Annotated in this window: 47 protein-coding genes and 2 pseudogenes (1 of these 49 running past the window's edge); 31 read left to right on the top strand and 18 right to left on the bottom strand. The window is 71.6% G+C overall.

Annotated elements, in window-relative coordinates:
• Positions 1–293 (bottom strand): annotated as a pseudogene (locus QFZ75_RS41115) (DEAD/DEAH box helicase); its annotated part reaches 862 nt to the left of the window's first position; the annotation flags it as partial.
• A 160-nt stretch (positions 294–453) separates the two neighbouring features.
• On the opposite strand from QFZ75_RS41115, the gene QFZ75_RS10990 reads away from it, so the two are divergent.
• The 3 genes from QFZ75_RS10990 to QFZ75_RS10980 are packed head-to-tail and all read left to right on the top strand — an operon-like array spanning position 454 to position 2,389.
• On the top strand, positions 454–1,446 hold the full coding sequence (locus tag QFZ75_RS10990; protein ID WP_307536025.1) for an AraC family transcriptional regulator: 993 nt from the start codon (positions 454–456) through the stop codon (positions 1,444–1,446).
• Positions 1,347–2,078, top strand: coding sequence for an AzlC family ABC transporter permease (locus QFZ75_RS10985; RefSeq protein ID WP_307544371.1), 732 nt, complete (start codon positions 1,347–1,349; stop codon positions 2,076–2,078). The genes QFZ75_RS10990 and QFZ75_RS10985 overlap by 100 nt, the downstream gene beginning before the upstream one ends.
• On the top strand, positions 2,075–2,389 hold the full coding sequence (locus tag QFZ75_RS10980; RefSeq protein ID WP_307536022.1) for an AzlD domain-containing protein: 315 nt from the start codon (positions 2,075–2,077) through the stop codon (positions 2,387–2,389). Before QFZ75_RS10985 ends, QFZ75_RS10980 begins: the two co-directional genes overlap by 4 nt.
• Positions 2,390–2,404: 15 nt before the next feature.
• Here QFZ75_RS10980 and QFZ75_RS10975 read toward each other — a convergent pair whose 3' ends face one another.
• Complete coding sequence (locus QFZ75_RS10975) at positions 2,405–3,346, bottom strand: hypothetical protein (RefSeq protein ID WP_307536020.1); 942 nt, start codon at positions 3,344–3,346, stop codon at positions 2,405–2,407.
• Positions 3,347–3,426: 80 nt separating this feature from the next.
• On the opposite strand from QFZ75_RS10975, the gene QFZ75_RS10970 reads away from it, so the two are divergent.
• The 4 genes from QFZ75_RS10970 to recX all read left to right on the top strand — a co-directional run bounded on the left by QFZ75_RS10970 (position 3,427) and on the right by recX (position 7,164).
• Entirely contained in the window at positions 3,427–3,621 is a 195-nt protein-coding gene (locus tag QFZ75_RS10970) for a DUF3046 domain-containing protein (RefSeq protein ID WP_307536018.1), read from the top strand.
• 61 nt (positions 3,622–3,682) lie between these two features.
• A complete protein-coding gene (locus QFZ75_RS10965; protein WP_307536016.1) occupies positions 3,683–4,945 on the top strand; it encodes an AI-2E family transporter in 1,263 nt (420 codons plus the stop codon).
• 272 nt (positions 4,946–5,217) lie between these two features.
• The gene (recA, locus tag QFZ75_RS10960) at positions 5,218–6,342 is read left to right on the top strand and encodes a recombinase RecA (RefSeq protein ID WP_307536015.1); all 1,125 of its coding nucleotides are present in this window, start codon (positions 5,218–5,220) and stop codon (positions 6,340–6,342) included.
• Positions 6,343–6,345: 3 nt separating this feature from the next.
• Entirely contained in the window at positions 6,346–7,164 is an 819-nt protein-coding gene (recX, locus tag QFZ75_RS10955; protein ID WP_307536014.1) for a recombination regulator RecX, read from the top strand.
• A 196-nt stretch (positions 7,165–7,360) separates the two neighbouring features.
• Here the strand turns inward: recX and QFZ75_RS10950 are convergent, their stop codons facing one another.
• The 8 genes from QFZ75_RS10950 to QFZ75_RS10920 all read right to left on the bottom strand — a co-directional run bounded on the left by QFZ75_RS10950 (position 7,361) and on the right by QFZ75_RS10920 (position 13,730).
• The gene (locus tag QFZ75_RS10950; protein WP_307536013.1) at positions 7,361–7,810 is read right to left on the bottom strand and encodes a rhodanese-like domain-containing protein; all 450 of its coding nucleotides are present in this window, start codon (positions 7,808–7,810) and stop codon (positions 7,361–7,363) included.
• Positions 7,807–8,370: a cysteine dioxygenase gene (locus QFZ75_RS10945; protein ID WP_307536012.1), complete on the bottom strand. Its 564-nt coding sequence runs from the start codon at positions 8,368–8,370 to the stop codon at positions 7,807–7,809. The genes QFZ75_RS10950 and QFZ75_RS10945 overlap by 4 nt, the downstream gene beginning before the upstream one ends.
• Positions 8,371–8,450: 80 nt before the next feature.
• Positions 8,451–8,498, bottom strand: a complete 48-nt coding sequence (locus QFZ75_RS41110) for a hypothetical protein (protein WP_309506048.1) — start codon at positions 8,496–8,498, stop codon at positions 8,451–8,453.
• Positions 8,499–8,604: 106 nt separating this feature from the next.
• Positions 8,605–10,200, bottom strand: a complete 1,596-nt coding sequence (locus QFZ75_RS10940) for an FAD-dependent monooxygenase (RefSeq protein WP_307536010.1) — start codon at positions 10,198–10,200, stop codon at positions 8,605–8,607.
• Between the two features lie 202 nt (positions 10,201–10,402).
• Positions 10,403–11,296, bottom strand: a complete 894-nt coding sequence (locus tag QFZ75_RS10935; protein WP_307536008.1) for an amino acid ABC transporter permease — start codon at positions 11,294–11,296, stop codon at positions 10,403–10,405.
• Positions 11,293–11,958: an amino acid ABC transporter permease gene (locus tag QFZ75_RS10930; RefSeq protein ID WP_307536006.1), complete on the bottom strand. Its 666-nt coding sequence runs from the start codon at positions 11,956–11,958 to the stop codon at positions 11,293–11,295. Before QFZ75_RS10930 ends, QFZ75_RS10935 begins: the two co-directional genes overlap by 4 nt.
• A gap of 73 nt (positions 11,959–12,031) precedes the next feature.
• Positions 12,032–12,895 (bottom strand): transporter substrate-binding domain-containing protein, encoded by an 864-nt coding sequence (locus QFZ75_RS10925; protein WP_373465840.1) that lies wholly within the window; start codon positions 12,893–12,895, stop codon positions 12,032–12,034.
• 58 nt (positions 12,896–12,953) lie between these two features.
• Positions 12,954–13,730, bottom strand: a complete 777-nt coding sequence (locus tag QFZ75_RS10920; protein ID WP_307536004.1) for an amino acid ABC transporter ATP-binding protein — start codon at positions 13,728–13,730, stop codon at positions 12,954–12,956.
• A gap of 302 nt (positions 13,731–14,032) precedes the next feature.
• On the opposite strand from QFZ75_RS10920, the gene QFZ75_RS10915 reads away from it, so the two are divergent.
• Together QFZ75_RS10915 and QFZ75_RS10910 are read left to right on the top strand one after the other, a co-directional pair.
• Positions 14,033–14,719 (top strand): response regulator transcription factor, encoded by a 687-nt coding sequence (locus QFZ75_RS10915; protein WP_307536002.1) that lies wholly within the window; start codon positions 14,033–14,035, stop codon positions 14,717–14,719.
• A gap of 9 nt (positions 14,720–14,728) precedes the next feature.
• The gene (locus QFZ75_RS10910) at positions 14,729–16,132 is read left to right on the top strand and encodes a HAMP domain-containing sensor histidine kinase (RefSeq protein WP_307535998.1); all 1,404 of its coding nucleotides are present in this window, start codon (positions 14,729–14,731) and stop codon (positions 16,130–16,132) included.
• A gap of 102 nt (positions 16,133–16,234) precedes the next feature.
• Here the strand turns inward: QFZ75_RS10910 and QFZ75_RS10905 are convergent, their stop codons facing one another.
• Complete coding sequence (locus QFZ75_RS10905; RefSeq protein ID WP_307535996.1) at positions 16,235–17,230, bottom strand: TAXI family TRAP transporter solute-binding subunit; 996 nt, start codon at positions 17,228–17,230, stop codon at positions 16,235–16,237.
• A 156-nt stretch (positions 17,231–17,386) separates the two neighbouring features.
• Here QFZ75_RS10905 and miaB point away from each other — a divergent pair, with 156 nt between their 5' ends.
• The 8 genes from miaB (at position 17,387) to hflX (ending at position 28,716) form a co-directional block, all read left to right on the top strand.
• Positions 17,387–18,907: a tRNA (N6-isopentenyl adenosine(37)-C2)-methylthiotransferase MiaB gene (gene miaB, locus QFZ75_RS10900; RefSeq protein ID WP_307535993.1), complete on the top strand. Its 1,521-nt coding sequence runs from the start codon at positions 17,387–17,389 to the stop codon at positions 18,905–18,907.
• Between the two features lie 87 nt (positions 18,908–18,994).
• The gene (locus tag QFZ75_RS10895) at positions 18,995–19,741 is read left to right on the top strand and encodes a class III extradiol dioxygenase subunit B-like domain-containing protein (protein ID WP_307535992.1); all 747 of its coding nucleotides are present in this window, start codon (positions 18,995–18,997) and stop codon (positions 19,739–19,741) included.
• A 669-nt stretch (positions 19,742–20,410) separates the two neighbouring features.
• A complete protein-coding gene (miaA, locus tag QFZ75_RS10890; protein ID WP_307535990.1) occupies positions 20,411–21,349 on the top strand; it encodes a tRNA (adenosine(37)-N6)-dimethylallyltransferase MiaA in 939 nt (312 codons plus the stop codon).
• Positions 21,350–21,457: 108 nt separating this feature from the next.
• Positions 21,458–21,979: a hypothetical protein gene (locus QFZ75_RS10885; RefSeq protein WP_307544370.1), complete on the top strand. Its 522-nt coding sequence runs from the start codon at positions 21,458–21,460 to the stop codon at positions 21,977–21,979.
• A gap of 112 nt (positions 21,980–22,091) precedes the next feature.
• The gene (gene dapF, locus QFZ75_RS10880; RefSeq protein ID WP_307535988.1) at positions 22,092–22,961 is read left to right on the top strand and encodes a diaminopimelate epimerase; all 870 of its coding nucleotides are present in this window, start codon (positions 22,092–22,094) and stop codon (positions 22,959–22,961) included.
• A 169-nt stretch (positions 22,962–23,130) separates the two neighbouring features.
• The gene (locus QFZ75_RS10875; protein ID WP_307535986.1) at positions 23,131–25,263 is read left to right on the top strand and encodes a bifunctional (p)ppGpp synthetase/guanosine-3',5'-bis(diphosphate) 3'-pyrophosphohydrolase; all 2,133 of its coding nucleotides are present in this window, start codon (positions 23,131–23,133) and stop codon (positions 25,261–25,263) included.
• Positions 25,264–25,469: 206 nt separating this feature from the next.
• Positions 25,470–26,996: a M1 family metallopeptidase gene (locus QFZ75_RS10870; protein WP_307535984.1), complete on the top strand. Its 1,527-nt coding sequence runs from the start codon at positions 25,470–25,472 to the stop codon at positions 26,994–26,996.
• 226 nt (positions 26,997–27,222) lie between these two features.
• A complete protein-coding gene (gene hflX, locus QFZ75_RS10865) occupies positions 27,223–28,716 on the top strand; it encodes a GTPase HflX (protein WP_307535981.1) in 1,494 nt (497 codons plus the stop codon).
• 202 nt (positions 28,717–28,918) lie between these two features.
• On the opposite strand, the gene QFZ75_RS10860 is transcribed toward hflX, so the two are convergent.
• Together QFZ75_RS10860 and QFZ75_RS10855 are read right to left on the bottom strand one after the other, a co-directional pair.
• Entirely contained in the window at positions 28,919–30,148 is a 1,230-nt protein-coding gene (locus tag QFZ75_RS10860; RefSeq protein ID WP_307535979.1) for a serine protease, read from the bottom strand.
• Between the two features lie 191 nt (positions 30,149–30,339).
• Positions 30,340–31,566 (bottom strand): serine protease, encoded by a 1,227-nt coding sequence (locus QFZ75_RS10855; protein WP_307535978.1) that lies wholly within the window; start codon positions 31,564–31,566, stop codon positions 30,340–30,342.
• A gap of 525 nt (positions 31,567–32,091) precedes the next feature.
• Here QFZ75_RS10855 and QFZ75_RS10850 point away from each other — a divergent pair.
• The 5 genes and pseudogenes from QFZ75_RS10850 to QFZ75_RS10830 all read left to right on the top strand — a co-directional run bounded on the left by QFZ75_RS10850 (position 32,092) and on the right by QFZ75_RS10830 (position 39,451).
• Positions 32,092–33,441 (top strand): diaminobutyrate--2-oxoglutarate transaminase family protein, encoded by a 1,350-nt coding sequence (locus tag QFZ75_RS10850; RefSeq protein ID WP_307544367.1) that lies wholly within the window; start codon positions 32,092–32,094, stop codon positions 33,439–33,441.
• Positions 33,442–33,586: 145 nt separating this feature from the next.
• The gene (locus QFZ75_RS10845) at positions 33,587–35,701 is read left to right on the top strand and encodes an IucA/IucC family siderophore biosynthesis protein (RefSeq protein ID WP_307535976.1); all 2,115 of its coding nucleotides are present in this window, start codon (positions 33,587–33,589) and stop codon (positions 35,699–35,701) included.
• A gap of 61 nt (positions 35,702–35,762) precedes the next feature.
• Positions 35,763–36,506, top strand: a complete 744-nt coding sequence (locus QFZ75_RS10840) for a GNAT family N-acetyltransferase (protein WP_307535974.1) — start codon at positions 35,763–35,765, stop codon at positions 36,504–36,506.
• A 250-nt stretch (positions 36,507–36,756) separates the two neighbouring features.
• Positions 36,757–37,356, top strand: a pseudogene (locus QFZ75_RS10835) (IucA/IucC family C-terminal-domain containing protein); the annotation flags it as partial.
• Between the two features lie 100 nt (positions 37,357–37,456).
• A complete protein-coding gene (locus tag QFZ75_RS10830; RefSeq protein ID WP_307535972.1) occupies positions 37,457–39,451 on the top strand; it encodes an ATP-dependent DNA helicase in 1,995 nt (664 codons plus the stop codon).
• Positions 39,452–39,704: 253 nt separating this feature from the next.
• Here QFZ75_RS10830 and lexA read toward each other — a convergent pair whose 3' ends face one another.
• Positions 39,705–40,487, bottom strand: a complete 783-nt coding sequence (gene lexA / locus QFZ75_RS10825) for a transcriptional repressor LexA (RefSeq protein ID WP_307535971.1) — start codon at positions 40,485–40,487, stop codon at positions 39,705–39,707.
• Between the two features lie 516 nt (positions 40,488–41,003).
• Here lexA and nrdR point away from each other — a divergent pair.
• Both nrdR and QFZ75_RS10815 read left to right on the top strand, forming a co-directional pair.
• Positions 41,004–41,555: a transcriptional regulator NrdR gene (gene nrdR, locus QFZ75_RS10820; RefSeq protein WP_307535969.1), complete on the top strand. Its 552-nt coding sequence runs from the start codon at positions 41,004–41,006 to the stop codon at positions 41,553–41,555.
• A 165-nt stretch (positions 41,556–41,720) separates the two neighbouring features.
• Entirely contained in the window at positions 41,721–44,630 is a 2,910-nt protein-coding gene (locus tag QFZ75_RS10815) for a vitamin B12-dependent ribonucleotide reductase (RefSeq protein WP_307535966.1), read from the top strand.
• A gap of 102 nt (positions 44,631–44,732) precedes the next feature.
• On the opposite strand, the gene QFZ75_RS10810 is transcribed toward QFZ75_RS10815, so the two are convergent.
• On the bottom strand, positions 44,733–45,266 hold the full coding sequence (locus tag QFZ75_RS10810; protein WP_307535962.1) for a TerD family protein: 534 nt from the start codon (positions 45,264–45,266) through the stop codon (positions 44,733–44,735).
• Positions 45,267–45,418: 152 nt separating this feature from the next.
• Here QFZ75_RS10810 and QFZ75_RS10805 point away from each other — a divergent pair, with 152 nt between their 5' ends.
• The 4 genes from QFZ75_RS10805 (at position 45,419) to QFZ75_RS10790 (ending at position 49,889) form a co-directional block, all read left to right on the top strand.
• Positions 45,419–46,024: a YdbC family protein gene (locus QFZ75_RS10805; protein WP_307535959.1), complete on the top strand. Its 606-nt coding sequence runs from the start codon at positions 45,419–45,421 to the stop codon at positions 46,022–46,024.
• A 204-nt stretch (positions 46,025–46,228) separates the two neighbouring features.
• Positions 46,229–46,906 carry a histidine phosphatase family protein gene (locus QFZ75_RS10800; protein WP_307535957.1) on the top strand — a complete coding sequence of 226 codons (678 nt, stop codon included), beginning with the start codon at positions 46,229–46,231 and terminating at the stop codon, positions 46,904–46,906.
• Between the two features lie 21 nt (positions 46,907–46,927).
• The gene (locus QFZ75_RS10795) at positions 46,928–47,839 is read left to right on the top strand and encodes an ADP-ribosylglycohydrolase family protein (RefSeq protein ID WP_307535955.1); all 912 of its coding nucleotides are present in this window, start codon (positions 46,928–46,930) and stop codon (positions 47,837–47,839) included.
• A gap of 370 nt (positions 47,840–48,209) precedes the next feature.
• Positions 48,210–49,889 carry a DUF4173 domain-containing protein gene (locus tag QFZ75_RS10790; protein ID WP_373465839.1) on the top strand — a complete coding sequence of 560 codons (1,680 nt, stop codon included), beginning with the start codon at positions 48,210–48,212 and terminating at the stop codon, positions 49,887–49,889.
• 268 nt (positions 49,890–50,157) lie between these two features.
• Here the strand turns inward: QFZ75_RS10790 and QFZ75_RS10785 are convergent, their stop codons facing one another.
• Positions 50,158–51,705 carry an MFS transporter gene (locus QFZ75_RS10785; RefSeq protein WP_307535951.1) on the bottom strand — a complete coding sequence of 516 codons (1,548 nt, stop codon included), beginning with the start codon at positions 51,703–51,705 and terminating at the stop codon, positions 50,158–50,160.
• Positions 51,706–51,904: 199 nt separating this feature from the next.
• Between QFZ75_RS10785 and QFZ75_RS10780 the strand changes: the two genes are divergently transcribed.
• The 3 genes from QFZ75_RS10780 to QFZ75_RS10770 all read left to right on the top strand — a co-directional run bounded on the left by QFZ75_RS10780 (position 51,905) and on the right by QFZ75_RS10770 (position 54,112).
• On the top strand, positions 51,905–52,528 hold the full coding sequence (locus tag QFZ75_RS10780) for a TetR/AcrR family transcriptional regulator (protein ID WP_307535949.1): 624 nt from the start codon (positions 51,905–51,907) through the stop codon (positions 52,526–52,528).
• Positions 52,529–52,712: 184 nt separating this feature from the next.
• Complete coding sequence (locus tag QFZ75_RS10775) at positions 52,713–53,414, top strand: ribonuclease HII (RefSeq protein ID WP_307535947.1); 702 nt, start codon at positions 52,713–52,715, stop codon at positions 53,412–53,414.
• Between the two features lie 68 nt (positions 53,415–53,482).
• Positions 53,483–54,112 carry a hypothetical protein gene (locus QFZ75_RS10770; protein ID WP_307535945.1) on the top strand — a complete coding sequence of 210 codons (630 nt, stop codon included), beginning with the start codon at positions 53,483–53,485 and terminating at the stop codon, positions 54,110–54,112.
• Between the two features lie 506 nt (positions 54,113–54,618).
• On the opposite strand, the gene QFZ75_RS10765 is transcribed toward QFZ75_RS10770, so the two are convergent.
• Entirely contained in the window at positions 54,619–55,245 is a 627-nt protein-coding gene (locus QFZ75_RS10765; protein WP_307535944.1) for a hypothetical protein, read from the bottom strand.
• Between the two features lie 223 nt (positions 55,246–55,468).
• Complete coding sequence (locus QFZ75_RS10760) at positions 55,469–57,631, bottom strand: RecQ family ATP-dependent DNA helicase (RefSeq protein ID WP_307535942.1); 2,163 nt, start codon at positions 57,629–57,631, stop codon at positions 55,469–55,471.
• Positions 57,632–57,671: the final 40 nt, after the last annotated feature.

Here is a 57,671-nt window from a genome sequence, read left to right as displayed (position 1 = left end):
AGGTTCCGCTCCACGTCGACCGCGAGGGCCTTCAGCGGCGACACGTACAGGACGCGGCAGCGTTTCCTGGGGTCGGCGGGCGGCGGGGCCGAGGCCAGCTGGTCCAGCGCGGCCAGGAACGCGGCCAGCGTCTTGCCGGAGCCGGTCGGGGCCACCACCAGCACGTCCGAGCCCTCGGCGATGGCCTGCCACGCGCCGGCCTGGGCGTCGGTGGGCGCGGAGAAGGCCCCCGTGAACCAGGCGCGGGTCGCGGGGGAGAAGCCGTTCAGGGCTCGTTGCGCGGAGCTGACCATGCGTCCATCCTGCACCCGGACACTGACAATGGCATTGACCTGCGGGAACGCGGGTCGTGCCGGCGGCTCGCCGGTGCGGCCCGCGGGTTCGCGGGCTCGCGGCCGATGGCGCGCAGGCGGCCGCGTCCGGTGCCCGGGCGCGGTGGCGGAGAATGGCCGTGTGGCGGGTACGGGGCAGGAGCGGGCACGGCACTGGCGGTACGCGGAGCTGCCCGGTGTCGATCTGCTGCGCGCCCGGTACGTGCACAAGACCTTCGTCCGGCACACGCACGAGAACTTCGTCATCGCCGCCGTCACCGACGGCGTGGAGGTCTTCCACCACGGCGGCGCCGACCGGTACGCGGGGCCCGGCACACTCGCCCTGGTCAACCCCGACACCCCGCACACGGGGCGGGCCGGTGTCCCCGAGGGCTGGCGGTACGGGGCGGTCTACCCCTCACCGGAACTGGTCGCGGAGATCGCCGCCGGGACCACCTCCCTGCGCGGCTCCCCCGGATTCGTGGACCCGGTGCTCGACGACCCGTACACCGTGGGGCTGGTCCACCAGGTGCTGCGCGCCGCCGACGAGGGGAACGCGCTCGCCGCCGACACCTTGCTGCGGGTGGCCGTGACCCGGCTGCTGAGGCTGAACGGCGGAGCGCTGCCGCAGCGGGTCGCGCGGACGGCGGGCGCCCGGACGGCGGCACGCGCGCGTGCCGTGCTCGAGGAGCGGATCACGCGGCCGCCCACGCTGGAACGGCTCGCCGGAGACCTCGGGACCAGCCCCTTCGCCCTGCTGCGCGCCTTCCGGGACGCCTACGGGATGCCGCCCCACGCGTGGCTCACCGACGTCCGGGTACGGCGGGCACGCAGGCTGCTGGACGCCGGGGTCCTGCCCTCCGAGGCGGCGCTCGCCGTGGGCTTCACCGACCAGCCGCATCTCAACCGGCACTTCACCCGGATCGTGGGCGTGCCGCCCGGTGCCTACCGGCGCGAGCGCAAGAACGTACAAGACCCGCGGCAGGGATCCGGCCTAGGGTCCGGGACGTGGCAGAAGAAACAGCTCTCGCGGACATACGAAGTGAAGACGGCGGAAAACCCGACGCCGCCGTCGTACGGGACGCCCTCGGCGTCGGGGTGGCCGTCGGACTCTCCGGCTTCGCCTTCGGGGTGACCTCGGCGGGCGGCGGACTCACGGTGCTGCAGACCTGCGCCCTGAGCCTGCTGGTCTTCACCGGCGCCTCGCAGTTCGCCCTGGTGGGGGCGCTGGCCGGCGGCGGCAACCCGTTCACGGCCGCCGCGGGCGCGTTCTTCCTGGGAGTGCGCAACGCGTTCTACGGGCTGCGCCTGTCGCAGTTGCTGGCCCTCCCGCGCGCGGTGCGCCCCTTCGCCGCGCAGTGGGTCATCGACGAGACCACGGCCGTGGCCCTCGCCCAGCCCACGCGGCGCGGTGTGCGGATCGGGTTCACCGTCACCGGCCTGTCGCTGTACCTGCTGTGGAACCTGACCACCCTGCTCGGGGCGCTGGGCGCCGAAGCCATCGGGGACACCGACGCGTGGGGCCTGGACGCGGCCGGACCCGCGGTCTTCCTCGCGCTGCTCGCGCCGATGGTCAGGACGACCCTGGAACGGGCCGTCGCCGGCCTCGCGGTCGTGCTCGGGCTCGGGCTGCTGCCCGTACTGCCCGCCGGTGTCCCCGTCCTGGTCGCCGCGCTGGCCGCCCCGGTCGCGCTCTGGGTGGCCGGCCGCCGCGGGACGCGCACGGGCCCCGCCGGTGAGCCCGGCGGGGAGCGGGAGGAGCGGTGAACATCTGGATCGCGATCGGCCTGACCGCCGTCGGCTGCTACGCCGTGAAACTGATCGGGCTGCTGATCCCCGCGGGCGCGCTGGAACGGCCGCTCGTCCGGCGGCTGGCCGCCCTGCTGCCCGTCGCCCTGCTGGCGGCCCTGACCGCCCAGCAGACCTTCGCCGACGGCCGCGTCCTGGTCCTGGACGCGAGGGCCGCGGGGCTCGCCGCGGCCGCCGTGGCACTGCTGCTGCGGGCCCCCTTCCTGCTGGTCGTGGCCGCGGCCGTGGTGGTCACGGCGGGGGTACGGGCGATGACGGGCCAGGGCTGATCCCGAAGAAACGCCCTAGGCGAGCAGTCCGTACGCCTGCAAGGTGCGCAGCGCCTCGATCGTGACGGCGGGGCGTGCCTCCAGCGCGCTGCCCGGGGCCCATCGGCGCCGGCGGAGGGGCCAGCCGCCGTCCTCCTGCTGTTCCTCCCTGAGGTGGCACAGGGAGCGGGTCATCTCCTCGTCGGTGAACCACGCGCGCGCGAGGGAGCCGGGCGTCCTCGCGTAGTCGTGCGGCAGGTGGCGCTCCCCGGGCGCGTAACCGGGCGCCACGGGGAACGCGTCGGGGTCCCGTGGCTCCAGCACGGCGAGCCGCTGCTCGCGCACCAGCCGGCCGAGCCGGTCGGCGGCCGCCTCCGCGCGCGGGCGGTCGGGCGCGGAGTCCAGGAAGGCCACGGCGGCCTCGACCTCGTACGGATGTGTCTTCTCCAGGGAGTCCACCGCCTGCCAGCAGAAGTCGGTGGCCCGGAACAGCCAGGCGTGCCACACCTCGTTGCGGTGCAGCAGTCCCACCACGGGACCGGTGGCGAGCAGTTCGCCGGGCGGGTCGTCCAGGATCGGCACGAAGGGCGCCGACGGATAGCCGCGCCGGCCGGGACGGACCACGGGGAGCGCGCCGTCCCGCGTCGACACGGAGGTCAGGTAACGGCACACGCGTTCCACCCGCTGTCCGCCGCAGCGCCCGATCGAGTCCAGGACGCGCAGCGCGTGCCCGACGTGCAGGGGCTGGCTGACCGGGCCGCGCAGGTCGGGTTCCAGCGCGTGGCCGTACCCGTCGTCCTCGTTGCGGTACGCGGCCAGCGCGGTCTCGACCGCGTCCGCGCCGCTGCCCAGGAAGTGGTACTCGAAACGGCGCTGCTCCAGCACACGCGCGGTGAGCCAGACGAACTGCTCGGCGCGGGAGAGGGGGGTGTGCGCCGGGGGCGTCGGGGGGAGTGGGGATGCTCCTGTTTCGGCCATGGGTCAGACCGTAGGGCGGAAAGCGTTCTCGGCAGGCGGTCCCGGCACGGGCCCACCCCCAGGGGCGGGATACTGGAGGCATGCGGTTGACGGTCTTCTGGCAGCGGATGGCGGATCACTTCGGTACGGAGTACGCCGACACCTTCGCGCGCGACCACGTGATGTCGGAGCTCGGCGGACGGACGGTGCGGCAGGCGCTGGACGCGGGCTGGGAGGCGAAGGACGTGTGGCGCGCGGTCTGTACGGCGGTGAACGTTCCCCACGAATCGCGCTGACCGACCAGGAAGATCCGGGGGAGCGGGGCCGATTGTCGTCCACGTGGGCGAGACTTGGCCCGTGGCATCGACAGACGAGACGACGCAGGTCGGACAGCACGCCTCCCCGTTCGGCACGACACCTCCCACGCCCCCGGTCGGGGGCGCGGCCGAGGGGGGCAGCAAGATGCCGCGCTGGCTGCCGCGGGCCATGGTGCTCGCGCTCACCCTCATCGCCTGTTTCCAGCTCGGCAGTTGGGCCTTCCACCAGCTGACCGGGCTGCTGATCAACATCCTGATCGCGTTCTTCATGGCCCTCGCCATCGAGCCCGCGGTGAGCTGGATGTCCTCGTTCGGCATGCGCAGAGGGCTGGCCACCGGCCTCGTGTTCCTCATCGTGATGATCGTGAGTGCGGGCTTCATCACACTGCTCGGCTCGATGCTCGCCGGGCAGATCATCGACATCGTCGAGGACTTCCCGAAGTACGTCGACTCGGTGATCAGCTGGGCCAACACCACCTTCCACACGGAACTGAGCCGCGTCGACATCCAGGACAGCCTGCTGCGCTCCGACTGGCTCCGGAAGTACGTGCAGAACAGCGCGACCGGCGTCCTGGACGTGTCCGCGCAGGTCCTGGGCGGCCTCTTCCAGCTCCTGACGATCACCCTGTTCGCGTTCTACTTCGCCGCCGACGGCCCGCGGCTGCGGCGCGCGCTGTGCTCGGTGCTGCCGCCGGCCCGGCAGGCGGAGGTCCTGCGCGCCTGGGAGATCGCCGTCAACAAGACCGGTGGTTACCTCTACTCACGCGGCCTGATGGCCCTCATCTCCGGCCTGGCCCACTACGTCCTGCTGGAGTCCCTCGGCGTGGACTACGCGCCCGTGCTCGCCGTCTACGTGGGCCTGGTCTCGCAGTTCATCCCCACCATCGGCACGTACCTCGCGGGCGCCCTGCCGATGCTGATCGCCTTCACGGTCAACCCCTGGTACGCGCTGTGGGTACTGGTCTTCGTCGTGGTCTACCAGCAGTTCGAGAACTACGTGCTGCAGCCCAAGCTGACCGCGAAGACCGTGGACATCCACCCGGCGGTCGCCTTCGGGTCGGTCATCGCGGGCACCGCCCTGCTCGGAGCCGTCGGCGCGCTGATCGCCATCCCGGCGGTCGCCACTCTGCAGGCCTTCCTGGGGGCGTACGTGAAGCGGTACGACGTCACGGACGACCCGAGGGTGCACGGACGCCGTGCGCGGGGCTCGGGCACCCTCCTCAAGCGTGTACGGCACCTGCTGCGTGCGGACTCCCGGGAGCCGCGGCCGGTCGAGGACGACAGCCCCCGCGCCTCTTCCTGACGCCGTTCGGCGCGGCCCGCGCGACCCCGGAACAGCCGGGCGGCGCGGGCCGCGACACGCCCCCGCCCCGGTGCGTGATGTGCTTGACACCAAAATCGAACATCCGTTCTTATGGGGGCTCCGGCGAGACCTGGGGCGGGATGCGGGCGGGGAATTCGTGCCGAAGTGCCCGAGTTATCCACAGGCTGGACGGGCGTCGGGGCGCATTGTCAGTGGCAGGCGTTAGCGTCTTTGACGTGAAGCGATCGACTCAAGCAAATCGGGTGGAACCCATGGCAGGAACCGACCGCGAGAAGGCGCTCGACGCCGCGCTCGCACAAATTGAACGGCAATTCGGCAAGGGCGCGGTGATGCGTCTGGGTGAGCGGCCGAACGAGCCCATCGAGGTGATCCCCACCGGATCGACCGCCCTGGACGTCGCCCTCGGCGTCGGCGGTCTGCCGCGCGGCCGGGTGGTGGAGGTGTACGGTCCGGAGTCCTCCGGCAAGACGACCCTGACCCTGCACGCGGTGGCGAACGCGCAGAAGGCCGGCGGCCAGGTGGCCTTCGTCGATGCCGAGCACGCCCTCGACCCCGAGTACGCCAAGAAGCTCGGCGTCGACATCGAGAACCTCATCCTGTCCCAGCCGGACAACGGTGAGCAGGCGCTGGAAATCGTCGACATGCTGATCCGCTCCGGCGCTCTCGACCTCATCGTCATCGACTCCGTCGCGGCCCTGGTGCCGCGCGCGGAGATCGAGGGCGAGATGGGCGACTCGCACGTGGGTCTGCAGGCCCGTCTGATGAGCCAGGCACTGCGGAAGATCACCAGCGCGCTCAACCAGTCGAAGACCACCGCGATCTTCATCAACCAGCTCCGCGAGAAGATCGGCGTGATGTTCGGCTCGCCGGAGACCACGACCGGTGGCCGGGCGCTGAAGTTCTACGCCTCGGTGCGCCTGGACATCCGCCGCATCGAGACTCTGAAGGACGGCACCGACGCGGTCGGCAACCGCACCCGCGTCAAGGTCGTCAAGAACAAGGTGGCCCCGCCCTTCAAGCAGGCCGAGTTCGACATCCTCTACGGCCAGGGCATCAGCCGCGAGGGCGGCCTGATCGACATGGGTGTGGAGAACGGCTTCGTGCGCAAGGCCGGCGCCTGGTACACGTACGAGGGCGACCAGCTCGGCCAGGGCAAGGAGAACGCGCGCAACTTCCTCAAGGACAACCCCGACCTCGCCAACGAGATCGAGAAGAAGATCCTGGAGAAGCTGGGCGTCGGTGTGAAGGCGGAGAAGCCCGCCGCCGAGCCGGGTGCGGACGCGGCGGAGCCGGCCGCTGCGGGCGAGACCGCGAAGACGGTTCCCGCTCCCGCGGCCAAGGCCACCAAGCCCAAGGCCGCGGCGGCCAAGAGCTAGTCCGTGACACGACGAACGGACTGGAGCGAGCAGGTCCACCCCGTCGCCCGTGCAGGGCAGGGCCACGGGGAGGACACCGGCCCGGCCCGGGGCGGGGCCGACGCGTACGAAGGTGACGGCTCACCGGGCGGCGGCTCCGCGCGCGGCGCCGGCACCTGGCCGTACGGGGACGACGAGGGCCGGGACCGCGGAGAGCGGGACGGCGGGGGCCGTTCCCGACGGGGGCGCGGCCGGCGGCGCGGCTTCGGGGAGTCGTCCGGCGGCGGCACACAGGACGGAGGCACCCCTGCCTCGTCGGGGGCCGAGAAGGGGGAGTCCCCGAGGGACCCGGCTGAGCAGGCGCGGGCGATCTGCCTGCGCCTGCTCACCGGGACTCCGCGCACGCGGAAGCAGCTCGCGGACGCGTTGCGCAAGCGCGAGATCCCGGACGACGTGGCGGAAGAGGTGCTGTCCCGCTTCGAAGAGGTCGGGCTGATCAACGACGGTGCCTTCGCGGACGCCTGGGTCGAGTCCCGCCACCACGGCCGGGGCCTCGCCCGGCGGGCGCTCGTCCAGGAACTGCGGACCAAGGGCGTGGACTCCACGCTCATCGACGAGGCGGTCGCACAACTCGACTCCGACCAGGAGGAGGCGACCGCACGCGAACTCGTGGCGCGCAAACTGCGTTCCACCCGCGGCCTCGACCGCGACAAGCGCATACGGCGCCTGGCCGGGATGCTCGCCCGCAAGGGCTACTCCCCGGGCACGGCCCTCCGGGTGGTCCGGCAGGCGCTCGAGGAGGAGGGCGAGGACACGGAGCTCCTGGAGGACGAGGGGTACTGAGGGAACGCAGGCCCGGCAGCCGCCGGCGTCCCGCAGCCGCCAGGGCTCCGGGGCACGGCTCGATCCGGCCGACGCTCCCCGGACTCCGTACGTTCTTCAAGGAGCGCATCACCCTCCTCGACCGGTACAAGCGCCCTGCACGGACCTGGGCGGCGGGCGCGGTGACGGGGCCCCTTGCGCGAAGGGGCCTCCGCAGCTAGCTGTGCCCGACAGGGGCCGCACCCGACAGCACGGCCGTGTCCACCGGCAGCCCCGCCGACCGCCAGGCCTGGAAGCCTCCCACCAGATCCGTGGCCCGGTGGAGGCCCAGCCGCCGCAGGGACGCGGCCGCCAGGCTCGACGCGTACCCCTCGTTGCAGACGACCACGACACGCAGGTCGTGGCTCGTGGCCTCGGGGGCGCGGTGGCTGCCCTGCGGGTCGAGCCGCCACTCCAGTTCGTTGCGCTCGACGACCAGCGCGCCGGGGATCAGTCCGTCGCGCTCGCGCAGTGCCGCGTACCGGATGTCGACGAGCAGGGCGTCGCCCGCCCGCACGGCGTCACGGGCGGCTTTTGCCTCCACCCGGTCCAGATCCGCACGTACGCGCTCCAGCAACTCGTCGATCCCCACGGGGCGTTCGGCCGGCGCGGGCCGGACGTCCGTCACTGCCAGTCCTCGGGGCGCTCGACCTGCTCCAGGCGCAGGACCTGGCCGGTGCGGCTGTAGCGACGGATCCGCGGCAGCGGCGGGTAGTACGCGTGTACGGAGACGGCGTGCTCCTCGGTGGACTCGTTGAGCACCTCGTGCACGTGGTGGCGCCCGAAAGCACGGCCCTTGCCCGCCGACAGCCGCCGTTCGCGGTCGATCCCCTCGGTCAGTTCGAGGGTCTGCCAGCCGTCGGTGGGCAGTCGCGCGACGAGCGAGTTCTCCTTGAGCTCACCCGACGCGGTGAGGAACGCGCCCACCGACTCGGCGTGGTCGTGCCAGCCGGTGCCCGTGCCGGGCGGCCAGCCGATGAGCCAGGCCTCGCTGCCCCCGGGACCGTCGAGGCGTACCCACGTCCGGCCCTCGGGGTCGAGCGGGAGGGAGGCGATCAGCTCGGTGTCGGCGGCCGTACGGCGCACGAACTCCAGCAGTTCGGCCTGAGTGGGAGCACCGGCCGCGGTGGGAGCCGGGGAACCGGCGGAGACGGGAGCGGAAGTGGGAACAGAGGGTGACACAGACACGGGTACCGTCCTGAGGGGCGTTCGCGGTGACGCGCGGCGGCCGCAGGGGCTCACGCGCGGGAGGGAAGAAGGATGCGAAGTCAGCAGGACGGGCGACACACGCAGCCCGCATAGCGGACGAGGTCCATATGGACCCTCCGCCACAGGCGCACACAGCTGTCGGTCACGCTCCGGAGTACACCATCGCCGGTGGGCACCGGTCAACTCGATGTCAGTGCTTGGACAGGGCCCGCCTCACGTCCTGCTGGAGGCGGGCTCCGCCGCGGCCAGGGGACCGCCCAGCGTCGCCTCCGCGGCCGCGTACAGATCGGCGGGACGCACTCCGCCCAACGCTGTGACCAGGTGTCCGTCCGGGCGGATGAGCAGCACCGTGTGCGCGGCCGCGCCCGGGTAGCTCTCGGCGACCAGCAGCTCGGCCCGGTGCGGCAGCGCGGTCACGGCGGCGGCGAGCCGCGGCATGATTCCGGCCGTCACCCAGTGCTTGCGCTCCCACACCACGGTTCCCGGCGCGATCAGCAGCACCAGGAGGGCGCCCCTACCCAGCCGGTCCCGCAGTGCCACGGACGAGCCGTCCTCCGCCGTCACCCGTACGTCGGCGACCTGGGCGCCCACCGCCGTGTCGACCTCGACGAAGGATTCGGCGCGTGGAGGCGTGAGCGGCGAATCGGCGTACGCTCCCGGCGCACCCAGTGCGCCGCGCCCCAGGTGGCCGTCCGTGAGCAGGGTGTCGTGGTTGCGGGCCGCACCGGGCACCGCGGACCGCAGGCCTCCGCCGCGCAGCACCGGCAGCGCCTGGTCGGCGGCGCGCAGCCGGGCGGCGACGACCGCGCGCCGCTCCAGCTGGTAGCTGTCGAGCAGGGCCTCGTGCGGACCGTGGTGCCAGGCCAGGGCCAGCTTCCACGCGAGGTTGTCGGCGTCCCGCAGCCCCTCGTCGAGGCCCTGGGTGCCCAGCGCGCCGAGCAGGTGCGCCGCGTCCCCGGCGAGGAAGATCCGGCCGGCCCGCCACCTGCGCGCCAGCCGGTGGTGGACCGTGTGGACCCCGGTGTCCAGCAGCTCGTACGGCGGAGTGGTGCCCCCGCACCAGCCCGCGAGGGTCTCCCGGACGCGCGCCACGAGGAGGTCGGGGGTGACCAGGTCCTTGCCCGGCGGCAGCAGCCAGTCCAGGCGCCACACGTCCTCGGCGAGGGGGCGCGCGGTCACCTCGGTCACCGCGGGGCCCGAGGACCGCCACGGCGGCATACGGTGCAGCACCGCCTCGCCGGGCCACGGCAGTTCCGTACGCAGCGCCGCGACGGCGTGCCGTTCCACGGCGGTGCGGCCGGGGAAACGGATGTCCTGGAGCTTGCGGACCGTCGAGCGCGGACCGTCGCAACCGACCAGGTGGCTGCCGCGCCACCAGGTTCCCCCGGGGCCCCGCGTGTGCGCCGTGACGCCCGCGGGCTCCTGCTCGACGGAGTCGAGACGGCTGTCCACGGCCACCTTGACCAGCCGTTCGGCCGCGATGGCCTCCCGCAGGGCGGCCGTGAGCAGGTGCTGGGGGAGGTGCAGGAGCGCGGGGTCGTCCTCACCGAAGGTGATCTGCCGCATCACCTGCCTGCGCCGCATCGACCGCCATCCGGCCCAGCGGAAACCGGCCTCGGCCACGGGGAAGCCCGTCAGCCGTCCCAGCAGCGCGGCGGTGTCCTCGCGCAGGACGGCCGTGCGCGCGAGCCGCTGCTCGTCCTTGCCGGAGCTCTCGTCCAGGACGACCGAGGGGACCTCCTGACGCGCCAGTGCCAGGGCGAGCGTGAGTCCTACGGGCCCCGCTCCGACGATGATCACCGGGTCCACGGCGCGGTGCCCCCTGCCCGGAGCGGCGTCCAGAGTGTCCTACCGGGACTTGCAGGTGGAGCGGGGTACACGATCACAGAACGTATGCAACCCATTGCCGGTGCTTGCGTCAAGTGACGGAGGCAGTGGCGATCACGCCACTGCCTCCGGTTGCTCACATCTCGTCAGTTCCGCGGCGTGCGCGCCCTGTTCGCGAGGGCGCCTACTTCTGCCCTTCCACGTGCTCACCGGGGGTGCTGAGCTCCTCCACCGCGTCCGCCCCGACGACCGCGCCGGTGGACTTCTTGCCCTGGCGCAGCCGGCGCTCCAGCCAGCCTGCGAAGGTCGTGAGGGAGAAGTTGATCGCGATGTAGATCAGGGCCACGATCGTGAAGCTGGCGATGGTGTTCGCGCCGTAGTAGGAACTCATCGGGCTGACGGACGCCATCAGGTCGGGGAAGGTGAGGACCGCGCCACCGAGCGCCGTGTCCTTCACGATCACCACGAGCTGGCTGACGATCGCCGGCAGCATCGCCGTGACCGCCTGCGGCAGCAGGATGAACCGCATGATCTGGTTCTTGCGCAGGCCGATGGCCGACGCGGCCTCCGCCTGTCCCCTGGGCAGCGACAGGATGCCCGCCCGGACGATCTCGGCGAGGACCGAGGCGTTGTAGAGCACCAGACCGGTGACGACCGCGTACAGCGGACGGTCGTCCGTGCTGACGTCCGTGTACTCCGAGAACAGCGCCAGACCGAAGATCATCAGGACCAGTACCGGGATGGCGCGGAAGAACTCCACCACGACACCGGCCGGGACCCGTACCCAGGTGTGGTCGGACAGCCGGGCGATACCGAGGACCGCGCCGAGCGGAAGCGCGATGACCATGGCGAGCGCCGCGGCCTTGAGCGTGTTCAGCAGCCCCGGCCACAGGTACGTGCTCCAGGCCTCCCCGTGGACGAAGGGCTTCCACAGCGCCCACTCGAGCTGGCCCTTCTCGTCCAGCATGTCGTACATCCACCACAGCACCGCGGCGAGGACGACGACGAAGACCACCGAGACGACGACGTTGCGCCGCTTGGCTTTCGGGCCCTGGGCGTCATAGAGGACCGAGCTCATCGCTTCACCGCCACCTTCTTGCTCACCCAGCCGAGGATCAGACCGGTCGGCAGTGTCAGACACACGAATCCGAATGCGAAGACCGAGGAGATCAGGACGAGCTGCGCCTCGTTCTCGATCATCTCCTTCATCAGCAGCGCGGCCTCGGCGACGCCGATGGCGGCGGCCACCGTGGTGTTCTTCGTCAGCGCGATCAGGACGTTCGCCAGCGGACCGACGACCGAACGGAACGCCTGCGGCAGCACGACCAGCGTCAGTACCTGCGTGAAGTTCAGACCGAGGGCACGTGCCGCCTCGGCCTGGCCCACGGGCACCGTGTTGATGCCGGAACGCAGCGCCTCACACACGAACGCGGAGGTGTACACGATCAGGCCGAGCGTCGCGAGCCGGAAGTTGGTGGTGTCGAACTCGTTCGAGCCGAGAGTGACCCGGAACGTCTGGTTGAGACCCAGGGACGTGAACAGAATGATCACTGTGAGCGGAATGTTCCGCACGATGTTTACGTAGGCGGTACCGAAACCGCGCATCAGAGGTACCGGACCGACCCGCATGGCGGCCAGCATTGTTCCCCAGATCAGGGAGCCGACGGCGGACATGACGGTCAGCTGCACCGTCGTCCAAAAGGCTTCCCACAGGTTGTAACCTTCAAGAAAATCGAACACGATCTCCCGCGCTTCCGCGTGTGGGGAGGGCTCCTCCTGACCGGTGCGCCGCCCCAGGAGGACGGCGCACCGGTCAGGGCGGATCCCGCTTTACTTGACGACGTTGCCGATCTGCGGAGCGGGCTCGTTCTTGTACCCGGCCGGGCCGAAGTTGGCCTCGACGGCCTTGTCCCACGACTTGTCGGAGACCATCTTCTCCAGGGCCGTATTGATCTTGGCCTTGAGGTCGCTGCCCTTCTTGACGCCGATGCCGTAGTTCTCGTTGGTCATCTTGAAGCGGCCGAGCTTGAACTTGCCCTTGAAGTTCGACTGCGCGGCGTAACCGGCGAGGATCGAGTCGTCCGTGGTCAGCGCGTCGATGGCGCCGCTCTGCAGACCGGTCAGGCACGCGGAGTACGCTCGGGTACTGCTGCAGCTGGGCCTTCGGGGCGAGCTTGTCCTTGACGTTCTGCGCCGAGGTCGAGCCGGTCACCGAACACAGCTTCTTGCTGTTGAGGTCCTCCGGCGCCTTGATCGACTTGTCGTCGGCGCGCACCAGCACGTCCTGGTGGGCGAGGAGGTAGGGGCCGGCGAAGTCGACCTTCGCGGCGCGCTCGTCGTTGATCGAGTAGGAGGCGGCGATGAAGTCGACGTCACCACGCTGGAGCATGGTCTCGCGGTCGGCGCTCTTCGCCTCCTTCCACTGGATCTGGTCCTCGCCGTAGCCGAGCTGCTTGGCGACGTACGTCGCGACGTCGACGTCGAAGCCCGCGTAGCCGTCCGGCGTCTTCTGGCCGATGCCGGGCTGGTCGAACTTGATGCCGATGGTGATCTTCTTGTTGCCGCCGCCGCTGGACGAGGAGTCGCTGTCGTCCTTGTCGTCGGAACCGCACGCGGTGGCGGCGAGGGCGAGGGCGAGGACGGTGGCCGAGGCGGCGGTGACCTTGCGGAGCTTCATGGTGAAATCCTTTGAGTGGTGAAGAAGTGCGATGCGGCGGTGCGGGTGCCGTGGGTCGTCAGTGGTGCAGGATCTTCGACAGGAAGTCCTTCGCCCGGTCGCTGCGCGGGTTGCTGAAGAACTGGTCCGGCACAGCCTCTTCGACGATGCGACCGTCCGCCATGAAGACGACCCGGTTGGCCGCCGAACGGGCGAATCCCATCTCGTGGGTGACCACGACCATCGTCATTCCGTCACGCGCGAGCTGCTGCATGACTTCCAGGACCTCGTTGATCATCTCCGGGTCGAGCGCCGACGTCGGCTCGTCGAAGAGCATGACCTTGGGGCCCATCGCCAGTGCCCGGGCGATCGCGACACGCTGCTGCTGCCCGCCGGAGAGCTGCGCCGGGTACTTGTCCGCCTGGGCTGCGACACCCACTCGGTCGAGCAGCCCGCGCGCCTTCTCCTCGGCGTCCTTCTTGTCGGCCTTGCGGACCTTCAGCTGACCCAGCATCACGTTCTCGAGCACGGTCTTGTGCGCGAACAGGTTGAAGGACTGGAAGACCATGCCGACGTCGGCGCGCAGGCGGGCGAGCGCCTTGCCCTCCTCGGGCAGCGGCTTTCCGTCGATCGTGATGGTTCCCGACTCGATGGACTCCAGGCGGTTGATCGCGCGGCACAGGGTGGACTTTCCGGACCCGGAGGGTCCGATGACCACGACAACCTCACCGCGGGCGATGGTCAGATCGATGTCCTGAAGTACGTGCAACGCACCGAAGTGCTTGTTGACGTTCTTCAGTACGACCAGATCGTCGGCCGTGGGTGTGGCGTCCTTGGTCACCGATACTTCGGTCATCGGCCTCTAGCTCCGTCCTCCTCGGTTGCGGAGGACAGTAGTGATGCCGCACGACCAGCGTCATTACATCTGAGGGGAAATTGAGCATAACGATCCGGCGGCAGACGGACACTCTTCGTGAAGGCGCCTTCAGCCGCGTACCGGCTGCGTAACGGAACCGGGCCACGTCCCGTACACGCTTGACGCCGTCCGCGTCCATCCGCCTGACTGCCAGGTGACACGCGCGCGTGGGCGGCACCGGCCGCCCGGAACGCATGTCTAACCGTTCAGAACATACGACTGATGAACCGAAGGGGGCCGTGATGAGACTGCTCCTCGTCGAGGACGACAACCATGTCGCCGCCGCTCTGTCCGCGGTCCTCGCCCGCCACGGCTTCGCCGTCACGCACGCCCGCAGCGGCGCGGAGGCCCTCCAGGCACTCGTCCCGGAGGGCGACGGCTTCGGAGTGGTGCTCCTCGACCTCGGTCTGCCCGACCAGGACGGGTTCGAGGTCTGCGGCAAGATCCGCAAGCGGACCGGCACGCCCGTGATCATGGTCACCGCGCGCGCCGACGTACGCTCCCGGATCCACGGTCTCAACCTCGGCGCCGACGACTACGTGGTGAAGCCCTACGACACCGGGGAACTCCTCGCCCGTATCCACGCGGTCGCCCGGCGCACGGTCCCCGACGACTCGGCGCCCGTCGGCGACGACGCGCTGCGCCTGGGACCCGTACGCATCGAACTGCCCACCCGCCAGGTCAGCGTCGACGGCACGGTCGTCCAGCTGACCCGCAAGGAGTTCGACCTGCTGGCGCTCCTCGCCCAGCGGCCCGGCGTGGTGTTCCGGCGGGAGCAGATCATCAGCGAGGTCTGGCGTACCAGCTGGGAGGGGACCGGCCGCACCCTGGAGGTGCACGTCGCGTCGCTGCGCTCCAAACTGCGCATGCCGGCCCTGATCGAGACCGTGCGCGGCGTCGGATACCGGCTCGTCGCGCCCGCCGCGTAGCGGGTCCGGGTGCGCACACGCCTCCTCCCCCTGCTCATCGTCCTGATGGCGGCGATCCTGCTCGCCCTGGGGGTCCCTCTCGCCACCAGCCTGGCGGCGGCGCAGCAGCAGAAGGTGATCGTCGACCGGATCGACGACACGGCACGCTTCGCGTCCCTGGCCCAGTTCGTGGCCGACTGCCCGGACGGGTCCCGCAGCCCCACCGAACAGCGCGGCGAGACGCTCCGCGAGGAACTGGGCACCTACCACGAGCTGTACGAGATCAACGTCGGCGTCTTCTACCGCGGCGAGTGCGTCATGGCGAACGCGCCGCTGAACTGGTACCTCCCCGAGAAGGGCGAGGTGCGCGACGCCTTCAACGAAGCGCTCCAGAGCCGCCGCAGCCACGACCCCGAGCAGGTCTGGCCGTGGCAGCGGGACCGCCTGGTCGTCGCCTCCCCCGTCATCCGGGACGGTGACGTCGTCGCGGTCGTGGTCACCGACTCGCCCACCGGCCCGATGCGTTCCAGGATCCTGCGGGGCTGGCTCGTCATAGGCGCCGGCGAGATCGCGGCGATGCTCCTGGCGCTGGGCGCCGCGCTGCGCCTGACCGGCTGGGTGCTGCGGCCCGTGCGCATCCTCGACGCCACCACCCACGACATCGCGACCGGCCGGCTGAAATCCCGGGTCGCCGTCGCTGGCGGACCGCCGGAACTCAGGCGCCTGGCCCGGTCGTTCAACGAGATGGCCGACAACGTCGAGGACGTCCTGGAACAGCAGCGCGCCTTCGTCGCCGACGCCTCGCACCAGTTGCGCAACCCGCTGTCCGCCCTGCTGCTGCGCATCGAACTGCTCGCCCTGGAGCTGCCCGAGGGCAACGAGGAGATCGCCTCGGTCCGTACGGAGGGCAAGCGTCTGGCCCAGGTCCTGGACGACCTCCTGGACCTCGCCCTCGCCGAGCACGCCGAGGCGCATCTGCGGCTCACCGACATCGGCGAGCTCACCGCCGAACGCGTGGCGTCCTGGTCGCCGATGGCCGACGACAAGGGCGTACGGCTCGTGGGGACCTGCCCCGCCACGACCGCGTGGGCCGACCCCGTGGCCCTCTCCAGCGCCCTGGACGCGGTCATCGACAACGCGCTGAAGTTCACGCCCGGGGGAGAGTCCGTCGAGGTCACGGTCGCCTCGAACGGCGAGGTCTCGACCATCGTCGTCACCGACCGCGGGCCGGGCCTGAGCGACGAGGAGCTGACCCGCGTCGGCGACCGCTTCTGGCGCAGCGCCGGCCACCAGAACATCAGGGGCTCGGGGCTCGGCCTGTCGATCTCCCGCGCACTGCTCTCCGCGGGCGGCGGCTCCATCGCGTACGCGCACCACGAGCCGCACGGGCTGACGGTGACGGTGGCGGTGCCGCGGACGATGCCCGGGAGCTGAGCGGGCGTACACGGGGCTCGTACGCCCTCCGAGGCCCCGCGGGGACCGGGCGGGCGTACGAGCCCGTGACACGGCGAGCGGCGCCGTCCTCCGGCCGGACCGCTACGGCTTGACCGAGCGGTAGTAGCGCTGTGCGCCCGTGTGCAGGTCCAGCGGGTCGGTGTAGATGGCGGTCCGCAGGTCCACGCGCTGTGCCGCGTGGACCCGTTCGCCGATGTTGTCGCGGCTGTTGATCACCGTGCGGGTCATCCGCTCGGTGAGCGTCGCGTCCGTCCCGGCCCGGGTCACCAGCAGGTTCGCCACCGCCAGGGTCGGAACGGCGACGTCCTGGGCTCTGACGTAGGCGTCCGCCGGTATGAGGGCCGACCGGTAGTGCCCGGGCCTGGCACCCGTGGGGTGCAGCTTCGCGACGAGGTCGGCCTCGATCGGGACGAGTTTGACGTCGAAGCGCTCCGAGAGCTCGGAGACGGTTCTGGTCGGGAGCCCGCCGGACCAGAAGAACGCGTCGATCCTGCCCTTCTCGAGCATCTGCGGCGCATCCCCGATCCCGACGTACTCGGGCCGGATGTCCTTCTTCGGATCGAGGCCGGCCGCCCCCAGCACCTGCTCCGCGATCAGGAGCACCCCGGAACCCGCCTGCCCCACCGCCACCCTCTTGCCCTTCAGGTCCGCGATGGAGTTCACGGTGGACCTGCGGGGGACGATCACGTGCACGTAGTCGTCGTACAGCCGCGCGCAGCCGCGCAGCAGGTCCGCGCCGCGCCCGCCGTCCGCCTTGTACTTCTCGACCGCGTCGGCCGCCGCGATGGTGAAGTCGGCCTGCCCGGTGGCCACCCGCTCCACGTTCTCCTGCGAGCCCTCGCTCTGCTCCAGGTCCACCTCCAGGCGCGGCATGTCCTTCGCGAGCGCGTCCTTCAGCAGCTCTCCGTACAGCTGGTACACCCCGGTCCGCGTCCCCGTGCTGAAGACGACCTTCCCGTCCGGTGATCTCTCGCCCAGGGGCAGCAGCCACCACGACAGCAGCCCGAGGACCACGAGGGCGGCGGCCGAACCCAGCAGGGCCCGGCGGCGGCCGGTACGGGGGAGTGCCTGGAACATGCGCGCGATCCTGCCAGCTCTCCGGTCCGGATGACCAGGGCCGGGTCCACCGGGCGCGGTGTCCGCGAGCCGTTCACCGCCGCGTGTGACCGACCACGCGGTCGCACGGTCCCCACGGGGGCGGGACGTACTCCGGGCACCGCCTACCCTTGTCGCATGAGCAGCAGCGACCGGAGCCGGGCAGTGGACCTGACGAGAACGTACGAAGTGCGCACCTACGGATGTCAGATGAACGTCCACGACTCCGAGCGGCTCTCCGGACTGCTGGAGGACGCCGGTTACGTACGCGCTCCCGACGGCTCCGACGGTGACGCGGACGTCGTCGTCTTCAACACCTGCGCGGTGCGGGAGAACGCCGACAACCGTCTCTACGGCAACCTCGGCAGGCTCGCGCCGATGAAGACGAAGCGGCCCGGCATGCAGATCGCCGTCGGCGGCTGCCTCGCCCAGAAGGACCGCGACACCATCGTGAAGCGGGCGCCCTGGGTGGACGTCGTCTTCGGTACGCACAACATCGGCAAGCTCCCCGTCCTCCTGGAGCGCGCCCGCGTCCAGGAGGAGGCGCAGGTCGAGATCGCCGAGTCGCTGGAGGCGTTCCCGTCGACGCTGCCGACCCGGCGCGAGAGCGCGTACGCCGCCTGGGTCTCCATCTCCGTCGGCTGCAACAACACGTGCACCTTCTGCATCGTCCCGGCGCTGCGCGGCAAGGAGAAGGACCGCAGGACCGGCGACATCCTCGCCGAGATCGAGGCCCTCGTCGGCGAGGGCGTCTCCGAGATCACCCTGCTCGGGCAGAACGTGAACGCCTACGGCTCCGACATCGGCGACCGGGAGGCCTTCAGCAAGCTCCTGCGGGCCTGCGGGACGATCGACGGCCTGGAGCGCGTGCGCTTCACCTCGCCGCACCCGCGCGACTTCACGGACGACGTCATCGCCGCCATGGCCGAGACCTCGAACGTCATGCCGCAGCTCCACATGCCGATGCAGTCCGGCTCGGACACCGTCCTGAAGGCGATGCGCCGCTCGTACCGCCAGGAGCGGTACCTCGGGATCATCGACAAGGTGCGCGCCTCGATCCCGCACGCCGCGATCACCACCGACATCATCGTGGGCTTCCCCGGCGAGACCGAGGAGGACTTCGAGCAGACCCTGCACGCGGTCCGCGAGGCCCGCTTCGCGCAGGCCTTCACCTTCCAGTACTCCAAGCGCCCGGGCACGCCCGCGGCCACCATGGAGGGGCAGATCCCCAAGGAGGTCGTGCAGGCGCGCTACCTGCGTCTGGCCGCCCTCCAGGAGGAGATCTCCTGGGACGAGAACAAGAAGCAGGTCGGCCGCACGCTGGAGCTGATGGTCGCCGAGGGCGAGGGCCGCAAGGACGGCGCCACGCACCGCCTCTCCGGCCGCGCCCCCGACAACCGCCTGGTGCACTTCACCAAGCCCGACACCGACGTCCGCCCCGGCGACGTCGTCACCGTCGAGATCACGTACGCCGCCCCGCACCACCTGCTCGCCGAGGGCGCCACGCTGGACGTGCGCCGCACGCGCGCGGGGGACGCCTGGGAGAAGCGCAACGCCGCCGAGGCCGCGAAGCCGGCCGGCGTCATGCTCGGCCTGCCGAAGATCGGCGCGCCCGAACCGCTGCCCGCCGCCGTGGGCAGCGGCTGCGGCTGCGACTGATCGCGCCAGGGGCCGCGGGGCCATCGCGTACCGACGTCCCGCGCGCGGGGTGACACCCGGCCGCCGCGCGGGGTTACGCTGCCGATCATGCTTGTCGCCGCCGCCGTGTGCCCCTGCCCGCCCCTGCTCGTGCCCGACGTCGCCGCGGGGGCCGCGCCCGAACTGGACGCGGCGCGTGTCGCCTGCGCGGACGCCCTGGGGGTGCTGGCCGCCGCCCGCCCGGACCGGTTGGTGGTCGTCGGCCCCGCCGGGGAGAGCGGCCGCGGACCCCACCCCGAGGGCTCCCGCGGCTCCTTCCGCGGCTTCGGCGTCGATCTGGACGTACGGCTCGGCGGGACCGGGGCCGGGACCGGGACCGGGACGGCGGAGGCCTCACCGGACCCCGTGGGACCGACGCTCCCACCCTCGCTGGCGGTCGCCGCGTGGCTGCTCGGCCGCACGGACCGGTCCGGCGTCCCCGTCGAGGGACTCGGTGTGGGGGAATCCCTCGCCGCCGAGCACTGCCTGCGGGCCGGAGAGCGGATCGCGGCGCGGGCGGGGAGGGTCGCACTGCTGGTGATGGGCGACGGGAGCGCGTGCCGCACGCTCAAGGCACCGGGCTACCTGGACGAACGGGCGGAGGGCTTCGACGCGGCGGTGGCCCGTGCGCTGGCCGCGGCGGACGTGCCCGCCCTCAAGGCCCTGGACACGGAACTGGCACACGAACTGAAGGCCTCCGGCCGGGCCCCCTGGCAGGTACTGGCGGGCGCGGCGCGGGGAGCGGACCTGAACGGCACCCTCCTGTACGAGGACGCCCCCTACGGCGTGGGCTACCTCGTCGCCACCTGGTCGTGAGCGGCCGGGCGCCGTCAGGGGCGCGGGGAACCGCGTGACGAGCCGCGGCGCACCTGGGGCGTCCCGGCGGCGGACGGCCCGCAGCCGCAGGGTTCCGAGACCGTCCACCGATGTGCCGCCGCCCAGGACGCCCCGCGGAGGACGGTCACCTACGGGCGCCCTCGCCCACCTCGCTGTCGCCCACCTTGCTGTCGCCCGCCTCGCTGTCGGCCACCTTCTCGGTGGACTGCTGCGCGGGAATCTCCACGGCCTCCGCCACGGAATCGTCGGCTTCGCACGCCACGGCAGGCGCAGCCGCAGCCGTGGAGGTAGCCGCAGCCGTGGCCGCCGCCCCGGGCTCAGGCTGCGGCGCACTCTCGGGCGCCGACGGAACCCCGGCCTCCCGCCCGCCACCCCGACCCTGCGCCCCGGCGGTCGACGCCTCTTCCGCCGCCGTCTTCCCGGGCTTCGGCCTGTCTCTGCCGAGAAGCCGTGCAAAAACGCCCATATCGTCTCCAAAAACTGCTCGTGCGAGCGAAATCCCGCGTCGCCCGGTGCGTCCCATTGCGTCGCCCGGGGTCACCGGTCCTCGAACCGGCGGCCGGAACCTCGCAACAGGCAACGACCCCGGCCCCGTGCCGTCACGTCGCTCGTTCGAGAAGTGGCCCCGAGGTTTGCGAGACTGGTGCGGTGAGTAGAGCTGCTCCCGTTCCGCGGGTCATCGCCGTCGTGGGTCCCACCGCGGCCGGAAAGTCCGATCTCGGCGTCCACCTGGCCTCGCGTCTCGGCGGTGAGGTGGTCAACGCGGACTCGATGCAGCTCTACCGCGGGATGGACATCGGCACCGCCAAGCTGACGCACGAGGAACGCGGCGGGGTCCCCCACCACCTCCTCGACATCTGGGACGTGACGGAGACGGCGAGCGTCGCCGAGTACCAGCGACTCGCGCGCGCCCGTATCGACGCGCTGCTGGCACAGGGCCGCTGGCCGATCCTCGTCGGCGGCTCCGGCCTCTACGTCCGGGGGGCCGTCGACAACCTGGAGTTCCCCGGTACGGACCCCGAGGTGCGGGCCCGCCTGGAGGAGGAGCTCACCCTGCGGGGCTCCGGCGCCCTGCACGCCCGGCTGGCCGCCGCCGACCCCGAGGCGGCCCACGCGATCCTGCCGAGCAACGGCCGCCGTATCGTCCGGGCCCTCGAGGTCATCGAGATCACCGGCAAGCCCTTCACCGCCAACCTCCCCGGTCACGACTCCGTCTACGACACCCTGCAGATCGGTGTCGACGTGACCCGGCCCGAGCTCGACGAGCGCATCGCCCGCCGTGTCGACCGCATGTGGGAGGGCGGCCTCCGCGAAGAAGTGCGCGCACTGGAGGCGAAGGGGTTGCGCGAGGGGCGTACGGCATCGCGCGCCCTCGGCTACCAGCAGATGCTCGCGGCGCTCGCGGGGGAGTGCACCGAGGAAGAGGCGCGCACCGAGACCGTACGGGCCACCAAGCGCTTCGCGCGCCGTCAGGATTCCTGGTTCAGACGCGATCCGCGGGTGCATTGGCTCAGTGGGGCCGCGGCGGATCTCACGGAACTTCCGCGGCTCGCATTGACATTGGCCGAACGACCGGTCACAGCCTGATCACGTCATGGCATCGGGACGCTCCGGCCGTCATCCGGGCCTCCGGGGCCGTGCCATCATCGAGCTTCGATCGACCAAGTGGAGTCCGAGTGGGGAGGGCGCGTGGCGATGGAGGCCGGCCCTCGTGACACCGCAGCAGGCGCGGAGCAGAGCGCCGTCGCCGGCGGGGTGCGCGACACCGCACAGGACCAGCAGGACCCCGGCGGGGACCGGCTGAGCCCGGACGGGCCCGACGACGCCGACGGCGGGGTCACCGCCGACGGACCGGAGCCCGACGAGATGTACCCGGGGCCCGAGGTCGAGGTCGAGCTCCGCCCCCAGCGCCGCATGCGCATCTGGCAGCTCGCCCCCATCGTGGGGCTGGCCGCGCTCGGCTCCCTGATGTTCGCCTTCCCGCTGGCCTTCGACTTCGGCGACAGCGGGGCCATGATCGCCATGCTCGGCCTGCTGATCTGCTCCTGCGCCGCCGGCTGGGGCATGATGGCCGCGCGCCGCGTGGGTTACACGTGGCCCGGCCTGCCGCAGCGCGGTTCCGCCCGCCGCCCCGACTGGCGCGTCGTGACCGCGTACGCCGTCGTCGTCGCCGCGGTCGTGGTGCTCGCCGTGTGGCGCGTGGCCCGCCTGCGCTGAGGCCTCCGGAGAGCCGGCACGGCCCGTCCGGCCGCCTGTGCGCGCGGTCCGGTCCCGTCCGGCCGCCGGACCGGTCGGCCGGGCTGTCGTACCGAACCCTTACGATCGGGGAATGAGCACGCGGATCGCCTTCCTCAAGGGGCACGGGACCGAGAACGACTTCGTGATCGTCCCGGATCCCGAGAACACCGTCGACCTGCCCCCCGCCACCGCCGCGGCCCTGTGCGACCGCCGCGCGGGCATCGGCGGGGACGGCCTGCTGCACGTCGTACGGTCCGCCGCGCACCCCGAGGCCCGGTCGATGGCGGCCGAAGCGGAATGGTTCATGGACTACCGCAACGGCGACGGCTCGATCGCCGAGATGTGCGGCAACGGAGTGCGGGTGTTCGCCCGCTACCTCCAGCGCGCCGGACATGTGGCCGAGGGCGACCTGAAGGTGGCCACGCGCGCGGGCGTGAAGAGCGTGCACCTCGACAAGGAGGGCGACGTCACCGTCGGCATGGGCCGGGCGCTCCTCCCCGAGGGCGACGTCACCGTGACCGTCGGCGAGCGCAGCTGGCCCGCGCGCAACGTGAACATGGGCAACCCCCACGCCGTCGCCTTCGTGGCGGACCTCGACCACGCCGGGCATCTGTACGACCCGCCGCCGGTCGGCCCGCCGTCCGCGTACCCGGACGGCGTGAACGTGGAGTTCGTCGTCGACCGTGGCCTTCGTCACGTCGCTCTCCGTGTCCACGAACGGGGCTCCGGCGAGACCCGCTCGTGCGGTACGGGCGCGTGCGCCGTGGCCGTGGCGGCCGCCCGCAGGGACGGCGTCGACCCCGCCGTGACCGGAGTTCCGGCCACCTACACCGTCGACGTGCCCGGTGGCCGACTCGTGATCACCGAGCATCCCGACGGCGAGATCGAGATGACCGGGCCCGCGGTGATCGTCGCGGAGGGTGACATCGACACCGCGTGGCTCGAAACCATGACCCCCTGAACCTTCGCTCGAATGGGTGATCCGTTTCACGCTCGGCGAGAGCCGGTCGGTCGGGCGTGGTGGGCTCGGTAGCATCAAGGACCGGCCCGGACGGGGGAATGACGTCATCCCCAGAGCCGCGTACGCCATGGGGCGCCCCGTCCGCCGGTCAACGCAGCCGGAGGTGCCCATGAGTGCGGAGGCCACGAACCCCGCGACGCCCGGCCCCATCACGCCCGCGGCACAGCGCAGGCGGGGCCGCCCCCGGATCGATCTGCGGCGCCTGGGCCGGGCCGCCCTCCTGGGGCCCGCAGCCCGCGACCGGCTGCCCGACGCGATCGGTCACGTGGTCGAGGCCCACCGGGCCCACCACCCCGACGCCGACCTGGACCCGCTGCGGCGCGCGTACGTCCTGGCCGAGTCCTCGCACCGCGGCCAGATGCGCAAGAGCGGCGAGCCGTACATCACGCACCCGCTGGCCGTGACGCTGATCCTCGCCCAACTGGGCGCGGAGACCACGACGTTGACCGCCTCCCTCCTGCACGACACGGTCGAGGACACGGAAGTGACGCTCGATCAGGTCCGTGAGGAGTTCGGCGAGGAGGTCCGCTACCTCGTCGACGGCGTGACGAAGCTGGAGAAGGTCGACTACGGGGCGGCGGCCGAGCCCGAGACGTTCCGCAAGATGCTCGTCGCCACCGGCAGCGACGTACGCGTGATGTCGATCAAACTCGCCGACCGGCTGCACAACATGCGCACCCTCGGCGTCATGCGCCCCGAGAAACAGGAGCGCATCGCCAAGGTCACCAAGGACGTCCTCATCCCGCTCGCCGAACGCCTCGGCGTCCAGGCGCTCAAGACCGAGCTCGAGGACCTCGTCTTCGCGATCCTGCGCCCCGGGGAGTACGCCCGCACCCGCGAACTCGTCGTGGAGAACTCCTCGCGCGCCGACGACCCCCTCGCCGAGATCGCCGAGGAGGTGCGCGCGGTCCTGCGCGAGGCGGGACTGCAGGCCGAGGTCCTCATCAGGCCGCGGCACTTCGTCTCCGTGCACCGCAGGTCGCTCAAGCGGGGCGAGATGCGCGGCGCCGACTTCGGGCGCCTGCTGGTCCTGGTGAACGAGGACGCCGACTGCTACGGGGTCCTCGGCGAACTGCACACCTGTCTCACCCCGGTCGTCTCGGAGTTCAAGGACTTCATCGCCGTCCCCAAGTTCAACCTGTACCAATCGCTGCACACCGCCGTGGCCCGCCCCGACGGGCAGGTGGCCGAGGTCCTCATCCGTACCCATCAGATGCACAAGGTCGCCGAGGCCGGTGTCATCGCGCTCGGCAACCCCTACGCCTCGCCCGCGGAGGAGCAGACCGACGGCGACGGAACCCGCCCCGCCGACGGCGAGCGCGCCGACCCCACCCGTCCCGGCTGGCTCTCCCGCCTCCTCGACTGGCAGGAGGCCGCGCCCGACCCCGACACGTTCTGGTCCACGCTCCGCGAGGACCTCGCCCAGGACCGGGAGATCACCGTCTTCCGCCCCGACGGCGGCACCCTCGGACTGCCCGCCGGAGCCAGCTGCGTCGACGCCGCGTACGCCCTGTACGGCGAGGACGCGCACGCCTGTATCGGAGCCCGCGTCAACGGCCGTCTGGCGAGGCTGAGCACGGTGCTGAGCGACGGGGACACCGTGCAGCTGCTCATGGGCCAGGACCCGGCCTCCGAGCCCTCCAGGGAGTGGCTGGAGCACGCCCACACGCCCGTCGCGCGGATCGCCATCACCCGCTGGCTCGCCGCGCACCCGGCGTCCGCCGCCCCGTCCGAGGCGCCCGCCGCGACCCGCCGTCCGGCCGCGGACGGGCCCGCCGCCCGCCCGGCCGCCGCGGACGTCGTCGTGGACCGGCCCGGCGCGACCGTACGCCTCGCCGGCTGTTGTACGCCCGTACCGCCCGACGCGATCACCGGGTTCCCGGTGCGCGGGGGAGTGGTGACCGTGCACCGCGTCGAGTGCGCCGCGGTGGAGCGCATGAAGGGCACGGGGCGCGCCGAGGTCGAGGTGCGCTGGGGCGACACCAGTGAGTGCCGCGTCACGCTCTACGCCGAGTCCTTCGGGCGTCCCCACCTGCTGGCCGACCTCACCGAGGCCATCGCCCTGGAGGGGGTCGCCATCGTCTCGGCGACCGTCGAACCGCCCAGCCAGCAGCGGGTGCGCCACACGTACACGCTGGAGCTTCCGGACGCCGCCCACCTGCCCGCGCTCATGCGGGCGATGCGCAACGTTCCCGGGGTCTTCGACGTGAGCCGGGCCCAGCATCAGTCGGCCACTTCGTAGCCGGTCACTCCGTAGCCGGGACGCTCCGTAGCGGGGCCGCTCTGCGGGAAAAGGGTCGGGTGCGGGTGCGTCGGGGCTGATCGCGCAGTTCCCCGCGCCCTCGAAGGGCGCTCCGACGGCGCCCGGATTCGTACGTGAGGGCCCGTTCGGGTGGCTTCGGTGCGAGCCGTCGCTGCAGGGCGCGCGGTCGCTGATAGCCGTGGTCCATGCTGCGCACCCGCACCACCCCCCGTACCGGTCGTACCGGGACGTCGTCAGGCCCGAAGCCCTCCCACCGGCTGCGGACGGCGGCCCTCGCCTCCGCCGCCTGTGTCTGCCTCGTCGCCGCGAGCGCCCCCGCTCCGTCACCGCTCGGTATCGGCGACCGGCTCTTCCCGCACCTGGGCAACCCCGGTTACGACGTCACGGCGTACGACCTGGCCTTCACCTATTCCGGCGGCAACACCGAACCGCTCCCGGCCGTCACCGTCATCGACGCCCGCACCACGGGCTGGCTCGAGACGCTCAATCTCGACCACTCGCACGGAACGGTGCGGTCCGTCGAGATCGACGGCGACCCCGTGGAGTTCCGGAACGCGGGCGAGGACCTGGTCGTCACCCTCGCGGAACCGCTCCCGCCCGGCGTCCCGATGCGGATCACCGTGCGCCACGACAGCGACCCGGTGTCCACCGAGGACCAGCAGAGCGGCTGGGTGCGGACCGAGGACGGGCTCGTGATGGCCAACCAGGCCGACGCGGCGCACCGCGTCTTCCCCGGCAACGACCACCCCTCCGACAAGGCGATGTTCACCTTCCGGATCACCGTCCCCGACGGCTACACGGCCGTCGCCAACGGGCTCCCCACGGGAGAGACCCGCCGCGCCGCGGGCACCACCTGGACGTACCGCACCGAGCACCCGATGGCCACCGAGCTGGCCCAGGTCTCCGTCGGCCGCTCCTCCGTGCTGCGCCGGACCGGCCCCGGCGGCCTGCCCGTACGCGATGTGGTGCCCGCCAAGGACCGCGAGCGGCTGCGGCCGTGGCTCGAGAAGACGCCCGGCCAGCTCGCCTGGATGCAGGAGAAGGTCGGCGCCTACCCCTTCGAGACGTACGGGCTGCTGATCGCCGAGGCGCGGACCGGATTCGAACTGGAGACGCAGACCCTCTCCCTCTTCGAGCGGGAGCTGTTCACGCGCTCCGAGTACCCGCAGTGGTACGTCGAGTCGATCATGGTGCACGAACTGGCCCACCAGTGGTTCGGTGACAGCGTCTCCCCGCGCACCTGGTCCGACCTGTGGCTGAACGAGGGGCACGCCACCTGGTACGAGGCCCTCTACGCCGAGGAGAAGGCCGACAGGCCCGTGGAGGCCCGGATGAAGGCCGCCTACCGGGCGTCCGACACCTGGCGCAGGGCGGGCGGCCCGCCCGCCGCGCCGAAGGAGGCCGAGCCCGGCGAGAAACTCAGCATCTTCCGCCCGAACGTCTACGACGGCAGTGCCCTGGTCCTGTACGCGCTGCGCGAGGAGATCGGCCGGCCCGCCTTCGAGCGGCTGCAGCGCGCCTGGGTCCGCGTCCACCGGGACGGTGTGGCCGGCACGGCGGACTTCACGCGTCTCGCCTCAAGCATCGCGGGCCGCGATCTGGACGGCTTCTTCCAGGCATGGCTCTACGGGGAGAAGACCCCGCCCATGCCCGGACACCCCGACTGGCACAGCGCCGCGCCCGGCGGAAAGACCGCCGGGCGCAGCCGCTGAAACGCCGCCGGGGCGTCCGCCGAACCGCGCCGCGGCGGCTGCCGAACCGCCGGGAATTCGAGTGACGAGACGGGGCGTGCCGTGCGAACATCGTCACGTCGACGACGCTTCGGGTCGACGGCACGGCCCTGGGCCCCGGGCGGGAATCTCCCGGAGACCGCGGACGTTGTGCACAGTGACGGGCGACCGGTCCGTCACCCAGGTATCCCACCGACGTAAGGACCCAATGACCTCCTCTTCTTCCTTCTCCCAGGACACGCAGAACCGCGCGCAGAGCCACCCCGACGGTCTTCGGGCCGATGCCCTGATGGAAGAGGACGTCGCCTGGAGCCACGAGATCGACGGAGAGCGGGACGGCGACCAGTTCGACCGCTCCGAGCGTGCGGCCCTGCGCCGCGTCGCCGGCCTCTCCACCGAGCTCGAGGACGTCACCGAGGTCGAGTACCGGCAGCTCCGTCTGGAGCGGGTGGTCCTCGTCGGGGTGTGGACCTCGGGCACCGCGACCGACGCGGACAACTCACTGGCCGAGCTGGCCGCCCTCGCGGAGACCGCGGGAGCGCTCGTGCTCGACGGTGTCATCCAGCGCCGGGACAAGCCCGACGCGGCCACGTACATCGGTTCCGGCAAGGCCAACGAGCTGCGGGACATCGTGCTGGAGACCGGCGCGGACACCGTCATCTGCGACGGTGAGCTCTCGCCGGGCCAGCTCATCCACCTCGAGGACGTCGTCAAGGTCAAGGTCATCGACCGCACGGCCCTGATCCTCGACATCTTCGCCCAGCACGCCAAGTCCCGGGAGGGCAAGGCGCAGGTCGCCCTCGCGCAGATGCAGTACATGCTGCCGAGGCTCCGCGGCTGGGGCCAGTCGCTGTCCCGGCAGATGGGCGGCGGCTCGGGCGGCGGCCTCGCCACCCGTGGTCCCGGTGAGACCAAGATCGAGACCGACCGGCGCCGTATCCGCGAGAAGATGGCGAAGATGCGCCGGGAGATCGCGGACATGAAGACGGGCCGCGACATCAAGCGCCAGGAGCGCCGCCGCAACAAGGTGCCCTCGGTCGCGATCGCCGGCTACACCAACGCCGGCAAGTCCTCGCTGCTCAACCGCCTCACGGGCGCGGGCGTACTGGTCGAGAACTCGCTGTTCGCGACCCTCGACCCGACCGTGCGCCGGGCGGAGACCCCGACCGGGCGGCTGTACACGCTGGCGGACACCGTCGGCTTCGTACGGCACCTGCCGCACCACCTCGTCGAGGCGTTCCGTTCCACGATGGAGGAGGTCGGCGACTCCGACCTGATCCTGCACGTGGTCGACGGCTCGCACCCGGCACCGGAGGAGCAGCTGGCCGCCGTGCGCGAGGTCGTCCGCGACGTGGGCGCCACCAAGGTGCGCGAGATCGTGGTCGTCAACAAGGCGGACGCGGCCGACCCGCTGGTGCTCCAGCGGCTGCTGCGCAACGAGAAGCACTCCATCGCGGTCTCGGCCCGTACCGGCCAGGGCATCGAGGAACTGCTCGCGCTCATCGACGTCGAACTGCCGCACCCGTCGGTGGAGCTGGAGGCCCTCGTGCCGTACACGCTCGGCCGGCTGGTCGCGCGCGCCCACTCCGACGGCGAGGTGATCTCCGAGGAGCACACCCCGGAGGGCACCCTGCTGAAGGTGCGGGTGCACGAGGAACTGGCGGCGGAGCTCGCCCCGTACGTGCCGGCGTCCGCGGCCTGAACCTGCGGGCCGAACCCTGCGGGCCTAAGCCCGCGGGCCGCAGCCCGCAGCCCGAACCCCGCGGGCCGAAGCCGGGGCCGTGGTCGACCGAAGGCCCGCCCCCTCGTGGCGAAATTCCAGGGGGCGGGCCTTCGTCGTACGCGTGGACGTGTCGCGTGGTGCGCGCGACACGCGTGTACGTGTCACATGCGGGCAGGGGCGGCTACTTGGCGCCGTACTGCTCGCTCATGTTGTCGTAGATCGCCTTGGCGCCCTTGCCCAGCTGCGGACCCGCGAGCCAGGTGCTGTCGGCCGGGCCGATCGACGTGTTCGAGACGAGCACCGTCCTGCCGCCGACGACGCGGAACCAGCCGCCGCCGGACGAACCGCCGGTCATCGTGCACCCGATGCGGTACATCGTCGGCAGCGCGGGGCTCAGCGAGAGCCGGCCCGGTCGGCCGACGCACTTGTGCATGATCAGACCGTCGTACGGTGCGGCCGCCGGGTACCCCCAGGCGCCCACCGTGCCCGCCTTCGCGGCGGCGGGTGTGGAGAAGTCGACGGCGAGCGCGTTGCCGACCGTCTCCTCGAGCGACTTGTCGCCGGCTTCCGGCTTCACGTGCAGCACCGCGTAGTCGTACGGGGCACCCGCGCCGCCCGACTCCGCGCCGCCCGCGATCCACTCGTCGGAGGTGGAGGCCCAGTCGGCCCAGAACTGGCCGTACGGGGCGATCTCCCGCTGGGTGGCGTTCCCCAGCTGGGCCTCCGTCTTGCCGAGGTCGTTGTAGGCGGGCACGAAGGCGATGTTGCGGTACCAGCCGCCGCCACCGCCCGCGTGCACACAGTGCCCCGCGGTCCACACGAGGTTGGACCTGCCGGGATGGCGGGGATCCTTGACGACCGTGCCGGAGCAGACCATCGAGCCCTCGGGCGAGTCGAAGAAGACCTTTCCGACCGGGGCGGCGTTCTGGTGGTAGGGCGTCTTCTCGCGCGTCGCCCTGACCGGGGCGGGCGCCGGGTCGCTGACACCCTGCTCGGCCGCCGCGTCCTGCACGGAGATCGTCTTGTCCGGGTCGTCGGCGGACCGCATCCGCTCGGGCTTCCAGAGCCCTTCGATCACCGGGTTGACGAAGTCCTGGGCCTCGGTGAGCCACTTGTCCTTGTCCCAGTCCCTCCACTCACCGTCCTTCCAGGCGTCGACGTCGATGCCGTGCTCCTTGAGCCGGTCGGCGATGTCGGCCGGAATCTCGATTTCGTCGGAGCCGGACGTCTCGGTGCCGGACGTCTCGGAACCGGACGTCCCGGAACCGGTGGCGGCCGGCCCGTCGGCGGCCTTGTCCTCGTCCGGGCCGCAGGCGGTACCGGTGAGCGCCAGGGCCGCGACGAGCCCGGCGGCGGCGAGCGGACGGCGCCGTCCGCGACGCCGTGCGAAGGACGGACGTATGGAACGCATGGTGTGGTTACCCCCGATAGAACGTGCACTCTTCACCCGCGGACCAGGCACGGAGAACGCGGGAAAGAGCCTCCGCGGAGCCCGTGCCCCCGTGCCACCCCACTATGCCGGTGGAGCCGGGGACGAACGGGGGCCGCGCGGTGAAAATTTCCGTGGGACCCGCCCCGCCGCCGTCCGTCCGTGCGCCGCCGCTACTGCGCCGCGTACTTCTTGCTCACCGCGGCGTAGATCCCCTTGGCCTCCGAGCCCAGGTGCGGACCCGCCAGCCAGCCGGCCGTCACCGGGCCGATCGAGGTGTTGGACACCAGCGCGGGCCTGCCGTCCGAGCCCGTGGCGACCCAGCCGCCGCCCGAGGAACCGCCGGTCATGGTGCACCCGATGCGGTACATCGTCGGGTTGGACTCGACGATCGAGAGCCGGCCCGGCTTGTCCGTGCACTGATGCATGGTCTCGCCGTCGAACGGCTTCGCCGCCGGGTAACCGGTCGCGGTGATGTCCCCGACCTGCGACACGGCCGGCGCGTCGAAGTCCACCGGCAGCGCCGAACCGACCGTCTCCTCCAGCGACTTGCCGTCGCCGCCCTTCTCCGGTGTCACATGGATGACGGCGAAGTCGTACGAGGCACCCTCGCCGCCCGTCGGACCGCCCCGCTCGATCCACTGGTCCGAGGTCTGCGCCCAGTCCCCCCACCAGACGCCGTAGGGGGCGACCTGCTCCTTGGTGGCACCCTGGATCTGCGTCGCCGACAGGGCGCCGTCGTTGTACGAGGGCACGAAGGCGATGTTGCGGTACCAGCCGCCCTTCGCGCCCGCGTGCACACAATGGCCCGCGGTCCACACGAGGTTCGACTTGCCCGGGTGGGCCGGGTCCTCGACCACGGTCGCCGAGCAGACCATCGTGCCCTCGGGGGAGTCGAAGAACACCTTGCCCGCCTCGGGCGCGTTCTCGTGGTACTTCGCCGGGACGGCCTGCGCCTGCACGGGAGCCGGCTCGGGGTCGGTCACCCCCTGGTCGCCCGAGAGGTCGTTCTCGTCGACACCGTTGCCCTGGTCCGGGTTCTCGGCCTCGCGCATGCGGTCCGGGTCCCACAGGTCCTTGATGACCGGGTTGATGTAGTCGTTCGCCTCACGCAGCCAGTCGTCCCTGTCCCAGTCCTTCCAGGCGCCGTCCTTCCACTTGTCGATGTCGATCCCGTGCTCCTTGAGCCGGTCCCTGATGTTGCCCGGGACCTGGATCTTGCCGTCACCGGCCGAGGCGGCCGACGGCTCACCGCCCGCCTCGGTGTCCCCGCCGGAGCCGCAGGCGGTGGCGGTCAGGGCGAGCGCGGTGGCCAGGCCGACCGCGGCCAGCACGGGGGAGGTTCCGCGGCGCGGGCCCCTGCCCCGACGGGCGAGGAAGAGCGGGCGTATCGGTCGCATGGTGTGAACTCCCCCTGGAGGTGAACGAACAACTCTGTGGCGCGGCCCGGGACCTCGTACGGATCCGGGGACCCGTACGGACCCGGCGTGGGCCGTGGGTGCTGATCAGCGAGTACCGCCGAACGGCACCACAGACTATGCCGTTGCCGTGGGGGACTTCCGACGGGTCCGCAACGGTTCCGTCACGGTGAGGATCTTCGTTCCGCCGTTGCCCCGCGCGGTCCTCGTCGTTGGTACGTACGGGGGGCGTTCCGGCTGCGTTCATCCCCCCTGCCGCCTCCCACGGACGGGCGGGCGACTCGCCTCTGGACAGCGGGAGGACCGACAGACGTGACGGTGACGGGGTCTGCGCCCGAGGCGGCGCCCACGACGCGCAGAGCGGCGCAGCCGCACACGGCGCAGGAGGACGCGGCGCACGAGGACGCGGCAGTGCGGTTGGCGCACGAGGGTGCCGGAGCGCACGAGGACGCCGGGGCGTGTACGACGCACACGGACGCCGGAGCGAGCGCGGAGGCGGGGGCGCGCGTGGCGCAGGAAGGGATCCTGCGGCGGCAGTCGGCGCGCGAATCCGCGGCGCGCACCTATGCGCGCGCCCTGCCGATCGTCCCCGTACGGGCCCGCGGGCTGACCATCGAGGGCGCCGACGGAAGCCGCTACCTCGACTGTCTCTCCGGCGCGGGCACACTGGCCCTCGGCCACAACCACCCGGTCGTCCTGGAGGCCGTCAGGAAGGTCCTCGACTCGGGCGCCCCGCTGCACGTCCTCGACCTGGCCACACCGGTCAAGGACGCCTTCACGACCGAGCTGTTCCGCACCCTGCCGCCCGGCCTCGCCGACCGCGCCCGCGTGCAGTTCTGCGGCCCCGCCGGGACGGACGCCGTGGAGGCCGCGCTGAAACTGGTGCGCACCGCGACCGGACGCAGCGGGATCCTCGCCTTCACGGGCGCCTACCACGGGATGACCGAGGGGGCGCTCGCGGCATCCGGCGGCGCTCCCGACGTACGGGTCACCCGCCTGCCCTATCCGCAGGAGTACCGCTGCCCCTTCGGCGTCGGAGGCGAGCGCGGGGCCGAACTCGCCGCGCACTGGACGCGGTCCCTGCTCGACGACGCCAAGTCCGGGGTGGCGAGCCCCGCGGGCATGATCCTCGAACCGGTGCAGGGGGAGGGCGGGGTGATCCCGGCCCGCGACGACTGGATGCGGCGGATGCGGGAGATCACGGCGGCGCGCGGCGTTCCGCTGATCGCCGACGAGGTCCAGACCGGGGTCGGCAGGACCGGCACCTTCTGGGCGGTCGAGCACAGCGGTGTCACGCCCGACGTGATGGTCCTGTCCAAGGCCATCGGCGGCAGCCTGCCCCTGGCCGTCGTCGTCTACCGCGACGACCTCGACGTATGGGAACCGGGCGCCCACGCGGGCACGTTCCGCGGCAACCAGCTCGCCATGGCGGCAGGCGCCGCGACCCTCGCGTACGTCCGGGAGAACGGTCTCGCCGAGCGCGCCGCCGCACTGGGCAGCCGCATGATCACGCGGCTCCGGCAGCTGGAGACCGACTTCGCCTGCGTCGGTGAGGTACGCGGCCGGGGACTGATGATCGGTGTCGAACTCGTGGACCCCGAGAAGCCGTCGGCGACCCCCGGGGGCCCGCCGCCCGCCGCACCCGAACGGGCGGCCGCTGTGCAGCGCGAGTGCCTGCGGCGCGGACTGATCGTGGAACTCGGCGGCCGGCACTCCAGCGTGGTGCGGCTGCTCCCGCCGCTCACGATCACCGACGAACAGGCGACCGCGGTGCTCGACAGACTCGCGGACGCGGTGACGCAGGTCGCGAAACGGGCACCGCGGGTCGGGCGGGCCGTCCGGCGGGCGGTCCGGTAGCCGGCCCCGCCGGGGCCGTGAGGGTGTCCGACCGGACGTCCACCCGCACCGGCCGAGAAGCGCATCGGTACCACCTACGCCCGTCCACGCCGCAACAGCTGCGGTTCGTCGCCGTACGAGCCTGGACCACCCCCGAGGAACCCCTTTGAACGTCACCTCCGCATCCGACGGCCGCCCCCACACCCATGAGCGAGCAGCCCTCGGCACGCAGGCCCCCCACGGGCCGGGGACCGAGTCGGTCCCCCGGCAGGCGGCAGGGCCAGGAACGTCCGAAGGGCTGTACGGCGCCACTGCCGACCTGCTGGAGCACCCGGATCCCCACGTCGCCGCCCAGGCCGCGGCCGTCGAGAACCTGCTGCGCTGCTGGGTGCGCGAGCACGACCTGTCCGCCCCCGCCGACGGCGTCCTGCGCGTCCCCCTCCCGGCCGGGGGCACGACCCTCGTCGTCCCGGTCCACTACTGGTCCCCCACGGGGTGGCACCGCCTGGGTCCACCGCGCCTGGCGGACGCCCCGGACCACGCCCCTCCCCTCGACGCCGTCACGCTGGCGGCCCTGCTGGAGCGGGAGACCCCGACGGACGCGCACCTCGCCGGGCCCGGCGAGTCCGGCGAATTCGCGGGGTCCGACGTGCCCGTCGAGTCCGCCGCGGAGGCTGCGAACGCCGCGAACGCCGCGGTGACGGTCTCCGCCGCGCCGTCCGCCCTCGCCGATCTCCTTGCCTCCACCGCGCCCGGTGCGCCCGGCGAGCCCGCCGCATCGCGCGTCCGCGCCACGCCCCGGGCCGGGGCGGGCGAAGGCGACCTGGTCGGTCGCGTCGCGGACTCGTTGCGACGGACCGTCGTGTTCATCGCGGACCGCAGGGAGAACCCGGCCGACGGCCCCGACCTGTTCCTCTCCGCCGAGCAGTCCCTGTTGCTCGGCCATCCGCTCCACCCCACCCCGAAGAGCCGCGAAGGACTCAGTTGGATCGACAACCGGCTCTACTCGCCCGAGCTGCGCGGCTCCTTCGCACTGCACTGGATCGCCGTCGCCCCTTCCGTGCTCGCCACCGACTCGGCGTGGACCGAGCGCGGCCGCCTCGTGCCGGCGGACCGGCTCACCTCCCGGCTCGCCGGTACCGGACTGCGGCTGCCCGACGGACACGCCGCGCTGCCGGTGCACCCCTGGCAGCTCAGAGAGGTCCGACGCCGTCCGGAGACGGCGGCGCTCCTGGACGCCGGGCTGCTCCGGGACCTCGGCCCGTACGGCTCCCCGTGGCACCCCACCTCCTCCGTCCGCACCCTCTACCGCTCCGGCGCCCCCGCGATGCTGAAACCGTCGCTGGGCCTGCGCATCACTAACTCCCGCCGGGAGAACCTCCGCAAGGAGTTCCACCGGGGGGTCGAGGTCCACCGCCTGCTGCGGGCCGGCCTCACCGAGCAGTGGCGGGCGGCCCACCCGGGCTTCGACATCGTCCGGGATCCCGCCTGGCTCGCGGTGGACGACCTCGACGGCACCCCCGTGCCCGGCCTCGACGTGATGATCCGCCACAACCCGTTCGCGCCCTCGGACGACGTCACCTGCGTCGCCGGACTCGTCTCGCCCAGGCCGGGAGCCACGTCGCCGGGACACCGGCACCCGGAGCAGCCCGGGCCCACGACCCGGTCCCGGCTCACCGAGATCGTCACCCGGCTCGCCGGACGCACGGGCCGGCCCCGTGGCGCCGTCGCCGCCGAGTGGTTCCTGCGTTACCTCGAACACGTCGTCCGCCCCGTCCTCTGGCTGGACGCCGAGGCCGGTGTCGCGCTGGAGGCACACCAGCAGAACACCCTGCTCCTGCTGGACGCCGAGGGCTGGCCCAGGGGCGGCCGTTACCGGGACAACCAGGGCTACTACTTCCGCGAGTCCCGGCGTACGGACCTGGACGCGCGGTTGCCGGGAATCGGCGAGCGCAGCGACACCTTCGTGTCCGACGCGGTCACCGACGAACGCTTCGCCTACTACCTCGCCATCAACAACGTACTCGGTCTCATCGGGGCCTTCGGCTCGCAGCGCCTCGCCGACGAACGGCTGCTGCTGGCCGCCTTCCGCCGCTTCCTCGGCACCGTCGCCTCCGGGCCCGCCCGGCTGCGCACCACCCTGCCCGCCCATCTGCTCGACTCACCCGTCCTGCGCTGCAAGGCCAACCTGCTGACCCGGCTGCACGGCCTCGACGAACTCGTGGGCCCGGTCGACACCCAGTCCGTCTACGTGACCATCGCCAACCCCCTCCACTCCTGACCCCTCCTCCACCCCTGACTCCCGAGGAATCCCCGCCCCGTCCTCCGAGAGGAGCGTCGCCGTGTCTCCCACCGATGCGAGCACCGACGCCGACGCCGGCCCTGCCCCCCGCCCCGCTTCCCGGAGCGACCCGGACCCCGGCGCGGACAGCCAGGACACCCTCGACCTGCGCCTGCCCGACGAACTCCTCGCGCTCTTCGCGGCCGGCGCCGGAGCAGCCGCCCCGGCCGGTGACGATCTGCTCGACCGCGTCGGTGACTGGGGGCCGACGACCACCGCCGCGGGCGTCTTCCACCTGGTCCCCGTACACGTCGAACGCGATCTTCCGCTCGTCGCCCGCTGGATGAACGACCCCGCTGTGGCCGCCTTCTGGGAGCTCTCCGGCCCCGAGAAGGCGACCGAGGAGCACCTGCGCGCCCAGCTCGGAGGCGACGGACGCAGCGTCCCCTGTCTCGGCGTGCTGGACGGCACGCCGATGAGTTACTGGGAGATCTACCGCGCGGACCTGGACGCGCTGGCCCGCCACTACCCGGCCCGCCCGCACGACACCGGGATCCATCTCCTCATCGGCGGCGTCGCCCACCGCGGGCGGGGGACCGGCACGATCCTGCTCCGTGCCGTCTCCGATCTCGTCCTCGACCGGCGCCCCTCGTGCGCACGGGTCGTCGCCGAGCCCGACCTCCGCAACACCCCCTCCGTGTCCGCCTTCCTGAGCGCCGGCTTCCGGTTCTCCGCCGAGGTGGACCTGCCCGACAAGAAGGCGGCCCTCATGGTCCGGGACCGGGCTCTGCGCGACCTGTGGTGAGCCGCCGCTTCCGGTGCACCGCGCGCGCCGACCAGATTCCGAGTCGAGGAGTCCCCGTGCCGAAACCGTCCGCCGCCTGCTCGCGAAAATGATCGCGGAGTTCGCACACGAGGAGATCCTGCTGCCGGAGCCGGAGCCGGAGCCGGAGCCGGAGCCGGAGCCGGAGCCGGAGCCGGACCGCGACTCCGGCCGGTACGACGCCGAGCAAGCGGTCGGCCCCGGGAACCCGGCGGGGACGATTCGGCACCCGGACACCCTCGTGCGGCGCGGGCTGCCGGCCGAACGCACGCTCGCCGCTCCCGCCGTCACCGCCTGGATGCACGGCCTGCTCGACTCGGGCACCCCGTGTACGACACCCTGCCGGAAGTCCCGTACCAGTACCGGGAACTGCTCGGGGCGATCTGGCGCGAGCCGCTGTCCCGCCACCTCGCGCCCGGTGAACGCGCCCGCACCCTCGCCGCCCTCCTGCACACGGACCGGGAGGGCCGTGCCTTCGTGGCGGGACTGGTCGAACGCTCGGGCCTCGCGCCGCGGAACCGGCTGTGCCGCCTCTTCGCCGCGCTGCTGCCCGGCCCTGCTGCGCTTCCGCTACCTGGCTCCGTTGTGCCGGGACCAACTGAGGGTGCGCGAGGACGAGTTCTGGTCACTCGTCCGGGCCGAGATCCTGCGCCACCGGAGGCGCTTCCCGGAACTCAAGGAACGCTACGAGACCTTCGACCTGCTCACACCCCGTATCGAGCGGCTCTGCCTGCACCGCAACCGGCTGCACCTGGACGGTTACCGGGACCGGTCGCGGCGCCCCCACGCCGCGGTGCACGGCACCGTCCCCAACCCCCTCCACCAGGCGTGATCACCCACCGCTTTGGTGTTCGCGCGGGCGTCCTGATCACATCCCTCCCCGCCGCCGCGAGCACACCGTTGTCGGTGCCGACCCGTAGGGTGGTCGAGCTATGACAGAGCCCTCACTCCCCGAACTCCTGCATGCCGCCGTCACAGCCGTCGGCGGTACGGAGCGCCCCGGCCAGGTGACCATGGCCGAATCCGTCGCGCAGGCCATCGACGACGGTTCCCATCTGCTGGTCCAGGCCGGCACCGGCACCGGCAAGTCCCTCGGCTACCTGGTCCCCGCGCTGGCGCACGGGGAGCGGGTCGTCGTGGCGACGGCCACCCTGGCGCTCCAGCGCCAGCTCGTGGAGCGGGACCTGCCGCGCACGGTGGACGCGCTGCATCCGCTGCTGCGCCGGCGTCCCGAGTTCGCGATGCTCAAGGGCCGCTCGAACTACCTGTGCCTGCACCGCCTCCACGAGGGAGCGCCGCAGGACGAGGAGGAGGGCCTCTTCGACCAGTTCGAGGCGGCCGCGCCCACCAGCAAGCTGGGCCAGGACCTGCTGCGGCTGCGGGAGTGGTCGCAGGAGACCGAGACGGGGGACCGCGACAACCTCACCCCGGGCGTCTCGGACCGGGCCTGGTCACAGATCTCCGTCTCCTCCAGGGAGTGCCTCGGCGCCTCGAAGTGCGCCTACGGAGCGGAGTGCTTCGCCGAGGCGGCCCGTGAGCGCGCCAAGCTCGCCGAGGTCGTCGTCACCAATCACGCGCTGCTGGCGATCGACGCCATCGAAGGCGCCCCCGTCCTCCCGCAGCACGAGGTGCTGATCGTCGACGAGGCCCACGAGCTGGTCTCCCGGGTCACCGGGGTCGCGACCGGAGAGCTCACCCCGGGGCAGGTCAACCGTGCCGTGCGCCGGGCGGCGAAGCTGGTGAACGAGAAGGCCGCCGACCAGCTCCAGACGGCCGCCGAGGGCTTCGAGCGCCTGATGGAACTGGCGCTGCCGGGCCGCCTGGAGGAGATCCCGGAGGACCTCGGGTACGCGCTGATGGCCCTGCGGGACGCCGCCCGTACGGTGATCTCGGGTATCGGGGCGACCCGTGACAAGTCCGTCACGGACGAGGACGCGGTGCGCAAGCAGGCCCTCGCCTCCGTGGAGAGCGTCCACGACGTGGCGGAGCGCATCACGAACGGCTCGGAGTGGGACGTCGTCTGGTACGAGCGGCACGACCGCTTCGGGGCGTCGCTGCGGGTGGCGCCGATGTCGGTGTCGGGCCTGCTGCGCGAGAAGCTCTTCACGGACCGTTCCGTCATCCTGGCCTCGGCCACCCTGAAGCTCGGCGGCGACTTCAACGGCGTGGGTGCCTCGCTGGGCCTGGCCCCCGAGGGCACCGAGGGCGAGGACATCCCGCCCTGGAAGGGCATCGACGTCGGCTCGCCCTTCGACTACGGCAGGCAGGGCATCCTGTACGTCGCGAAACACCTGGCCAGACCCGCCAGGGACAGCGACCGCGGGGACATGCTCACCGAGCTCACCGAGCTGATCCAGGCGGCCGGCGGCCGTACGCTCGGCCTGTTCTCCTCGATGCGGGCCGCCCAGCTCGCCGCGGAGGAACTGCGCTCCCGCATCCCGGAGTTCCCCATCCTGCTGCAGGGCGAGGAGACGCTCGGCGAGCTGATCAAGAACTTCGCGGCGGACCCGAAGACCTGCCTGTTCGGCACGCTCTCGCTCTGGCAGGGCGTGGACGTCCCGGGCGCCAGCTGCCAGCTGGTCGTCATGGACAAGATCCCCTTCCCGCGCCCCGACGACCCGCTGATGAGCGCCCGCCAGAAGGCGGTCGAGGACGCGGGGGGCAACGGCTTCATGGCCGTCGCCGCCACGCACGCGGCCCTGCTCATGGCGCAGGGCGCCGGCCGCCTCGTACGGGCGACGGAGGACCGGGGGGTGGTCGCCGTGCTGGACCAGCGGCTGGCCACCGCCCGTTACGGCAACTACCTCAAGGCGTCCCTGCCCGACTTCTGGTACACGACGGACCGCAACCAGGTGCGGCGGTCGCTGGCGGCCATCGACGAGACGGCACGCAAGGCCGAGACGGAGGCCGGGACCGGGGAGTCCTGAACGCCGCGACACCACAGGGGCCGCTCCGGCCGGCCCGGGCCGGGGAGCAGCCCCTGTGACGTGCACGGCGGACGTGGGAACGGCCCGCAGCGCCGCGCGGTGTACACGCGGAGGGTCCACCTTGCCGTGTGGTGCGCGTGCGGACGGTCCGTGGTGCCGTGCGGTGTGCGTGCGGACGTCCGAGGGGTGCGCGCGGACAGCACAGGGCCCCGGAACCGGCGCAGTGGTCCCGGGGCCCGGTCAGGGAGGATCCTCAGATCCGCCGGAGCACCGCCACGACCTTCCCCAGGATGGTCGCCTCGTCACCCGGGATGGGCTGGTACGCGCTGTTGTGCGGCAGCAGCCACACATGGCCGTCCTCGCGCTTGAAGCGCTTGACCGTCGCTTCGCCGTCCAGCATGGCCGCCACGATGTCGCCGTTCTCCGCGACCGGCTGGCGGCGGACCGTCACCCAGTCGCCGTCACAGATGGCGGCCTCGATCATCGAGTCGCCGACGACCTTCAGGACGAACAGCTCGCCGTCGCCGACCAGTTGCCGGGGCAGCGGGAAGACGTCCTCGACGGACTCCTCGGCGAGGATCGGTCCACCGGCGGCGATACGGCCGACCAGCGGGACGTACGACGCCGCCGGCTTGCCCGCCGTGTCGGTGGGCTGTGCGGTGGCCTGGTCGGAGCCCCGGACCTCGTAGGCCCTGGGGCGGTGCGGATCGCGGCGCAGGAAGCCCTTGCGCTCCAGCGCCATCAGCTGATGGGCGACCGAGGAGGTGCTGGAGAGGCCGACGGCCTGCCCGATCTCCCGCATGGACGGCGGGTAGCCCCGTCGCTGGACGGAGTCCCTGATGACCTCGATGACCCGGCGTTGCCGGTCGGTGAGTCCGGAACTGTCCGCCCGGATGCCTGGAGGTCGACCCGGCAGGGAGCGTGCGGGCTTCGTCCCCTCCTGGTTCACGGTTTCATTCATGGCATGCACCGGCTCAAATCGGCCCTGGGAGCGGTCCTGGGCGGTGATGGTGGCACTGTCTGCGGTGGTGGTCACGTCGGCCCCTCTCGTTCGTCTCCCTGCTGGACAACGGTAGATGCTTTCGAAAGGTTGCGCCAAACACACGTTCGAGTGAAAAAACGCAGATGGCCTTACGTGATCACGCGTTTGGGTGTATGACTACCGCCGCGCGAGTGCCCTGCGGGACGTTCCGGCGTGCCGTTCGCCGTCGCCGCCGTGACCTTGTGGGTCGGTGCGGGGCGGGAGTCAGTCTGCCACCAGGTGTCCGGCGGGCCGCGAACCGGCCCCCGTCCTCGGTGCCGCACACCGTATCCCCGCACGCTCCGCGCCGGAATGGCCAGGCGGCACATGCCAATACGGGAGCGACACGCGCGCAGAGCGTGAAATTCGGGTCAGGCCCTACATATAGTGGTCGGAGTGCCACGGTGACCCAGAAGTTGTGGTTCCCCTGGTCTTCCGAGCCCCAGGTCATCCCCTATGCTTGGGCTCGCTCCGAGGGGCCCAAGGGCCTCTTGAGGCTATCGAGTCGTGCTGTGAAGGAGGGTCGGAGCCATGCACTGCCCCTTCTGCAGGCACCCCGACAGCCGTGTCGTCGACAGTCGTACGACGGACGACGGCACGTCGATCCGCAGGCGTCGCCAGTGTCCCGACTGCTCCCGTCGGTTCACGACCGTGGAGACGTGCTCCCTGATGGTGGTCAAGCGGTCCGGGGTCACCGAACCCTTCAGCCGCACGAAGGTCATCAACGGCGTGCGCAAGGCATGCCAGGGGCGGCCCGTCACGGAGGACGCGCTCGCCCAGCTCGGCCAGCGGGTCGAGGAGGCGGTGCGGGCCACCGGAAGCGCCGAACTGACCACCCACGACGTGGGGCTGGCCATACTCGGCCCACTGCAGGAACTCGACCTCGTCGCCTACCTGCGGTTCGCGTCCGTGTACCGGGCGTTCGACTCGCTGGAGGACTTCGAGTCCGCCATCACGGAGCTCAGGGAAGAGACACAGGGCCCCGCCACGGCCGACGACGACGTGTGCGCGGGGTGTCAAGGAAGCGACCGGGGGTCCGGAGAGGCTGTCGAAGCCCCCGTGCCCGCCGGTACCGCCGACTGACGAGGAGCGGCCGGCGGCGGACCGGCCGGCCGGCGGCGATCACAGAGGCGATCACAGACCTGTCGCGAGCGGACGCGTAAGCGGTGCGCGCGACACCACACACATACCGTGCCCCGGGAAGAACGAGGCACTTCAGGGCGTTTTAGCCTGATACAGGGAGGCGGCATGACAGAGACGGCGAGCGGTCCGGCACGAGGTTCCCGCACGAAGGGCACCAAGGCCATCAAGGGACTGCGTATCGAGCGCATCCACACCACCCCGGGCGTGCACCCGTACGACGAGGTCGCCTGGGAGCGCCGTGACGTCGTCATGACCAATTGGCGCGACGGCTCGGTCAACTTCGAGCAGCGTGGCGTCGAGTTCCCCGACTTCTGGTCGTTGAACGCGGTCAACATCGTCACCAGCAAGTACTTCCGCGGTGCTGTGGGTACCCCGCAGCGCGAGGTGAGCCTCAAGCAGCTCATCGACCGCATCGTGAAGACGTACCGGAAGGCCGGCGAGGACTACAAGTACTTCGCCTCGCCCGCCGATGCCGAGATCTTCGAGCACGAGCTGGCGTACGCCCTCCTGCACCAGATCTTCAGTTTCAACTCGCCGGTGTGGTTCAACGTCGGCACGCCCCAGCCGCAGCAGGTCTCCGCCTGCTTCATCCTGGCCGTCGACGACTCCATGGAGTCGATCCTCGACTGGTACAAGGAAGAGGGCATGATCTTCAAGGGCGGTTCGGGCGCCGGCCTGAACCTCTCCCGGATCCGTTCCTCCAAGGAACTGCTCTCCTCGGGCGGCAACGCCTCGGGTCCCGTCTCCTTCATGCGCGGTGCCGACGCCTCCGCGGGGACCATCAAGTCGGGCGGCGCCACGCGCCGAGCCGCCAAGATGGTCATCCTCGACGTCGACCACCCCGACATCGAGGACTTCATCCAGACCAAGGTGAAGGAAGAGGAGAAGATCCGCGCGCTGCGCGACGCGGGCTTCGACATGGACCTGGGCGGCGACGACATCACGTCCGTCCAGTACCAGAACGCCAACAACTCGGTCCGTGTGAACGACACGTTCATGAAGGCCGTCGAGAACGGCGAGAAGTTCGGCCTCACCTCCCGTATGACCGGCGAGGTCATCGAGGAGGTCGACGCCAAGTCGCTCTTCCGCAAGATGGCCGAGGCGGCCTGGGCCTGCGCCGACCCGGGCATCCAGTACGACGACACGATCAACCGCTGGCACACGTGCCCGGAGTCCGGCCGCATCAACGGCTCGAACCCGTGCAGCGAGTACATGCACCTGGACAACACGTCCTGCAACCTCGCCTCGCTGAACCTGATGAAGTTCCTGAAGGACGACAGCAAGGGCCACCAGTCCTTCGACGTCGAGCGCTTCTCGAAGGTCGTCGAGCTCGTCATCACGGCGATGGACATCTCCATCTGCTTCGCGGACTTCCCGACCCAGAAGATCGGCGACAACACCCGCGCCTTCCGCCAGCTGGGCATCGGCTACGCCAACCTCGGCGCCCTCCTGATGGCGACCGGTCACGCGTACGACTCCGACGGCGGCCGCTCGCTCGCCGGCGCCATCACCTCGCTGATGACCGGCACCTCGTACAAGCGCTCCGCGGAGCTCGCCGCGGTCGTCGGCCCGTACGACGGCTACGCCCGCAACGCGCAGCCGCACCAGCGCGTCATGAAGCAGCACTCCGACGCCAACGCCGTGGCCCCCCGTGTGGACGACCTGGACACGCCGATCTGGGCCGCCGCCACAGAGTCCTGGCAGGACGTGCTGCACCTCGGCGAGAAGAACGGCTTCCGCAACGCGCAGGCCTCGGTCATCGCCCCGACCGGCACCATCGGTCTCGCGATGTCCTGCGACACGACCGGTCTCGAGCCCGACCTCGCGCTGGTCAAGTTCAAGAAGCTGGTCGGCGGCGGCTCGATGCAGATCGTCAACGGCACCGTCCCGCAGGCCCTGCGCCGCCTGGGCTACCAGGAGGAGCAGATCGAGGCGATCGTCGCCCACATCGCCGACCACGGCAACGTGATCGACGCCCCGGGCCTGAAGGCCGAGCACTACGAGGTCTTCGACTGCGCCATGGGCGAGCGTTCCATCTCCGCGATGGGCCACGTCCGCATGATGGCCGCGATCCAGCCCTGGATCTCCGGCGCGCTCTCCAAGACGGTCAACCTGCCGGAGACGGCGACCGTCGAGGACGTCGAAGAGGTCTACTTCGAGGCGTGGAAGATGGGCGTCAAGGCGCTCGCGATCTACCGCGACAACTGCAAGGTCGGCCAGCCCCTCTCCGCGAAGACCAAGGAGAAGGAGAAGACCGCGACCGACGCCGTCACGGCCAGGGCCGAGGACACGATCCGTACCGCGGTCGAGAAGGTCGTCGAGTACCGCCCGGTCCGCAAGCGCCTCCCCAAGGGCCGTCCCGGCATCACCACGTCCTTCACGGTCGGCGGCGCCGAGGGTTACATGACCGCCAACTCCTACCCGGACGACGGTCTCGGCGAGGTCTTCCTGAAGATGTCGAAGCAGGGCTCCACCCTCGCGGGCATGATGGACGCCTTCTCGATCGCGGTCTCCGTGGGCCTGCAGTACGGCGTGCCCCTGGAGACGTACGTCTCGAAGTTCACCAACATGCGCTTCGAGCCGGCCGGCATGACGGACGACCCGGACGTGCGGATGGCGCAGTCGATCGTCGACTACATCTTCCGCCGCCTGGCGCTCGACTTCCTGCCCTTCGAGACGCGCTCCGCGCTCGGCATCCACTCGATCGACGAGCGCCAGCGCCACCTGGAGACGGGCTCGTACGAGTCGAGCGAGGAAGACGTCGACGTCGACGTCGAGGGGCTGGCCCAGTCCGCGCCCCGCGCGCAGGAGCTGAAGGCCGTCGTCACCCCGAAGGCCGAGGTCGAAGCGGTCAAGCCCGCCCCGCAGCAGGCCCACACCAGCGCCGAGCTGGTGGAGATGCAGCTGGGCATCCAGGCGGACGCCCCCCTGTGCTTCTCCTGCGGTACGAAGATGCAGCGGGCCGGTTCCTGCTACATCTGCGAGGGCTGCGGCTCGACCAGCGGCTGCAGCTGATCACCACGGGTACCGTCCGGGCGTGGACCCGGACGGTGCCCGCACGGGGGAGGGGCGGTACGGCCACCGGCCGTACCGCCCCTCCCTCATGCATGGCGCGGGTCAGGCGTTCTCGGCGCTGCCCATGATCCGCGCGAAGGTCGCCGGGTCCGCGTCGAAACCGCGGACCGCCGGACGGAAGGTCCACTCCCCGGAGTCGTCACGGACGAACTCCGCGACCGTCGTGGCCGTGGCCCCGAGGACGCCGTTGAAGTCGCCCTCGGCCAGCACGGTGTGGCCCTCGCGGATGCGCAGGGCCGGGTTGCGCACGCTCGCGAACGTGCGCCGCCCGGCGCGCTGCTGGATGGCGACACCGACCATCACGCGCGCGTAGCGGGCGTTGAGACGGGACAGCTCCAGGGTCATCACCTCGTCCCAGCCGAAGCCCTTGCCGTCCTTGCTGTCCCGGTCGAGGTAGATGGTGCCGTCCGGGGAGCGGCTGCCGAAGTGCACCACGTAGTCGGGATTCTCGTGATTGGCGGTCGCGAGGTAGGTGGCGGCGACGATGTCGAGATCGATGGCCGGTTCACCGGGTGAACTGGGATCCCACTTCACCGAGACCTCGACCTTGCTGATGCCCTTGTTCAGGCCGTTCACCGCATCTCCCTCCGGATCCCCTGCGTCGGACGCCTCAACTGCTGCGCAGGTGCGGCGTGTTACCCATCGTGTCACGCGCACGGGGGCGCTCGCTCGCAGGCAGTCCGCCCGAGCATGACCGGCGCCACGTCCCTGGGCCGTACGATGGCGCGGTGCTGGTCAAGTGGATTCGCTGCACCGTGGTCGACCGCCGCGGCTTCGAGCGGGGGCAGCGGAAGTGGGCGGGACTTCTGGGGGAGCCGGGCTTCCGGGGACAGGGCGGGGGCTGGAGCCGGGGGAGGCCCGGAGTCGCCCACATCTTCGCCTTCTGGGAGAGCCGTGCCTTCTACGACTCCTTCATGGCGCGTTCCCATGACCGGCTGGCCTCCTCGCAGGCGGGCACCTTCAAGGATCAGCACGCCACGCTCTTCGATCACCGCTTCGACGTGAAGACCGGCTTCGAACCGCGCTTCACCGAGGTCGATCTGGTGCGGGTGGCGCACTGCCGTGTGCACGAGGAGCGCGCCGAGCACTTCGCCCTGATGCAGGAGAAGGTCTGGAACCCGGCGATGGCCGGTTCGCCCGGCATGGTCCGGGGTCTGTTCGGGGAGGCTCCCGGACACGAGTTCCTGGTCCTGTCGATGTGGCAGTCGGCCGCCGAGCACGGCAAGTACCGCGCCGAACGCGTGGAGCGGCTCGCCCTGCGGGCCCAGATAGAGGCGGACGTCGCGGCGCTCACGGGGGACATAGTCCAGCTGGAACCGACCTGGACCGTCTGAGGGCCGCGAACGGGCCGAGGGCCGCGAACGGCCGAGGGTTCCGAATGGACCGAGGGTTCCGAATGGACCGAGGGTTCCGAATGGACCGAGGGTTCCGAACGACCCCAGGCCCTGAACGGTCCCAGAGCTCCGATTCGTGTGACCTGTGACGTATGGAGCCCGTACGAGTGCTCGATCGGGCGTGACCCGATCTAGGGTTCCGGTATGGCACGTCCACGGCGCATCGTCCTTGTCCGGCACGGCGAGTCGGTGGGCAATGCCGATGACTCCGTCTACGAGCGGGAACCCGACCACGCCCTGGCGCTCACCGAGAAGGGGTGGCGGCAGGCGGAGGAGACGGGCAAACGGCTCAGAGAGGTCTTCGGCAACGAGCAGGTGAGCGTGTACGTCTCCCCGTACCGCCGCACGCACGAGACCTTCCGCGCCTTCCACCTCGACCCGGGGCAGGTACGGGTCCGGGAGGAGCCCCGGCTGCGTGAGCAGGACTGGGGGAACTGGCAGGACCGGGACGACGTACGCCTGCAGAAGGCGTACCGCGACGCGTACGGGCACTTCTTCTACCGCTTCGCGCAGGGCGAGTCCGGCGCCGACGTGTACGACCGGGTCGGCAACTTCCTGGAGAGTCTGTTCCGGAGTTTCGAGGCGTCCGACCACCCGCCCAACGTGCTCCTCGTGACGCATGGCCTGGCCATGCGGCTGTTCTGTATGCGCTGGTTCCACTGGACGGTCGCCGAGTTCGAGTCGCTGTCGAACCCGGGGAACGCCGAGATGCGGATGCTCGTCCTGGGTGAGGACGACAAGTACACGATCGACCGTCCCTTCGAACGCTGGCGCGACCCGGAACCGTACGGAGATCCGCAACTGTACGGAATCAGTGGATAAAGTGGACAAGGTGACAGTGCGATGACCGCCGACCGCTCTTCCGCCGGGCGCCTCGGCCGCGCCCTCGACAGCCTGCGCGGGCTCGCGGTCGGGGACGCGCTGGGCTCGCAGTTCTTCATGCCGGCGAACTACCCGCTGCTCAAGGACCGCGCACTGCCGCCCGGGCCCTGGAAGTGGACCGACGACACGGAAATGGCCGCGTCCGTAGTGGCCACCCTGGCCGCCCACCAGCGCATCGACCAGGACGCCCTGGCCCGCTCCTTCGCCGCGCACCACGACGCCGACCGGGGGTACGGGCCCGCCGTCGACCGGCTGCTGCGGCAGATCGGGAAGGACGGCGACTGGCGCGGGCCGGCCTCGGCCCTCTTCCGGGGGCAGGGCTCGTGGGGCAACGGCGCCGCGATGCGCATCGCCCCCCTGGGCGCCTGGTACGCGGACGATCCGGAGCAGGCCACGCACCAGGCGGAGATCTCGGCCTACCCCACCCATCAGCACCGCGAGGCGGTGGTCGGCGCGATGGCCGTGGCGGCCGCCGCCGCACTGGTCGCGGCGCCACAAGGCCCGCCCGCGCCCGGCGCCCTGCTCGACGGGGTCATCGCCCTCGTGCCGCGCAGCGCTGTCGAGGCGGGACTGCGGCGCGCCCGGGACATGCTCGACTACGGCGACACGACCACCGTGGCGGCCGTCCTCGGCTGCGGACGGCGCACGAGCGCGCACGACACGGTGCCCTTCGCCCTCTGGTCGGCGGCGCGGGCCCTCGGCGACTACGAAGAGGGCTTCTGGGCGACCGCGCAGGTGGGCGGCGACATGGACACGACGTGCGCGATCGTCGGAGGTGTCGTGGCCGCCGCGGGGACGGCGGGGGCGCCGCCACGGGAGTGGGCGCGGCGGACGGAGGCGTTGCCGGGGTGGACGCCGGGGGCTGCTTCTTGAGTGAGGCGTACGGAGCACTGCGTTGAGCGGTGTGGTGTGGTGGCCACGGGTCGGGCTCTCGGGCCGCACGCGCGCGTGTGCGCCTTTCCCCGGTCCGCCGGTCGATCACTGTCACAGCCCTGCCACAGAGCGACGGTGGCGGGCTCTGCCGACTGTGCCCCGGTTAACCTTTCCGCCACGCCGCTCGTTGATCATCACGCGGCGGTGCCGACGAGAAACCGGTCACCGAGCTTCCCCGCGGTTCCGCGCGGCGTGCTGCCGGGACCGGCCGGGAGGGGGTCCTGTGTCCGACAAGCCGTCCGAGGCCGAGCCGAGAGGACCGGAAGCGGAGTCCGCGGAGTCCGCGGGTTCAGCGGGTTCAACAGATTCGATGGATTCGGCAGGTTCGGCAGGTTCGGCGGGTTCAGTGACCGAGGCGGAGGGCACTCTTCCTGCGGCCCGGGACCGTGGCACCGCCGCCGGGCCGGGGAAGAGCGGGGACGACTTCGCCGAGGACGACTCCGAGGACGACTCCGGGGAGGACTTCAGGGACGACTTCAGGGACGACTCCGGGGGCGGTCCCGCCGTCGAGTCCTGGTTCGCGGACATCCAGGCGAGGACTCCCGCACCGGTCCGTACCGCGACGCTCTGGTCCGTCCTGGCCACCGGCCTGCTCAGCATGCTCCTGCTCGGCGAGGGGCTGGCGCTCAACCTCCTGCTGGTGGCGATCCCGCTCACGCTCGGCGCGTACTTCGCCGCGGGCAGGGCGGGACGACGCCCGCGTCCCTGGACGCTGGTGTGGGGCACCGGGGGACTCGCCCTGCTGATCGTTCCCGCGCTGCGCGACGCCGACTGGCCGTCCTTCCTGGCCGTGGTCGCGGCCGCGGCGGTGGGCTCGATCGCGCTGCACGGCGGCCGTACCTGGACCGGCATGCTGTTCGGCCCGATCGGCCTCTACACCTCGCTGCTCACCGGACCGGCCTGGGGCTGGCGCGGACTGCGCGCGCGGACCGACGGCACCCGCGGCAACGTGGGCCCGGTACTGCGCGCGACCGCGGTGGCCGTGGTCCTGCTGGTGGTCTTCGGCGCCCTGTTCGCCGGGGCGGACGCGGCCTTCGCGGACCTCCTCGGAAGCCTCGTACCGGACGCGTCGGTCTCCGGCGGCCCCTGGCACGTCGTCCTGTTCGTGATCGGCGTGGCCGGCGCCCTGGCAGCCGCGCACACGGCCGCGGCGCCCCTCCGGTGGGACCGCGTCGAGGTGCCGTCGGGACGTGCTCGCGGACGCGTCGAGTGGGCGCTGCCCCTGATCGTGCTGGCCGCGCTCTTCGCGGCCTTCAACGCCGTCCAGCTGGCCGTCCTGTTCGGCGGGTACGACGCCGTACTGGAGAAGACCGGACTGACGTACGCCGATTACGCGCGGCAGGGCTTCTGGCAGCTGCTCCTCGTCACGCTCCTCACCCTGGTGGTCATCGTCCTCGCCCTGCGCTGGGCCCCGCGGGACGGCGCGCGTGACTGGACGCTGGTACGCGCAGTCCTCGGCACCCTCTGCGCCCTCGCCCTCGTCGTCGTGGCCTCGGCGGTGCGGCGCATGGACATGTACGTGCAGGCGTACGGGCTGACCCGGCTGCGCATCTCCGTGGTGAGCGTCGAACTGTGGCTGGGCCTGGTCATCGTGCTCATCATGGCGGCCGGCGTGCTGGGCGCCCGCTGGCTGCCGCGCGCCGTGCTGGCCAGTGCCGCCGCGGGGGTCCTTGCCTTCGGGATCCTGTCGCCGGACGCCCTGATCGCCGAGCGCAACGTCCAGCGGTACGAGGAGACGGGCCGCTTCGACCTCGCGTACGCACGCGGGCTGTCCGCCGATGCCGTACCCGCGCTGGACAGGCTCGACGAGCCGCTGCGGTCCTGCGCCCTGACACACATGGCGGAGGACCTGGAAGGACACGCCGACCCCTGGTACGCCACGAGCTGGGGGGAGGCACACGCCCGGGACGTCCTCGACGGGCGTGACCTGTCCCCCGAGGCCGACCGGCGCGAGTGCAACCGGTTGGACCTGGAGCTGGCGTACGGCTGAGGCGGGACGCACGCCGGTCGCGACCGGCGTGCGCACCGAACGGGCCGGGTCGCCGTCCCTGAGGGCAGCGACCCGGCCCGTGCTCCGGGTTCGACGGCGGCCGGCGCCGGCCGTGACGATGGCAGCCGTGGCAGTGGCAGTGGCCGTGGCAGACCTGACGGTGGCAGTCGTGACAGTGGCAGCCGTGACGGTGGCGGGCAGCGCGGCAGGCTCCGCTCCGTTCCGCTTCGCGGGTGCTGTGCGGCCCGCCTGTCGCGCGGGCGGTCGCCTAGCCCGCCGCGGGTCCCGCCGTGCCCGACAGGGCCTCCAGGTCGCTCCTGCGGACCCTGACCACCAGGGTGGCGATGAGCAGGGCCAGTACGGCCATGCCCACGGCCGGGATGAAGGCCGTGGAGATGCCGTGCGAGAGCACTTCGTGGCTCCAGGGCGCCGGCAGCTGGTGCGTCCTCGCGAACTCCGCCTTCTGCTCGGCCGAGGCGGTGGCCATGAAGTCCGCCACCTGCTTCTCCGCCTCCTCGCGGCTCGCCGTGCCGAACACCGTGGTCAGGATGGAGAGGCCGAGCGATCCACCGACCTGCTGCATGGCGTTGAGCAGGCCCGACGCGGCGCCCGCCTCGTGCGGGGCCACTCCGGAGACCGCGGTCAGGGTGAGCGTCACGAAGTTCAGCCCCATGCCGAAGCCGAACAGCAGCATCGGACCGAGCACGCCGCTGACGTACGAACTGCCGGGATCGATGAAGGTCAGCCAGCCGAGCCCGAGCGCCACCAGGGACGATCCGACGACCATGAACGGCTTAGGGCCGAGCACCGGCAGGAACCGCTGCGACAGGCCCGCGCCGGCGACGATCGCGACCGTGATGGGCAGGAACGCCAGACCGGCCTCGATCGGCGTGTACTGCAGCACGTTCTGCACGAAGAGGACGATGAAGAAGAACATGCCGAACATCGCCGCGGCCAGGCTCAGCATGATCACGTACGTGCCCGAGCGGTTGCGGTCGGCGAACATCCGCAGCGGGGTGATCGGCTCCCCGGCCCGCGACTCGATCAGCGCGAACGCCACCAGGAGGACGACCGCGGCTCCGAAGGACGCGATGGTCGGACTGTCCCGCCAGCCCTCCTCCGCGGCCCGGATGAAGCCGTAGACGAGCGAGGCCATACCGAGCGTCGAGGTCATCGCCCCGGCGATGTCGAAGCGCCCCGGATGCCGCTCGGACTCGCTGATGTAGAGCGGCGTGACCAGGACGATCAGCAGACCGATGGGTACGTTGACGAAGAGCACCCAGCGCCAGTCGAGCCACTCGGTGAGCATGCCGCCCGCCAGCAGACCGATCGCGCCGCCACCGGCCGAGACCGCGGCGAAGACCCCGAACGCCCTGTTGCGCTCGGGCCCCTCCGGGAACGTCGTGGTGATCAGCGCCAGCGAGGTGGGGGAGGCGATCGCGCCGCCCACCCCCTGCAGGGCGCGTGCCGCCAGCAGCTGCCAGGGCTCCTGGGCGAAGCCGCCGAGCAGCGAGGCGGCCGTGAAGAGCAGGATGCCGGTGGTGAAGACGCGGCGCCGGCCCAGGATGTCGCCGGCCCGGCCACCGAGCAGCAGCAGACCGCCGAAGGTGAGTGTGTAGGCGCTGACCACCCAGGTGAGATCCGTGGTGGAGAACTTCAGGGCGCCTTGAATGTGCGGGAGCGCGATGTTCACAATCGTCGCGTCGAGTACCACCATGAGTTGGCAGGCCGCGATGACGGCGAGTGCGATGCCGGGATGCCCCTCCCGGCGGGCCGCTCCCGGCTTCTGGTCCTGCATCAAAGGAGAGGTTGTCACTGTCGAGCCCCCCACGAGTGCGTTAGTGAACGCTCGCGTTCACTGCCGCGTCAAAAGGTAGTGAGTCCCCGACAGTGAACGCAAGCGTTCACTGAAGTCGCTGCCGCTTTTTGTCATCCGCCCGCCCACGGACCCCGGTCCGTCCGGCACGTACGTGCGAACGCGCGTGCCACTCACCCGCTCAAACGGAGACAGGCCCATGGTTAGCTCGAGTTGGACGGCCGCCCCCGCTCAGGCGGCTGCCCCGCGCAGGCGCGGCGCCGTACTCGAACGCGCGATCCTCGACGCCGCACTGGAACAGCTCAGTACGGTCGGCTGGAACGGCCTCACGATGGAGGGCGTCGCGGCCGGCGCCCAGACCGGCAAGGCGGCGGTCTACCGCCGCTGGCCCTCGAAGGAGGACCTCGTCGCGGACGCGCTCCAGGCGGGACTGCCCCCGCTGCAGAACGTGCCCGACCTGGGAAGCGCGCGGGACGACCTGCTGGAACTGTGCCGACGGGCCCGGAAGGCGATGTTCTCGCGCCCCGGGTTCGCCCTTCGCTCGGTGATTCACGAATGCGACGCGTCCCAGGCCGGACGCTTCCAGGAAGTGATCCTCAAGGGGGTCATCGAGCCGACCGTCCGTCTGCTCGGTGAGATCGTCGAGCGGGGAATCCGCCGGGGAGAGGTGCGGTCGGACGCGGCCAACTCCTACGTCTTCGACGCCATTCCGGCCATGATGATGTACCGCTCGAAGGTGTGCGCGAGTGAATGGAGCGAGCGGGACATCGAGGAGATGATCGACCAGTTCATGGTCCCGCTGCTGCGGCCGGAAGGTTCCTGACCGGCTCCTGACCGGCCCCTGGCCGGTCTCTGACCGGTCTCTGGCCGGTGCGGCTGCGGATGGGCCGTGACCGTGGCTGTGATCGGTGGCCGTGGCTTTCCGGGCGCTCGGGCGGAGGCCCTCGGGGTGCTTCGGGGAACCAGGGTGTCGTACGGGGTTGCGGGCGGCGTAGGCTGATCGCGTCATGCCGTACGAAGCACCTACCCACGCCGTCGAGCGCTCCCTGCGCGCCACGACCGGAGCGAAGACCGTTGCCGGTGTCGACGAGGTGGGGCGCGGGGCCTGGGCCGGCCCGGTCACCGTCTGCGCGGCGGTCACGGGCCTGCGTCGCCCACCCGAAGGCCTCACCGACTCCAAGCTCCTCACCGTCAAGAGGCGCACAGCGCTCGCGCCGATACTGGCCGAGTGGGTGACGTCGCACGCCCTGGGGCATGCTTCCCCGGAGGAGATCGACCAACTGGGGATGACGGCCGCACTGCGGCTGGCCGCCTGTCGCGCCCTCGAAGCGCTGCCGGTGCGTCCCGACGCGGTCATCCTCGACGGAAAACACGACTATCTGGGCACCCCGTGGCGGGTCCGTACGGTGATCAAGGGCGATCAGTCCTGCGTCGCCGTCGCGGCCGCCTCGGTGATCGCCAAGGTCCAGCGCGACAAAATGATGGCCGAACTGGGTGTCGACCATGCAGACTTCGGTTTTGCGGCCAACGCCGGGTACCCGTCACCGGTGCACAGGGCCGCGCTGGAGATGCGGGGCCCCACCCCGTACCACCGGCTGTCGTGGGCGTATCTTGATGCGTTGCCCCAGTGGCGGCACCTCAAGAAGGTCCGCAGTTGGGCGGACGGAAGCGTTCCGGAGATCGAGGGGCAACTCGGCTTCGATTTCTGACGATTCCGTTCGCACTCATGTGCCACCCGCCTACGCGTGTCGCACCGGTGTTTGATAAAAATCAGCTCATGCCTCTCATTCCCGAGGAGCCTCAGATTCACGAGAGTGCCCAGGGTCCCCGCGTCAGTCCGGCCACCGGCCGTACCGCGCCGACCCCCCGTCCCGTACCCGGCCCCCGTCCCGCGGCTCCGCCGCGTCCAGGCCGTCCGGGTCCTGTCCGGCCGATGCCGCCTGTGCAACGCACGCCGCGCGACACGGCCGTGGCCAAGTCGGAGCCTGCCGCTCCGGCGGCCCCCGCCGCTGCCCCGACTCCGCAGATCCAGGTGATCCCGGCTTCGGCCGAGGGTGCGCTGGACGCCGCCGAGGAAGCGGTCGACCTACTCCTCGACTCGGGCACGACCCCCGGTGAGGTGCTGGTGATCACCACCGGCGAACCGCACCCGTGGGCCGCGCACGAGCTCTCCTTCGGCGAGGCCGCGTACTGGGCCCAGCACGACGCGGGGGACGACGTGTTCTACGCCGACGCCTCCGCTCTCGGTCGTGCCGCGTCCCGGCCCGTGGTGGTGGTCGCCGTCAACGGCGGACCCGACTCCACCGCTGCCACCGCCCTGCCGCTGGCCCGCGGCCGAGCGGGCACCTTGCTGATCGTCTGCGGGGAACCGCAGCGGATCAACTCGGTGCTGAGTGCGGCGGTCTGAGGACTCCCGCTCTTCCGGGGGCTTCACGCCGCGCAGGTGCCACCGCGGTGGCACCTGACCGGAGCGTGCGACAAGCACGGAGGGCGGTCCGACGTGTGCCGGTACGGGAACGTGCCGGCGTCGGCCGTCATCGTGAGAGCGCTGTGCCCGGCTGCCGTGCGCCAGGCAATTTCTCCTGACGCACGGCAGTCGGGCACAGCTGCGCAGGAGCCAGGAGCCAGGAGCCAGGAGCCCCAGGAGCCAGGCGCAGGCACGCAGGCGCACGGGGCCGTAGAGTCCTCAGTCCCGCACGTCGTGCCCTCGCCGGTCCGCCGTGGTCCCGCGGCCGGGTTCCGGTCCGTGTGCGGCCCCGCGAAGGAAGGGCGCTCGCTGATCCGCGCGGACGCACAGAGCGCGGGGCCACAGAGGTGGACCGGGCCGCAACGACAGCCCGTATCCGCGTCCGTGCCTGTTCCCCGACGGCTCATCCGACGGCTTCACCGACGGCGCCGGCGGTGGTCGTCGGCTCAGCGGGCGGCCGCGCGCCGCAGTACCTCCGAAGCGACGCCACCGGTACGCGGCTGTATCGCCTCGGTCATCGCCGACGCATCCAGCGACTCCGGCGGCGAGTCCGCATTGGGCCGCCGCCCCCCACGTCCTTCGCCGAGCACCTGCCAGCCGTCACGTGTCAGTGTGATGTAGGCCCCGCAGCGCAGTCCGTGCAGGGTGCAGGCGTCCCGCAGCCCCCACATCCACGCCCCGTCCTCCTCCGTCCAACGCGCGTCGCCGTCACGGCAGTAGAGCAGCACGGCCGTACGCACCGGCGTGCGGCGCCGCAAATCGTGCGGGACGATCCGGCGCAGCTGCGAGAGCAGCGCGTTGCGGAACATCCAGCCGTCCGCCGGAGCTGGCCGCCGGATGAAGGAGGCGCTCGCGTTCAGCCGTTCGTCGGGACCCAGCACCGCCACGATCGCGGTCCCGGGCCTGGGCCGATGCCGGGAGTGCAGCCCGCTGACGACCTCCCGGGGATTGCTCAGGAGTGGAATCCCCGCAGCGGCCCATTCGGCGGGTTCGAGCATCCGGGCCAGTGGGTTGGCGGAAGTGGCGGACGTCGACATCGACGCCGACGAGGACGGAGCGAATCCGAAGGTCACGGTCCTCCCTTCGGCTACGCGCCCGCGCTGCGGGCGGGGGTCGGACTGGGGGAGCGCGCCGCAGCACAGCCCGAACGGGGGGTCTCGGAAGACCACGCGGGGCGCGAGACCAATTCTTCCTGTCGAACTTGGTTGCGGCAACGAGCAATTGGGGCCACCGAACCGCTATTTGGCGATCCGTCGCATATATCCCTGCCCGGTATCTACCCACGTCGCGCCAGTATCACCCTTGCATGGCGAGGACCAGCGGCAACACCCCCCTTGCGCCGGCCCGCCGGAGCATGCGCGCGGCCACCGCGAGCGTCCAGCCGGTCTCGGTCGAGTCGTCCACGAGCAGGACGGGTCCTTCGGCATCGGCGAGCGCCTGGGCCAGAGCGGGCGGCACCACCAGCGCGCCGTCCAGGGCCTTCAGTCGCTGCGCGCTGTTGCTTCTGGAGGCCTGCGAGGCGTCGGCGCCCGGTGCGTACGCGAGGGAGCCCAGCAGAGGCAATCGGCCGACCTCGGCGATCCGCGCGCCCAGTGACCGGACCAGGTGCGGCCTGCGCTGCGATGCCATGGTGACGACACCGACCGGCCTCGGCAGGGCGTCGGAACCGCCCGAGGCCCAGCCGCCCGGACCCTTCGCCCAGTCGGTCAGCACGCCGACGACGGCCTGCGCCACATCGTCCGGAACGGGTCCGTCCGGCGCCTGGGGGCCGAGCATCGGCCGCAGCCGGTTGCCCCAGCCGATGTCCGAAAGCCTTCCCAGTGCCCGCCCCGTCGCGGCCTGTTCGCCGACCGGGATACGTCCCTTCAGGTCGACGCCCACGGCGGGCAGACCCGTCGGCCACATCTTCCGGGGCTCCACCTCGACGCCCGCGCGGTCGAGCTCCCCGCGTGCCGTGTCCAGTGCGGAGGAGGACACGCCGTCGGAGAACCGCGGCTCGGTGCAGTTGTCGCAGCGGCCGCACGGGACGGCCCCCTCGTCGTCCAGCTGCCGGCGCAGGAACTCCATCCGGCAGTCGGTCGTCGCCACATAGTCGCGCATGGCCTGCTGTTCGGCCGCGCGCTGTTTGGCGACCCACGCGTAGCGCTCGGTGTCGTACACCCACGGGGCGCCCGTGGAGACCCAGCCACCCTTGACGCGCTGCACGGCGCCGTCCACGTCCAGGACCTTGAGCATCGTCTCGAGCCGGGACCGGCGCAGCTCCACCAGTGGTTCGAGCGCGGGCAGCGACAGCGGACGGCCCGCCTGGGCCAGCACGTCCAGGGTGCGCCTGACCTGCTCCTCCGGAGGAAAGGCGATCGACGCGAAGTACTGCCAGATCGCCTGGTCCTCCTTGCCGGGCAGGAGCAGCACCTCGGCATGTTCCACTCCGCGGCCCGCGCGGCCCACCTGCTGGTAGTAGGCGATGGGTGAGGACGGGGAGCCCAGGTGCACCACGAAACCGAGGTCGGGCTTGTCGAAGCCCATGCCCAGCGCCGAGGTGGCCACGAGGGCCTTGACCCGGTTGGCGAGCAGGTCCTCCTCCGCCTGCTGACGGTCCGCGTTCTCCGTCTTCCCCGTGTACGAGGTCACGGTGTGCCCGCACTGCCGGAGGAAGGCGGTGACCTCCTCGGCGGCGGCCACCGTGAGCGTGTAGATGATCCCGGAGCCGGGCAGCTCACCCAGGTGCTCGGCGAGCCAGGCCATCCGGTGGGCGGCGTCCGGCAGCCTCAGCACACCGAGGCTCAGGCTCTCCCGGTCCAGCGGGCCCCGCAGGACCAGGGCGTCCGTGCTGCCGCCGGTGCCCAGTTGCTCGGCGACGTCGGCCGTCACGCGCGCGTTGGCCGTGGCGGTGGTCGCCAGGACCGGGACACCCGGGGGGAGGTCGGCCAGCATCGTGCGCAGACGGCGGTAGTCCGGCCGGAAGTCGTGGCCCCAGTCGGAGATGCAGTGTGCCTCGTCCACCACGAGGAGGCCGGTCGCCGCGGCGAGTTTGGGCAGCACCTGGTCCCTGAAGTCCGGGTTGTTGAGCCGCTCGGGGCTCACCAGGAGGACGTCGACCTCACCCGCGGCCACCTCGTCCTGGATCGTGTCCCACTCCTCCGTGTTGGACGAGTTGATGGTCCGCGCTCTGATGCCGGCGCGTGCCGCCGCCTCGACCTGGTTGCGCATGAGCGCCAGGAGCGGGGAGACGATGACGGTGGGGCCTGCCCCACGCTCCCGCAGCAGCGCGGTCGCGACGAAGTACACGGCGGACTTGCCCCAGCCGGTGCGCTGCACCACCAGGGCCCTGCGCTTGTCGGCCACCAGGGCCTCGATGGCGCGCCACTGGTCCCCGCGCAGCCGGGCGTCGCCTCCCGGCGCGCCGACGAGGCGGGCGAGGACGGTGTCGGCCGCGGCATGCAGCTCTTCGTTGCTCATGGCCCCATGCAACCCGATGGGTCGGACATCGCGCGAATGA

Origin of the sequence: Streptomyces sp. V3I8 (assembly GCF_030817535.1) — a bacterium.
Taxonomy (GTDB): Bacteria; Actinomycetota; Actinomycetes; order Streptomycetales; family Streptomycetaceae; genus Streptomyces.
The sequence above is the reverse complement of the archived record's forward strand: the minus strand, read 5'-3'. Positions and strand labels throughout refer to the sequence as shown.

Excerpts from the sequence above, each read along its gene's own strand:
- QFZ75_RS10975 (WP_307536020.1), bottom strand. The coding sequence starts at position 3,346 with ATGGCCGAAACAGGAGCATCCCCACTCCCCCCGACGCCCCCGGCGCAC.
- QFZ75_RS10970 (WP_307536018.1), top strand. The coding sequence starts at position 3,427 with ATGCGGTTGACGGTCTTCTGGCAGCGGATGGCGGATCACTTCGGTACG.
- recA (WP_307536015.1), top strand. The coding sequence starts at position 5,218 with ATGGCAGGAACCGACCGCGAGAAGGCGCTCGACGCCGCGCTCGCACAA.
- QFZ75_RS10935 (WP_307536008.1), bottom strand. The coding sequence starts at position 11,296 with ATGAGCTCGGTCCTCTATGACGCCCAGGGCCCGAAAGCCAAGCGGCGC.
- QFZ75_RS10925 (WP_373465840.1), bottom strand. The coding sequence starts at position 12,895 with ATGAAGCTCCGCAAGGTCACCGCCGCCTCGGCCACCGTCCTCGCCCTC.
- QFZ75_RS10920 (WP_307536004.1), bottom strand. The coding sequence starts at position 13,730 with ATGACCGAAGTATCGGTGACCAAGGACGCCACACCCACGGCCGACGAT.
- QFZ75_RS10915 (WP_307536002.1), top strand. The coding sequence starts at position 14,033 with ATGAGACTGCTCCTCGTCGAGGACGACAACCATGTCGCCGCCGCTCTG.
- QFZ75_RS10905 (WP_307535996.1), bottom strand. The coding sequence starts at position 17,230 with ATGTTCCAGGCACTCCCCCGTACCGGCCGCCGCCGGGCCCTGCTGGGT.
- miaB (WP_307535993.1), top strand. The coding sequence starts at position 17,387 with ATGAGCAGCAGCGACCGGAGCCGGGCAGTGGACCTGACGAGAACGTAC.
- QFZ75_RS10895 (WP_307535992.1), top strand. The coding sequence starts at position 18,995 with ATGCTTGTCGCCGCCGCCGTGTGCCCCTGCCCGCCCCTGCTCGTGCCC.
- QFZ75_RS10885 (WP_307544370.1), top strand. The coding sequence starts at position 21,458 with ATGGAGGCCGGCCCTCGTGACACCGCAGCAGGCGCGGAGCAGAGCGCC.
- dapF (WP_307535988.1), top strand. The coding sequence starts at position 22,092 with ATGAGCACGCGGATCGCCTTCCTCAAGGGGCACGGGACCGAGAACGAC.
- QFZ75_RS10875 (WP_307535986.1), top strand. The coding sequence starts at position 23,131 with ATGAGTGCGGAGGCCACGAACCCCGCGACGCCCGGCCCCATCACGCCC.
- QFZ75_RS10870 (WP_307535984.1), top strand. The coding sequence starts at position 25,470 with ATGCTGCGCACCCGCACCACCCCCCGTACCGGTCGTACCGGGACGTCG.
- hflX (WP_307535981.1), top strand. The coding sequence starts at position 27,223 with ATGACCTCCTCTTCTTCCTTCTCCCAGGACACGCAGAACCGCGCGCAG.
- QFZ75_RS10860 (WP_307535979.1), bottom strand. The coding sequence starts at position 30,148 with ATGCGTTCCATACGTCCGTCCTTCGCACGGCGTCGCGGACGGCGCCGT.
- QFZ75_RS10855 (WP_307535978.1), bottom strand. The coding sequence starts at position 31,566 with ATGCGACCGATACGCCCGCTCTTCCTCGCCCGTCGGGGCAGGGGCCCG.
- QFZ75_RS10830 (WP_307535972.1), top strand. The coding sequence starts at position 37,457 with ATGACAGAGCCCTCACTCCCCGAACTCCTGCATGCCGCCGTCACAGCC.
- nrdR (WP_307535969.1), top strand. The coding sequence starts at position 41,004 with ATGCACTGCCCCTTCTGCAGGCACCCCGACAGCCGTGTCGTCGACAGT.
- QFZ75_RS10815 (WP_307535966.1), top strand. The coding sequence starts at position 41,721 with ATGACAGAGACGGCGAGCGGTCCGGCACGAGGTTCCCGCACGAAGGGC.
- QFZ75_RS10800 (WP_307535957.1), top strand. The coding sequence starts at position 46,229 with ATGGCACGTCCACGGCGCATCGTCCTTGTCCGGCACGGCGAGTCGGTG.
- QFZ75_RS10795 (WP_307535955.1), top strand. The coding sequence starts at position 46,928 with ATGACCGCCGACCGCTCTTCCGCCGGGCGCCTCGGCCGCGCCCTCGAC.
- QFZ75_RS10790 (WP_373465839.1), top strand. The coding sequence starts at position 48,210 with ATGGATTCGGCAGGTTCGGCAGGTTCGGCGGGTTCAGTGACCGAGGCG.
- QFZ75_RS10780 (WP_307535949.1), top strand. The coding sequence starts at position 51,905 with ATGGTTAGCTCGAGTTGGACGGCCGCCCCCGCTCAGGCGGCTGCCCCG.
- QFZ75_RS10775 (WP_307535947.1), top strand. The coding sequence starts at position 52,713 with ATGCCGTACGAAGCACCTACCCACGCCGTCGAGCGCTCCCTGCGCGCC.
- QFZ75_RS10770 (WP_307535945.1), top strand. The coding sequence starts at position 53,483 with ATGCCTCTCATTCCCGAGGAGCCTCAGATTCACGAGAGTGCCCAGGGT.
- QFZ75_RS10760 (WP_307535942.1), bottom strand. The coding sequence starts at position 57,631 with ATGAGCAACGAAGAGCTGCATGCCGCGGCCGACACCGTCCTCGCCCGC.